The organism is Natrinema thermotolerans, from assembly GCF_031165565.1.
Lineage (GTDB): Archaea > Halobacteriota > Halobacteria > Halobacteriales > Natrialbaceae > Natrinema > Natrinema thermotolerans.
The window spans coordinates 668362-722596 of the sequence record NZ_CP101873.1 but is presented as its reverse complement, the minus strand read 5'-3'; the positions used below and the strand labels follow the sequence as shown (position 1 = coordinate 722596).

General features: G+C 65.8%; 60 protein-coding genes and 2 tRNA genes (2 of these 62 running past the window's edge). 28 read left to right on the top strand and 34 right to left on the bottom strand.

Annotated elements, in window-relative coordinates:
* The 4 genes from NP511_RS03800 to NP511_RS03785 all read right to left on the bottom strand — a co-directional run.
* Positions 1-283, bottom strand: partial view of a hypothetical protein gene (locus tag NP511_RS03800; protein ID WP_049964472.1) — the 5' portion only. 164 nt of this gene lie to the left of the window's left edge; the window shows 283 of its 447 coding nt (coding positions 1-283); it begins with the start codon at positions 281-283; the stop codon falls past the left edge of the window.
* 151 nt (positions 284-434) lie between these two features.
* The gene (locus tag NP511_RS03795) at positions 435-809 is read right to left on the bottom strand and encodes a cupin domain-containing protein (protein ID WP_049964471.1); all 375 of its coding nucleotides are present in this window, start codon (positions 807-809) and stop codon (positions 435-437) included.
* A 239-nt stretch (positions 810-1048) separates the two neighbouring features.
* A complete protein-coding gene (locus NP511_RS03790) occupies positions 1049-1474 on the bottom strand; it encodes a CopG family ribbon-helix-helix protein (RefSeq protein WP_006181810.1) in 426 nt (141 codons plus the stop codon).
* A 79-nt stretch (positions 1475-1553) separates the two neighbouring features.
* Complete coding sequence (locus NP511_RS03785; protein WP_006648978.1) at positions 1554-2324, bottom strand: creatininase family protein; 771 nt, start codon at positions 2322-2324, stop codon at positions 1554-1556.
* Positions 2325-2924: 600 nt separating this feature from the next.
* Here NP511_RS03785 and NP511_RS03780 point away from each other — a divergent pair.
* A complete protein-coding gene (locus tag NP511_RS03780) occupies positions 2925-3731 on the top strand; it encodes a mechanosensitive ion channel family protein (RefSeq protein WP_049964470.1) in 807 nt (268 codons plus the stop codon).
* Positions 3732-3779: 48 nt separating this feature from the next.
* Here the strand turns inward: NP511_RS03780 and NP511_RS03775 are convergent, their stop codons facing one another.
* Positions 3780-4310 carry a hypothetical protein gene (locus tag NP511_RS03775; protein WP_049964469.1) on the bottom strand — a complete coding sequence of 177 codons (531 nt, stop codon included), beginning with the start codon at positions 4308-4310 and terminating at the stop codon, positions 3780-3782.
* Between the two features lie 138 nt (positions 4311-4448).
* Here NP511_RS03775 and NP511_RS03770 point away from each other — a divergent pair, with 138 nt between their 5' ends.
* From NP511_RS03770 to NP511_RS03760, 3 genes are all read left to right on the top strand, one after another.
* Complete coding sequence (locus tag NP511_RS03770) at positions 4449-4895, top strand: hypothetical protein (protein WP_049964468.1); 447 nt, start codon at positions 4449-4451, stop codon at positions 4893-4895.
* Between the two features lie 111 nt (positions 4896-5006).
* The gene (locus NP511_RS03765) at positions 5007-8441 is read left to right on the top strand and encodes a PAS domain S-box protein (protein WP_049964467.1); all 3435 of its coding nucleotides are present in this window, start codon (positions 5007-5009) and stop codon (positions 8439-8441) included.
* A 94-nt stretch (positions 8442-8535) separates the two neighbouring features.
* Entirely contained in the window at positions 8536-8985 is a 450-nt protein-coding gene (locus tag NP511_RS03760) for a hypothetical protein (RefSeq protein ID WP_049964466.1), read from the top strand.
* A 33-nt stretch (positions 8986-9018) separates the two neighbouring features.
* Here NP511_RS03760 and NP511_RS03755 read toward each other — a convergent pair whose 3' ends face one another.
* The gene (locus NP511_RS03755; protein ID WP_049964465.1) at positions 9019-9684 is read right to left on the bottom strand and encodes an O-methyltransferase; all 666 of its coding nucleotides are present in this window, start codon (positions 9682-9684) and stop codon (positions 9019-9021) included.
* A 70-nt stretch (positions 9685-9754) separates the two neighbouring features.
* A complete protein-coding gene (locus NP511_RS03750; RefSeq protein ID WP_233274299.1) occupies positions 9755-10444 on the bottom strand; it encodes a phosphatase PAP2 family protein in 690 nt (229 codons plus the stop codon).
* A gap of 178 nt (positions 10445-10622) precedes the next feature.
* Here NP511_RS03750 and NP511_RS03745 point away from each other — a divergent pair, with 178 nt between their 5' ends.
* A complete protein-coding gene (locus NP511_RS03745) occupies positions 10623-11075 on the top strand; it encodes a dCTP deaminase/dUTPase family protein (RefSeq protein ID WP_049964565.1) in 453 nt (150 codons plus the stop codon).
* Between the two features lie 33 nt (positions 11076-11108).
* On the opposite strand, the gene NP511_RS03740 is transcribed toward NP511_RS03745, so the two are convergent.
* Both NP511_RS03740 and NP511_RS03735 read right to left on the bottom strand, forming a co-directional pair.
* Positions 11109-11909 (bottom strand): enoyl-CoA hydratase-related protein, encoded by an 801-nt coding sequence (locus NP511_RS03740; protein WP_006648969.1) that lies wholly within the window; start codon positions 11907-11909, stop codon positions 11109-11111.
* The gene (locus NP511_RS03735) at positions 11909-13477 is read right to left on the bottom strand and encodes a long-chain-fatty-acid--CoA ligase (protein WP_049964463.1); all 1569 of its coding nucleotides are present in this window, start codon (positions 13475-13477) and stop codon (positions 11909-11911) included. The genes NP511_RS03740 and NP511_RS03735 overlap by 1 nt, the downstream gene beginning before the upstream one ends.
* A 218-nt stretch (positions 13478-13695) precedes the next feature.
* Between NP511_RS03735 and NP511_RS03730 the strand changes: the two genes are divergently transcribed.
* A complete protein-coding gene (locus NP511_RS03730) occupies positions 13696-14316 on the top strand; it encodes a universal stress protein (protein WP_049964462.1) in 621 nt (206 codons plus the stop codon).
* Between the two features lie 40 nt (positions 14317-14356).
* Here NP511_RS03730 and NP511_RS03725 read toward each other — a convergent pair whose 3' ends face one another.
* On the bottom strand, positions 14357-15922 hold the full coding sequence (locus NP511_RS03725) for an HTTM domain-containing protein (protein WP_049964564.1): 1566 nt from the start codon (positions 15920-15922) through the stop codon (positions 14357-14359).
* Between the two features lie 146 nt (positions 15923-16068).
* On the opposite strand from NP511_RS03725, the gene NP511_RS03720 reads away from it, so the two are divergent.
* Positions 16069-16485, top strand: a complete 417-nt coding sequence (locus tag NP511_RS03720; protein WP_049964563.1) for a thiol-disulfide oxidoreductase DCC family protein — start codon at positions 16069-16071, stop codon at positions 16483-16485.
* Positions 16486-16555: 70 nt separating this feature from the next.
* Positions 16556-16726, top strand: a complete 171-nt coding sequence (locus NP511_RS03715; protein ID WP_158413747.1) for a hypothetical protein — start codon at positions 16556-16558, stop codon at positions 16724-16726.
* A 260-nt stretch (positions 16727-16986) separates the two neighbouring features.
* Here NP511_RS03715 and NP511_RS03710 read toward each other — a convergent pair.
* The 7 genes from NP511_RS03710 to NP511_RS03680 all read right to left on the bottom strand — a co-directional run bounded on the left by NP511_RS03710 (position 16987) and on the right by NP511_RS03680 (position 23016).
* Positions 16987-17060: transfer RNA gene (locus NP511_RS03710), tRNA-Thr, on the bottom strand.
* Between the two features lie 12 nt (positions 17061-17072).
* The gene (locus tag NP511_RS03705; protein WP_049964461.1) at positions 17073-17588 is read right to left on the bottom strand and encodes a GNAT family N-acetyltransferase; all 516 of its coding nucleotides are present in this window, start codon (positions 17586-17588) and stop codon (positions 17073-17075) included.
* The gene (locus NP511_RS03700) at positions 17557-18780 is read right to left on the bottom strand and encodes a phosphoglycerate kinase (RefSeq protein ID WP_049964460.1); all 1224 of its coding nucleotides are present in this window, start codon (positions 18778-18780) and stop codon (positions 17557-17559) included. Before NP511_RS03700 ends, NP511_RS03705 begins: the two co-directional genes overlap by 32 nt.
* Positions 18781-18882: 102 nt before the next feature.
* A complete protein-coding gene (locus NP511_RS03695) occupies positions 18883-19491 on the bottom strand; it encodes a CBS domain-containing protein (protein ID WP_049964459.1) in 609 nt (202 codons plus the stop codon).
* An 84-nt stretch (positions 19492-19575) separates the two neighbouring features.
* Positions 19576-20346 carry a GTP cyclohydrolase III gene (locus NP511_RS03690; RefSeq protein WP_006648960.1) on the bottom strand — a complete coding sequence of 257 codons (771 nt, stop codon included), beginning with the start codon at positions 20344-20346 and terminating at the stop codon, positions 19576-19578.
* A 72-nt stretch (positions 20347-20418) separates the two neighbouring features.
* On the bottom strand, positions 20419-20745 hold the full coding sequence (locus tag NP511_RS03685; RefSeq protein WP_006181792.1) for a DUF5785 family protein: 327 nt from the start codon (positions 20743-20745) through the stop codon (positions 20419-20421).
* Positions 20746-20793: 48 nt separating this feature from the next.
* Entirely contained in the window at positions 20794-23016 is a 2223-nt protein-coding gene (locus NP511_RS03680) for a PAS domain S-box protein (protein WP_084158218.1), read from the bottom strand.
* A 33-nt stretch (positions 23017-23049) separates the two neighbouring features.
* On the opposite strand from NP511_RS03680, the gene NP511_RS03675 reads away from it, so the two are divergent.
* The gene (locus tag NP511_RS03675; RefSeq protein ID WP_257720301.1) at positions 23050-23184 is read left to right on the top strand and encodes a hypothetical protein; all 135 of its coding nucleotides are present in this window, start codon (positions 23050-23052) and stop codon (positions 23182-23184) included.
* 227 nt (positions 23185-23411) lie between these two features.
* Positions 23412-23582, top strand: coding sequence for a hypothetical protein (locus NP511_RS03670; protein WP_211249080.1), 171 nt, complete (start codon positions 23412-23414; stop codon positions 23580-23582).
* A 181-nt stretch (positions 23583-23763) separates the two neighbouring features.
* Here NP511_RS03670 and NP511_RS03665 read toward each other — a convergent pair whose 3' ends face one another.
* Positions 23764-28071: an Eco57I restriction-modification methylase domain-containing protein gene (locus NP511_RS03665; RefSeq protein WP_049964458.1), complete on the bottom strand. Its 4308-nt coding sequence runs from the start codon at positions 28069-28071 to the stop codon at positions 23764-23766.
* Between the two features lie 229 nt (positions 28072-28300).
* The gene (gene mct / locus NP511_RS03660) at positions 28301-29473 is read right to left on the bottom strand and encodes a succinyl-CoA:mesaconate CoA-transferase (protein ID WP_049964457.1); all 1173 of its coding nucleotides are present in this window, start codon (positions 29471-29473) and stop codon (positions 28301-28303) included.
* Positions 29474-29636: 163 nt separating this feature from the next.
* Here mct and glmS point away from each other — a divergent pair, with 163 nt between their 5' ends.
* The 6 genes from glmS (at position 29637) to NP511_RS03630 (ending at position 35900) form a co-directional block, all read left to right on the top strand.
* Positions 29637-30092, top strand: coding sequence for a methylaspartate mutase subunit S (gene glmS / locus NP511_RS03655; RefSeq protein ID WP_006648954.1), 456 nt, complete (start codon positions 29637-29639; stop codon positions 30090-30092).
* The gene (locus NP511_RS03650; protein ID WP_006181785.1) at positions 30093-31538 is read left to right on the top strand and encodes a methylaspartate mutase subunit E; all 1446 of its coding nucleotides are present in this window, start codon (positions 30093-30095) and stop codon (positions 31536-31538) included.
* Positions 31539-32816 (top strand): methylaspartate ammonia-lyase, encoded by a 1278-nt coding sequence (locus NP511_RS03645; RefSeq protein ID WP_049964456.1) that lies wholly within the window; start codon positions 31539-31541, stop codon positions 32814-32816. It abuts the gene before it with no gap.
* A complete protein-coding gene (mch, locus tag NP511_RS03640; protein WP_049964455.1) occupies positions 32809-33870 on the top strand; it encodes a 2-methylfumaryl-CoA hydratase in 1062 nt (353 codons plus the stop codon). Before NP511_RS03645 ends, mch begins: the two co-directional genes overlap by 8 nt.
* Before the next feature lie 54 nt (positions 33871-33924).
* Positions 33925-34968, top strand: a complete 1044-nt coding sequence (gene citE / locus NP511_RS03635; RefSeq protein ID WP_049964454.1) for an L-malyl-CoA/beta-methylmalyl-CoA lyase — start codon at positions 33925-33927, stop codon at positions 34966-34968.
* A 287-nt stretch (positions 34969-35255) separates the two neighbouring features.
* Positions 35256-35900: a type I restriction enzyme HsdR N-terminal domain-containing protein gene (locus NP511_RS03630; RefSeq protein WP_049964453.1), complete on the top strand. Its 645-nt coding sequence runs from the start codon at positions 35256-35258 to the stop codon at positions 35898-35900.
* 179 nt (positions 35901-36079) lie between these two features.
* Here NP511_RS03630 and NP511_RS03625 read toward each other — a convergent pair.
* Positions 36080-36163 (bottom strand) — tRNA-Ser (locus NP511_RS03625).
* 41 nt (positions 36164-36204) lie between these two features.
* A complete protein-coding gene (locus NP511_RS03620) occupies positions 36205-36945 on the bottom strand; it encodes a hypothetical protein (protein WP_049964452.1) in 741 nt (246 codons plus the stop codon).
* A 104-nt stretch (positions 36946-37049) separates the two neighbouring features.
* Here NP511_RS03620 and NP511_RS03615 point away from each other — a divergent pair, with 104 nt between their 5' ends.
* Entirely contained in the window at positions 37050-37268 is a 219-nt protein-coding gene (locus NP511_RS03615) for a hypothetical protein (RefSeq protein WP_049964451.1), read from the top strand.
* A gap of 24 nt (positions 37269-37292) precedes the next feature.
* On the opposite strand, the gene NP511_RS03610 is transcribed toward NP511_RS03615, so the two are convergent.
* The 5 genes from NP511_RS03610 to NP511_RS03590 form a co-directional block, all read right to left on the bottom strand.
* Positions 37293-37895 (bottom strand): uracil-DNA glycosylase, encoded by a 603-nt coding sequence (locus NP511_RS03610; protein ID WP_049964450.1) that lies wholly within the window; start codon positions 37893-37895, stop codon positions 37293-37295.
* 107 nt (positions 37896-38002) lie between these two features.
* Positions 38003-38251: a DUF7976 family protein gene (locus NP511_RS03605; protein ID WP_049964449.1), complete on the bottom strand. Its 249-nt coding sequence runs from the start codon at positions 38249-38251 to the stop codon at positions 38003-38005.
* Positions 38248-39324, bottom strand: a complete 1077-nt coding sequence (locus NP511_RS03600) for an Mrp/NBP35 family ATP-binding protein (RefSeq protein WP_049964448.1) — start codon at positions 39322-39324, stop codon at positions 38248-38250. Before NP511_RS03600 ends, NP511_RS03605 begins: the two co-directional genes overlap by 4 nt.
* Positions 39325-39436: 112 nt before the next feature.
* Complete coding sequence (locus NP511_RS03595; RefSeq protein WP_049964447.1) at positions 39437-40252, bottom strand: AAC(3) family N-acetyltransferase; 816 nt, start codon at positions 40250-40252, stop codon at positions 39437-39439.
* A 70-nt stretch (positions 40253-40322) separates the two neighbouring features.
* The gene (locus NP511_RS03590) at positions 40323-40646 is read right to left on the bottom strand and encodes a DUF7969 family protein (protein WP_049964446.1); all 324 of its coding nucleotides are present in this window, start codon (positions 40644-40646) and stop codon (positions 40323-40325) included.
* A 93-nt stretch (positions 40647-40739) separates the two neighbouring features.
* Here NP511_RS03590 and NP511_RS03585 point away from each other — a divergent pair, with 93 nt between their 5' ends.
* The 3 genes from NP511_RS03585 (at position 40740) to NP511_RS03575 (ending at position 43387) form a co-directional block, all read left to right on the top strand.
* Entirely contained in the window at positions 40740-41063 is a 324-nt protein-coding gene (locus NP511_RS03585; protein WP_049964445.1) for a DUF5783 family protein, read from the top strand.
* Between the two features lie 67 nt (positions 41064-41130).
* Positions 41131-41982, top strand: coding sequence for an eIF2B alpha/beta/delta subunit family protein (locus NP511_RS03580; RefSeq protein WP_049964444.1), 852 nt, complete (start codon positions 41131-41133; stop codon positions 41980-41982).
* A 112-nt stretch (positions 41983-42094) separates the two neighbouring features.
* On the top strand, positions 42095-43387 hold the full coding sequence (locus NP511_RS03575) for a TIGR00341 family protein (RefSeq protein WP_049964443.1): 1293 nt from the start codon (positions 42095-42097) through the stop codon (positions 43385-43387).
* A gap of 5 nt (positions 43388-43392) precedes the next feature.
* Here the strand turns inward: NP511_RS03575 and NP511_RS03570 are convergent, their stop codons facing one another.
* Positions 43393-44088, bottom strand: coding sequence for a ThuA domain-containing protein (locus tag NP511_RS03570; protein WP_049964442.1), 696 nt, complete (start codon positions 44086-44088; stop codon positions 43393-43395).
* A 277-nt stretch (positions 44089-44365) separates the two neighbouring features.
* Here NP511_RS03570 and NP511_RS03565 point away from each other — a divergent pair, with 277 nt between their 5' ends.
* Positions 44366-45490: a Gfo/Idh/MocA family protein gene (locus NP511_RS03565; protein ID WP_049964441.1), complete on the top strand. Its 1125-nt coding sequence runs from the start codon at positions 44366-44368 to the stop codon at positions 45488-45490.
* A gap of 187 nt (positions 45491-45677) precedes the next feature.
* Here NP511_RS03565 and psmB read toward each other — a convergent pair whose 3' ends face one another.
* The 3 genes from psmB to NP511_RS03550 form a co-directional block, all read right to left on the bottom strand.
* Positions 45678-46409: an archaeal proteasome endopeptidase complex subunit beta gene (gene psmB, locus NP511_RS03560; RefSeq protein WP_049964440.1), complete on the bottom strand. Its 732-nt coding sequence runs from the start codon at positions 46407-46409 to the stop codon at positions 45678-45680.
* 177 nt (positions 46410-46586) lie between these two features.
* On the bottom strand, positions 46587-46979 hold the full coding sequence (locus tag NP511_RS03555) for an HVO_A0114 family putative DNA-binding protein (RefSeq protein ID WP_006648937.1): 393 nt from the start codon (positions 46977-46979) through the stop codon (positions 46587-46589).
* A gap of 20 nt (positions 46980-46999) precedes the next feature.
* A complete protein-coding gene (locus NP511_RS03550) occupies positions 47000-47296 on the bottom strand; it encodes a toxin-antitoxin system TumE family protein (protein WP_049964439.1) in 297 nt (98 codons plus the stop codon).
* A gap of 418 nt (positions 47297-47714) precedes the next feature.
* Between NP511_RS03550 and NP511_RS03545 the strand changes: the two genes are divergently transcribed.
* Entirely contained in the window at positions 47715-48020 is a 306-nt protein-coding gene (locus NP511_RS03545) for a hypothetical protein (RefSeq protein WP_049964438.1), read from the top strand.
* Positions 48021-48144: 124 nt separating this feature from the next.
* Here the strand turns inward: NP511_RS03545 and NP511_RS03540 are convergent, their stop codons facing one another.
* Positions 48145-48315, bottom strand: a complete 171-nt coding sequence (locus tag NP511_RS03540; protein ID WP_006181765.1) for a hypothetical protein — start codon at positions 48313-48315, stop codon at positions 48145-48147.
* A gap of 362 nt (positions 48316-48677) precedes the next feature.
* Here NP511_RS03540 and NP511_RS03535 point away from each other — a divergent pair, with 362 nt between their 5' ends.
* The 5 genes from NP511_RS03535 to NP511_RS03515 all read left to right on the top strand — a co-directional run bounded on the left by NP511_RS03535 (position 48678) and on the right by NP511_RS03515 (position 51755).
* Positions 48678-49034 carry a DUF555 domain-containing protein gene (locus tag NP511_RS03535; protein ID WP_006181764.1) on the top strand — a complete coding sequence of 119 codons (357 nt, stop codon included), beginning with the start codon at positions 48678-48680 and terminating at the stop codon, positions 49032-49034.
* A 63-nt stretch (positions 49035-49097) separates the two neighbouring features.
* Positions 49098-49637 (top strand): CBS domain-containing protein, encoded by a 540-nt coding sequence (locus NP511_RS03530; protein WP_049964437.1) that lies wholly within the window; start codon positions 49098-49100, stop codon positions 49635-49637.
* Between the two features lie 142 nt (positions 49638-49779).
* Positions 49780-50022, top strand: a complete 243-nt coding sequence (locus NP511_RS03525) for a DUF8015 family protein (protein ID WP_006648934.1) — start codon at positions 49780-49782, stop codon at positions 50020-50022.
* A 58-nt stretch (positions 50023-50080) separates the two neighbouring features.
* Positions 50081-50977: a universal stress protein gene (locus tag NP511_RS03520; RefSeq protein ID WP_049964436.1), complete on the top strand. Its 897-nt coding sequence runs from the start codon at positions 50081-50083 to the stop codon at positions 50975-50977.
* A 211-nt stretch (positions 50978-51188) separates the two neighbouring features.
* A complete protein-coding gene (locus NP511_RS03515; protein ID WP_049964435.1) occupies positions 51189-51755 on the top strand; it encodes a twin-arginine translocation signal domain-containing protein in 567 nt (188 codons plus the stop codon).
* Positions 51756-51878: 123 nt separating this feature from the next.
* Here the strand turns inward: NP511_RS03515 and NP511_RS03510 are convergent, their stop codons facing one another.
* Positions 51879-52541, bottom strand: a complete 663-nt coding sequence (locus tag NP511_RS03510) for a helix-turn-helix domain-containing protein (protein WP_049964434.1) — start codon at positions 52539-52541, stop codon at positions 51879-51881.
* Between the two features lie 137 nt (positions 52542-52678).
* Between NP511_RS03510 and NP511_RS03505 the strand changes: the two genes are divergently transcribed.
* A complete protein-coding gene (locus NP511_RS03505; RefSeq protein WP_006181759.1) occupies positions 52679-52903 on the top strand; it encodes a YgaP family membrane protein in 225 nt (74 codons plus the stop codon).
* 48 nt (positions 52904-52951) lie between these two features.
* Here the strand turns inward: NP511_RS03505 and NP511_RS03500 are convergent, their stop codons facing one another.
* Positions 52952-53926 (bottom strand): aldo/keto reductase, encoded by a 975-nt coding sequence (locus tag NP511_RS03500; protein ID WP_006648931.1) that lies wholly within the window; start codon positions 53924-53926, stop codon positions 52952-52954.
* Between the two features lie 140 nt (positions 53927-54066).
* Positions 54067-54235 carry the 3' portion of a formate/nitrite transporter family protein gene (locus NP511_RS03495; RefSeq protein ID WP_049964433.1) on the bottom strand. The gene runs 1703 nt beyond the window's last position, so the window shows 169 of its 1872 coding nt (coding positions 1704-1872); its start codon lies beyond the right edge, outside the window; the stop codon is at positions 54067-54069.

Below are 54235 nucleotides of genomic sequence, written 5' to 3'. Positions count from 1 at the left end.
CGCCGGCGATGACGACGTGACTCAACAGCCGCGAGAGGACCCCCACGTCGCCGGGGTCGAAGATCTCGGACTGGTCCGTGATCGTCGCGCGCGGATGGGTGAGACAGAACCGGAGCGCGTCCCAGCGACCGGTCTTGAGCCGGGCGATGAGGAAGTGATCGAAGTCGATACAGACGCCGGCGGCAGTGCCGTAGGCGACGACCGCCGGGGTCGGGATCGGCGTGCCCAGCAGGGTGACCGGTGGCAGGAGGACGGCCAGTACCCCGGCGACGACGAACGAGATCGCCGCGTGATGTTTCGAGTAAATCGGGAGTCACCTACGGACGGCGACCACGTCAGCCCACTAAACCGTCCCGCCGGTCCTCGTGCGAGGGTCGCGGTTGCCGATCCCCACCGGTTTCGCTTCGGACCGCCGACCACACGGCGACTCGAGGCTAGCCCGCAAAGCCCGAGAGCGACCACTCCTCGTCGCCGTCCTCGTCGGCGATGCTGGGCGCGCTCACGAGGACGAACGCGCTCTCGCGGTCCCCGTTGCGGATCTGGCGGGTCGATTCGGGCGGGAGCCACAACGCATCGCCGGTCTCCATCGCCACGGGGTCATCGTCGACGACGACCGTTGCCGCTCCCTCGATGAGGACGTAGACCTCTTCGTGGCCGTTGTCGGTGTGGTCGTGGGGCTTGCTGTTCCAGCCGGGATCGCACCGCGCGACCGTGACCCCGACCTGCTCGGTCTCGAGCGGATCGCTCAGAAAGTGCATCGCGCTCGAGACTTCCTCGACCTCCTCGTAGTTGACCTTCCGGTATGTCATACGGATCCATTCGGGAGACGACAGTAAAACGATACTGACTGCCGAACGGGTTCGGGCCGGTCGGCAGCGAGCCGGCCGCGGCCGCTCCGCGGTGTCGGTCAACGGCACGAACCGACCGCTCGCGGTCATGCAGGCGCAGTCCTCGAGATCGGCGAGGCGTTCGGGTAGGACCGGGAGTCACAGTGGCCGACGGAGCCGGTGTGGGGATCGCTGCTGGCCGAGAGTCGGCGGACTCGCCGCTATCCCTGTGCGAGCGGATCGAAACTGTCGACCGGAATGACCGAATAATCGACCGTCAGCGCGTCCTTGGTCGCGCGGATCTTCCCGACGAACGCCGAGATGTCCTCGAGTTCGCCCTCGAGGACGAACAGTTCCATACAGTAGTGATCGCCGACGTGGCTGTGGAAGTTCGAGGCCACGAGGTGTTCGTGTTCGTGGCGCAGATGCATCATCCGCTCCTCGACGCTGGTGGTCTCGTAGTCGAAGAGGACGGTGACGATTCCCATCAGGTCCCGGTCCTCGAGGCGGGTGTCCTCGAACTCCCCGAGCAGGTTCCGTGAGGCCTCCCTGACGACTTCGCTCCGGCCGGTGTAGCCGTGTTCGTCGGCGAACTGGTCGAGTCGCTCCAAGAGTTCGTCGGGCATCGAGACGCTGACGACTGCCATATAATAACTCGGCAGAAGTTGCTATTAAGGATTATCATTGCCGTGGCCGGGACAGGGTCGGACGACCGCAGTCGGTGGCTCAGACGTGGTCGTTCGGGAGTAAGTCTTCGAAGTCCTGTGCGGCGAGCCACTCGCTCAGCTGGACGAGTTGGTCGCTCGCGGCCTCGAACAACTGCTCGCCCTTCTCGGCCGAGGCGTCCGTCTGGTCGCCAAACACGCCGTTGTCGGTGTTGTCGGCCGCGTCGAAGAACGTCCGCGAGCCGTGTTTGACCGTGTCGGCGTCCTCGACGCTCGGGACCCCAGTGTCTCTGGCCTCCTCGAGGCGGTCGTCGTGGACCAACTCCGGCTCGAGGTACTGGATCATCGCGGTCTCCTTGGGCCCGCCGTGGGGGCCGTTCTGCTCGAAGAGGTCGTCGACCAGGTCCGGAATCGACTCGTCCCACATCCACTCGATGGCGTAGGCGACGCCCTCCTGTCGGAGTCGGCTCCCGACCTCGCGCAGGTGTTGGACGTTGCCGCCGTGGGCGTTGACGTAGATCACCCGGTCGATCCCGTGGGTCGTGAGGTTCCGGGTCAACGATTCCATGTACTGGCGAAACGCCGACGGTTCGACCCACATCGTCCCGTGGAACTGCCGGTGGTGGCCGCTGACGCCGACGTTGATCGTCGGCGTGCAGAGATAGCCCGTCCGGTCGGCCACCTCGCGGGCGAACGCCTCCCCGATCAGGTGGTCGGTCGCCTCCGGCAGATGCGGGCCGTGTTGTTCGGTCGATCCCAGCGGCACCAGCGCCAGCGACTCCGATTCGAAGTACGACTCGAGGTCGGGCCACGCGTGGTCGGCGAGGTACATACTGCCCCTCGTGCGCGGATCCTCCTAAGCGTGGGTATAACGGCAGTACGTGACCGCGCTGTGGTACCGGCGGACGTGAAGCGTGAGGCCGCCGTTCCGGCGAACGCGGCCCGCTACAGCCCCAATCTCGGTAAAACGGGATTACCGAACGCGGGGCCCGACGCCGTTCACTGGCGCTCCCGTCGGGCGGTCGCTCCGTCGACCCTCGGCGGACCGGCCGCGACACCGCCCTCGAAACCGACGTCACCGGCCGACGGCGGCGCGTCACCGGGGCAGCCCATGAGTGAAACTGGACATGTTCGGTCAGTGGCGGTCGACCGTTCCTGTCGCCCGCGTACCGGTACGTCTCCGGCCGTTGGTTCGATCGGCCCCAATAGCCGTTTATCGCCCGCGGGCTCGCGGGTCGCCCGCCCGATCGAGACCGGCACGACCGCCGGTCCGCTCGGAAATCCCATCGGACCGGCACGGTACGGCCAGCGCGCAATTCGCCGTAACGGACACTTCAATCGCCGCGGCGGCCGCCGCCGAAACAGGTTGATTTCGATACCAATCCGTACGCACTCAATTACGAAGCCGGGACGACACCAACTCCCACTGTCCATGATCCCACCGTACCCCGCTCAAGCACAGGTCCCCGACTGGCTGCAGGACCCGATCGCGGAGCTGGTCACGTTCCTCCCGCGGCTGGTTGGCGCGCTGATCATCCTCGCGATCGGCTGGGTCCTCGGGCGCGTCGCGGCCGGCGTCGTCCGCCGGCTCGCCGACGGCGTCGAACTCGATCGGATGGTCCTCGAGACGCCACTGGGACGCATCCTCGGCGGCACCGAACGGGCGGTCTCACACGCCTTCGGAACGCTCGCGAAGTGGTTCGTCTACGGCCTCGCGATCCTCGCGGCCGCGAACGCACTCGCGATCGCAATGCTATCGGAGTGGATTTCCACGGCGGTCTCGTACCTGCCCGCGTTCGTCGCCGGTCTGCTGGTGATCACCTTCGGATTCGTCGTTGCGGACTTCATCGGCGACGCCATCGAACGGACCCGGGCCGCGACCGAGACGGCCTACACGACCTGGTTCGCGACCGGCGCGCGGATGTTCCTCTACTTCACCGCGATCGTCATCGGCCTCGATACGATGGGGATCGATGTCGGCATCCTCTACGTGTTCGCTCGAGCGCTCGCGTGGGGGCTGGGCGCGGCGATCGCCATCGGTGCGGGCGTCGCCTTCGGCTGGGGCGGCAAGGATTACGTCGCCGAGAACATCGATAACTGGATGAATCGGACGAGTCAGGTTACGCCGAGCGAGGGCGATACGACCGGCGATCGGTCGCGGAGCGGCGACCGCGATCGCGCGGGCAGCAGTCCGAGTACCGACCGCGAGCCCGGCCCCGGGCCGAGCGACGACGACTGATCGGGCGGGCGACGACCGCAGGCGGCCGAGCGACGCTGCGCCCGGTCCTCAGTCGGACCCGGCCGCCGGCGCGGTCGCGGCGGGTTCCGTCGCCGGTTCCTCATCGCGGGGAAACAGCGGCTTGACCGGAACGATCACGTGGGCCCGCACGAGCCGGCCCTCGTTCCGTCGCCACTTCCGCAGATGTGCGAGGGAGTGGGAACCGCCGTAGCCGTCCGCGATCCGATCGCAGATCGCCTCGAACTCCTCGGTGTCGAACAGCTCCGCCGACACGGGATCGGTCTCGACCGCGATGCGCCCCCGTCGGGCGTAGACATCGAGCCGCCCCTCGAACGCGTACTCGAGGGCCTCGATCCAGCCCTGTATCTCGCCGATATCCGGTCGGTCGGGCCCGGTCGGAAAGGTGATCGACGCCTGATACTGGTCGGGCCGGCCCCGGACGTGTCGTCGCCAGAGCCGCCCCAGTCGTCCGGCGGTCTCGGCACCGGGCAGCCGCGATGCGGCGCGGATCGCGCGGCCGCGAGCGGCCGCCACCGACCGTCGGAGTGCCGTCAGGGAGACTCGATCGCGGTCCTGCATTCGTTCTCACCCTCGAGTTACCGGCAGTGGTAATACGTCCTTTGTTGTGGCCGCGGGGGCGCGGCGATCGCGTCGTCCGCGCGACGACACGGACGGGTCGGGAGAGTTTTGTACAACCCGTTGCTACCGGGCGACAGGATGTCCGAGACAGGCCATCGGCCGCCCCGTTCGGTGCGCGTCGCCGCGGTCGCGATCGTCGCCGTCGGCGTCGCGGTTAATACCGGCTTTGACTCCCCGCTTCGAACGCTGCCGGCACTGCTCCTGATCGCGCTCGGCGTCGCCGCGCTCACGGACGCCGCCCGAGACGCCGGCACGGTGGGACTCCGACGGGCGGTAACGCGATGGTGGCTCGTCGCGTTCGCGACGTTTCTCCCCTACGGGCTGTCGGCGGCCCCCGACGGCGAGTCGGCGGCCGCCGTCGGCGAGGCGTTTCGCGGGCCCGTCGTCGGCCTCGCCGTCGAGTCGCTCGCGGGTGCGACGGTCATCTGTGCAGTCGCGATGACGGTCCTCTACGGGTTCGCCACGTACGGGATCCATCCGGGTCGGCCGAGCCCCGAGGAGCGCGTCCTCACCGGCGACGACTGACGGGAACGGCCCGGTCGCCGTGTTTCGGTTCGACGGCCGCGCCCGCATGCGGCCCCCGCCGTGATAGCCCTCGGCGCTGCACTTATCCGTCGGAGTGGCGTTGCTCTCTCAATGACTGAACGGGCGGAACCAGCGGGCTCGCCACCGTGGGACGAGGGCGACGGCCGGGCGGCCCGCCAGTGGTACCGAACGCTCGTCGAGACGGTCGACGACGGCGTGATCCAACTGGACGCCGACGACCGGATCGTCGCCGTCGACGACGACCTGCTCGAGCTGACCGGGTACACGCACGAGGCGCTCCGGGGCGAACACGTCTCGTGGCTGCTCGAGGGTGCCGACGCGCTCGCGGCCGACAATGCCCCGTTCGAGTTCCCCGTTCGGACGGCCGACGGGACCACTGTGGCCTGTTCGGTTCGCCTCGGGACGGTTCCGGCCGCCGACGGCAGTCGGGGATCGATCGCGCTCGTCCGTGAACTCGACACCGCGTCCGAAGCGACGTCGGCCACCGCGGGACCGCCCTCGACGTTCGAACCGATTACGGCCGTCCTCGAGGAGGCCGATGTCGGCGTCTTCGTCCTCGATGACGAGTTCGATATCGTCTGGATCAACGACGCGACGGAGCGGTACTTCGGGCTCGACGCGGCGACCGTCGTCGGCCGGGACAAGATGACGGTGATCGACGACGTGATCAGCGACCGGATCGCCGAACCGGCCGGGTTCGCCGACATCGTCGGCGCGACCTACGACGACAACAGCGACGCCGAACGGTTCGAGTGTCGTGTCACGTCGGACGAGGGCCGCGAGGAACGCTGGCTCGAACACCGGAGCAAGCCCATCCGGTCGGGGCCGTACGCCGGCGGCCGGCTCGAACTCTACTACGACGTGACCGACCGACACCGGCGGGCCTATCAGCTGCGGCGGCTCAACGAGGCCGTTCGCGAGTGGCTCGCCACCGGCACGCGGCGGGCGGTCGCCGAGCAGGCGTGTCGCCATCTCGCCGACATCCTCGCGCTCGAGGTCAACGGCGTCTTCCTCCACGAGCCGGCCGACGAGACGCTCGAGCCGGTCGCCTGGACCGATTCGGCCGAGTCCATCCTCGGCGAGCCGCCGACGTTCGAGGCGGGCGAGGGGATCGCCTGGCAGGTCTTCGAGACCGGTGAGCCGCTGATCTACGACGACGTCACTGCCGACGAGGCCGTCTACAACCCCGAGACGCCGATCCACAGCGAGATCTGTCTCCCGATCGGCGACCACGGGATCGTCATCATCGGTGCCGAGGAGCGAGCGGCCTTCGACGCGGCCGATCTCTCGCTGGCGAAGATCGTCGCCTCGAGTCTGGAGGCGACGTTCGACCGGATCAGCCACGAACAGCGCCTCGAGCGCGAACGGCTCCAGACCGAGACGCTGCTCCGGACGATGCCGGTGGCGGTCTCGGTCGAGGACACCGAGGGCGAGACGGTGCTGGCGAACCGACACGCGCAGACGGCGCTCGGACTCGCGGATCGCGAGCCGCTCGGCGAGACCGAACTGCTCGCCGAACGGCCCGTCGTCGACGCCGACGGCGAGCCGATCGGCCCCGATCGCGGCCCGTCGGCGCGGGTCAGGGAGACCGGCGAGCCCGTCCGCGACGCGGAGCTGGCGATCGAGGCGGCGTCGGGCGAGCGGACGTGGTTCTCCATCACCGCCGTCCCCGTGTTCGGCCCCGACGGCGACGTCGAGCGGGTCGTCTCCGCCGGCGAGGACATCACGGCACTGAAAGAACAGGAGCGGCGCCTCCAGCGTCGCAAACACGAACTCGAGTCCGAGCTGAGCGAGATCCTCGGGCGCGTCTCGGACGCCTTCTACGCGCTCGACGACGAGTGGCGCTTCACGCACGTCAACGACCGCGCCGCGGAGCTACTGGGCCGCTCACGGGACGAGCTGCTCGGACGGAACATCTGGGACGCGTTCCCCAGCGGGACGCGCTCGGGTCTCGCCGACCGTTACCGGGAGGCGATGGCGACCCAGGAGCCGGTCTCGTGGGAGCGCTACTCCGAGTCACTGGACATCTGGATGGAGATTCAGGCCTACCCCTCCGAGACCGGGCTGTCGGTGTACTTTCGGGACATCTCGGAGCGGAAGCGGCGGGAACGACAGCTCGAGCAGTACGAACGGATCATCGAGACGGTCGAGGACGGGATCTACGTCCTCGACGCCGAGGGAGAGTTCACGATGGTCAACGACGCCTACGTCGAGTTGACGGGCTACGACCGCGAGGAACTGCTCGGGAGCCACGCCTCGCTGGTCGTCGACGAACACGTGATGGCCCTCGCACGGGAGATCGCCGCCGACGAGTCCGGTGAGCCGACCGTCGAAGCGGATCTTCGGACGAAATCCGGCGAGCGACGTTCGATAGAGGCGGCGGTCACGTCGGTCACGTCGGCCGACCGCGGGCGCGAGCGGATCGGCGTCGTCAGGGACGTCACCGAACGGAAGGCGCGACAGCGCCGACTCGAGGAGAGCGAACAGCGCTACCGGACGCTGGCCGAGAACTTCCCGAACGGCGTCGTCGCGCTGTTCGACGAGGAACTGCGGTATACGGCCGCGGGCGGTGGTCTCCTCGGTGAGATCGGCATCGATCGGGAGGCCACGATCGGCCAGACGATCCACGAGCGCTACCCCGACGACCTACTCGCGGAGATCGAACCCCACTTCCGCGCCGCGCTCGAGGGCGAGCAGCGGTCCTTCGAAATCGGCTACCGCGGCCGGGAACTCCGCGCAACTACCCTTCCCGTTCGGACCGGTGGGGCGGTCACCTCGGGGATGCTCGTCATTCAGGACGTCACCGAACGCACGGAGTACCAGCGCAAACTCGAGGAGTCGAACGAACGCCTCGAGCAGTTCGCCTACGCCGCCTCCCACGACCTGCAAGAGCCCCTGCGGATGATCTCGAGCTACCTCCGCTTGCTCGAGGGCCGCTACGCCGACGACCTCGATGCGGACGGCCAGGAGTTCATCGACTACGCCGTCGACGGGGCCGAGCGGCTCTCGGAGATGATCAACGGCCTGCTCGAGTACTCCCGCATCGAGACCCGCGGGGACCCCCTCGAGCCGCTTTCCCTCGCGGACGTCGTCGCAGACGTCCGCGAAGACCTCCAGTTCAGGATCGAGGAGGAAGACGCCACGGTCACGGTCGAGTCCCTGCCCGTGGTCCGGGGCGACGCCGGTCAGCTCCGACAGGTGTTCCAGAACCTCCTCACGAACGCCCTCGAGTACAGCGGCGACGAGCCACCGGAAATTCACGTCAGCGCCGAACGAACCGGCGACCGGTGGGCGATCTCGGTCCGCGACGAGGGGATCGGGATCGATCCCCAGCATCAAGACCGGATCTTCCGGGTGTTCCAGCGGCTCCACAGCCACGAGGACCACCCCGGAACGGGGATCGGGCTCGCACTCTGTCACCGGATCATCGAGCGCCACGGCGGCCAGATCACTGTCGACTCCGAGCCGGGCGAGGGCGCAACCTTTACCGTCACCCTGCCGGCCGCCGACGGCTCGGCCGAGTGAGCCCGTCGCGCGGGCGGCGAGTCGGGGATCGTGGCTCGAGCCCGGCCCCAGTCAACAGCTATATATTCGATCACCCATTCAACCCGGCAAAGCAGTGCCTGACGTGACTTCGACACCACGCGGGACGGACCGCTTTCGCCTCGCCGCCGCGCTGGCCTGTTTCGCCGTCGCCGGCGTCGCGAACGCCACCGTCGACGGGCTCGGGCTGACCCTCACGGCGACGACCGTGGCCGTCGTCGGCGTCTACGCCCTCGCCCGCCACGCCGGCTCGGTCAGCCGGCGGGCGCTCGCGCGGACGGCGCTTGCCCTCTGGCTCGCGTTTCTGACGACCGCCGTCGGTCACGCCGCCGGCCTCGAGACCCTCGGTACTGTCGCACCGGGACCCGCCGCCGCGACCGTCCTCGCAGTGACCGCGGTCACGTGGGCGACGCTGCTGGCCGCCGCGGGCACGACGCTCTTTCTCGGCCTCCGGGAGTACGGTTCGCCGGCCCCGGCCGACGACGCAGTCCTCGAGGGCGAGACCTCCGATTACAGTAGCCCCTGAGACGGACCGCGTACCGATCGCCGCCGCTCGCGGTTACTCGACGCGGTAACTCACCGTGATTCCCTCGCCCAGCGGGACGACGACCGTCTCGAACGACGGGTCCGCCCGGACCGTCTCGAGGTAGTCGATGATCCCCTGGGTGTGATCGTTGGGCTCGACGGCGTCGCCCTCGGCCCACGCCAGCAGGTCGTCGAACTCGATGACGCTCGCAGTGATGGCGTTGTCGGCGACGATGACGCCGCCGACCGGTATCTCATCGCGGACGGCCGCGAACGCGTCCGCGTAGCGCTCCTTTTGATGGTCGATCAGGACGACGTCGAACGGACCGGCGTAGCGGTCGACCGTCTCCATCGCGTCGCCGGGTTCGTACGTCGCGATCCCGTCGTAGCCGCCCGCGGCCATGTACTCGCGGGCGAGGTCGAGTTCCGCCTCGTCGACCTCGGTCAGGACGATCTCGCCGTCCGCTGGCAGGGCCTCGGCGAACCAGTAGGCCGAGTAGCCATAGCCCGAGCCGAACTCGAAGACCCGCTCGGCGTCGGTCAGTCGGGCCAGCAGTCGGAGAAACGCGCCGACTTCGGGGCCGACGTGGGGAAAGCCCTCGGCGGCGGCGTACTCGTCCATCTCGAGCAGCGTTTCGTCGGGGTCGGGACCGACCGCGCGGACGAACCGGGCGATCTCATCGGAGAGGACGTCGGTCATACACGCGAATACGACCGCCGGACACTATAGTAACCACTGACAGTCTCCGAGAAGGCGACACGCGACGCGGTCAGTCGTCGGTGACGGTGACCGGTTCCGGCCGCGGCTCGACGCGTTCGAGGAAGGCCCGGATCGTCGGCGTGGCGAGGTAGCAGCCGTACGCCAGAGCGAGGCCGACGACGAGGTCCGTGAGCCAGTGGACGCCGAGGTATACCGTGGCGGCGAGGATGGCACCGGTGGCCGCCCAACTGAGCCGTTTGTAGCCGCTGGGTGCGTAGAGGGCCGCAGTTCCGGCGAGGCCAGCGTGCAGGCTCGGGAACGCCTTTTCGAGGGTGTCGACGTTTTTCATGACGGTCTGAATCGGGCCGGTCGATTCGTACAGTACCGGTTCGACGCCGTCCAGGTAGTAGCCGGTGACGCCGACGGGCACGAAGTAGAAGAACGGCATGGACACGACGAGGACGGTCGTGTACGTGGTGACGTAATCGAGTGCCCGGGTGCGGCCGTGGCGATGTTTCAAACTAATATACGTGGCGAGAAGCAGCGCTGGGTACACGAGAAGATAGACGATGACGAACAGCGCGGTCAGGAGAAGGCTCGGGTCAGGTTGGAATACCGTGACGGCGTTTCCCTCAACGGCGTACATGAGGTCTGTACGGAGCGGGTAGGGTGACTGTTCCGATGCCATACCGACGATGCTCGAAACGACGAGTACCATCGCGATGTAACAGACATCGCGGCGGTCGAGTGGAGGGCGCATCGACATGTGTGTTGAAAACCATTTCTCAAATAACTATTGATGGGTTATCAGTATTTCATTCATATATTTATATATTGCAATCTATATGGGGTCTAGTTTACTGGGTTCGGGCAGCCCCGCGACTCGAGCGACGCTGACAGTATCCTTTTTGACGTTCGGCACCGTCGTCTCACCCGACATGTCCGCCGATCACCCCCTCGCAGACGCCGTCGACAACCTCGTCTACGAACCGGTACAGGTCAACGATCACGGGATCGACCTGACGGTGGGTGCCGTCTACGAGGTGGCCGCGCCGGGCCGGATCGACTTCGGCGGCGACGAACTCACCGACGCCGACCTCGAGCCCGTGCCCACCGAACTCGAGGCCCCCGACGACGAGTACGGCTGGTGGCACCTCGCGGGCGGCCAGTACGTGATCCAGCACAACGAGTTCCTGACCGACCTCGAGGAGCCGGTACAGCTCCAGCCGCGCAACGAACTGCTCGCCCGGGGCGGCTCGCATCCGTCGATGCAGGTCCGGGATCACCTGCCCTTGATCCCGCTGACGGTGGCCGGTGGCGGCCTCCGGCTTAAGGAGAACGCGCGGGTCTCGAGGCTGGTTCCGCTGGGCGGGTCAGCCCGGGGCGAGTGACTCGAGGGGGAACTAAAACCCGAAGCCGACTCCCTACTGTCCGTCGAACTCGGGCTCGCGGTCCTCGAGGAAGGCGGAGACGCCCTCGGCGTGATCCTCGGTTTCGAAGACGATCCCCTGTGCGACCGCCTCGTCGGTCAGGGCCTGCTCGAGCGATTTGTTCAGCCCTTCGCCGACCAGCCGGTTGGCGTGGCGCAAGGCGATCGGTGGCCCAGAGACGATTTTTTCGACGAACGCGTCGGCCCGGTCGTCGAACTCGTCGGCGTCGTAGACGTGGTTGACCAGCCCGAGATCCGCCGCACGCTCGGGGCCGAAGATGTCGCCGGTCAGGACGAGTTCCTTGGCGACGTTCTCGCCGACGATCCGGGGCAGCAGATAGGAGGTTCCGGCGTCGACGCTCAGGCCGACCTGTCGGAAGACGAAACCGAAGGCGGCGTCCTCGCTGGCCAGTTGGATGTCACACGCGATCGCGAGGTTCGCGCCGGCACCGACGGCGGCCCCGTCGATCAGCGCCACCGTCGGAATCGGGAACTCGACCAGTCGCCCGATCAGTTCGTTCGTCGACCGCTCGAGGCGGCGTACCCGATCGTCCGCGGGGACGTCGTCCTCGATGGCCTCGGTCATCCGCTCGATGTCGCCGCCGGCGGAGAACGACCCGCCGGAGCCCTGTAAGACGACGACGCGGGCGTCGCTGCCCTCGATCTCGTCGAGGGCCTCGGAGATCCCGGTGCTGATCTCCTCGGAGAGCGCGTTTCGGCGGTCGGGCTGGTTGAGCGTGATCGTCGCGGCTCCGTCCGCCTCGAGATCGAGGAGGACTGCGTCACCGAGCGCCATCAGTCGTCACCCTCCTGCTCGCGAAGTTTGAACTTCTGGACCTTCCCGGTGGTCGTTCGGGGGAGTTCGTCGACGAACTCGACCTCGCGGGGGTGTTTGTACTCCGCGAGGTTAGTCAGACAGTACTGCTTGATCTCCTCCTCGGTCACGTCGCCGTCGGGCGTGCGGACGACGAACGCTTTCACGGTCTCGCCGCGGCGCTCGTCGGGGATGCCGGCGACGGCGGCGTCGGCGACGTCCTCGTGTTCGAAGAGGAGTTCCTCGACTTCACGCGGGTAGACGTTGTACCCGCCCGTGACGATCATGTGTTTCTCGCGGTCGACGACGTAGAAGAAGTCGTCCTCGTCGTGGTAGCCGATGTCGCCCGTGTGGAACCACGTCCGGCCGCCCTCCTCGGTGAACGCCTCCTCGTTGGCCTCGGGCAGGCCGTAGTAGCCTTTCATGACGTTCGGCCCGGCGACGACGATCTCGCCGGTGATCTCCCGGAGGTCGGCCTCCTCCTCGTCGATCGGCCCCTCCTCGACTGGCGGGATCTCCTCGAAGTCGTCGTCGACGACCTTCGAGTCGACGCCGGGGACGGTCTTCCCGATGCTGCCGACGCGTCGGCCGTCGATCGGGCTGTTGAAGTGGGTGATCGGGCTGGTCTCGGTCAGGCCGTACCCCTCGTAGATCTTCGGCTCGTAGAGCTCCTCGAACTGGCGCAGGACCTCGACCGGAATGCCCGAGCCGCCGACGCCACAGAGCCGTACCGACGACAGGTCGAACTCCTCGGCGTTTGGCTGGTTGATAACGTCGTTGTACATCGCCGGCACGCCGTGCATAATCGTCAACTGCTCGTCCTCGATCAGCGAGACGGCGTCCTGTGCGTCCCACTCGGGCATCGGGTAGAAGGCACCGCCGTTGAACAGGGTCGCGTTCATCGTGACGGTCATCCCGTAGATGTGGAACAACGGGAGGACGCCGAGTCCTTTGTCGTCGGCGCGGATCCCATCGGGAATGAGCTTCGCGGCCGAGTTCGCGTTCGACGCGAGGTTGTTGTGGGTGAGCTGGACGCCCTTCGGCTGGCCCGTCGTCCCGGAGGTGTACGGCTGGACCGCCACATCGTCGTCGGCCCGGTCCACGATATCGGGATCGCCCGGCTCGAGGAACTCCTCGAGCGTGACCGCGCCCTCGGCCTCGCCGCCGATGCTGACGACGTGTTCGACGCTCGTCTCGTCTTGGACCTCGTTGACGAAGGGGACGAGGTCGGCGAGCGCGACGACGACCTTGGCCTCGCTGTCGCCGAGCAGGTGGCCGATCTCGCGGGACTTGTACTGCGGGTTCATCGGGACGACGACCCCGCCGGCTCGTAGCGTCCCGTGGAACCCGATCAGGAACGGCGGCACGTTCGGCAGATAGAGCGCGACGCGGTCGCCCGCGCCCAGTCCGCGCTCCTCGAGCGCGGTCGCGAAGGCACCCGTCTGCCCCCAGAACTCCTCGTAGCTCGTTTCCGTCCCCTGATAGCCGATCGCGGTGTTGTCGCCGTGTTCCTCGACGGCGGCCGCGAGATTAGTGACAAGATTTGTCATAGTCCGTGCGGTACGTTCGCGCGTACCGTAAAAAAGATTTACATCGTTCGGAGAGCGCGCCGGGATCGCTTACCATCGATAATCGATCTGAGTACTCCCGATCGCTGATACGCCCTCGTCGTTTCGAGGGGGCAACCAGCGGCCCGTGTGGATCGTCACCGGCCCGTGAGCATCGACTCGAGGGTATTTAGGGCCGCGTTCCTAACCCCCGGACAGCGATGTATCAGGACATCCTCGTCCCGACGGACGGGAGCGACGGCACCCGCCGGTCGATCACGCACGGGCTGGCGATCGCCGACCGGTTCGATGCGACGGTCCACGCGCTATCGATCGTCCCCGAGGGCCCGCTCGGAACGCTACAGACCGACGAGGCGATTCCCGCGGCCGAGCGCGCAGTCGAGCGCGTCGCGGCCGAGGCCGACCGCGAGGGCGTAGCGGCCGTGACGGCCGTCGAACAGGGGGTCCCCCACGAGACGATCCTCGAGTACGCCGACGAGAACGATATCGACATGATCGTGATGGGGACGCAGGGCCGGACCGGGCTCGACCGGGTCCTGGTCGGGAGCGTCACCGAACGGATCGTCCGCATGGCCGACGCCCCCGTGGTGACCGTCCGACTGACCGACGACATCCGTATCGACGACGCCGAGGAGGCCGCGGACATCGCCCGCAAGACCGCCGCGAACGAGGGATACGACGGTCTCGCGCTGGCCGACCAGCCCCACCGGACCAGCGCCTCGTGGATCGTTCCCCTCGAGACCGACGCGGGACCGGTTCACGTCCACGTCGACGCCGTCTCCGGCGAGGCCCGCGTCGCGACGGGGCCGGTCGACGAGTAGCGTCGGCGTCCCCACTGGACCACCGGTACAGCGACCCGTCTCAGTCCTGAACGAACGCGCCGTCGCAGTCGTACTCGCGCAGTTTGATGCTGGTGACCGGTTCGGTCTCGTTGTACGGTTCCGACTCCTGGGCCATGTAGTAGAGTTCGAGGCGCTCGATGTCCGTCCGATGGTCGTCGTTCCACCGCTCACAGAGGTAGTTCGATACGTACGACTGGTGGTTCTCGTTGTCCCCGCTCTCCACGTTGGCGAGGTATTTCCGCCACCGCGTGGTCGGGTAGACGTCCTCGTGGCTCGGAGGTGGGTTCCAGTTGACCGCGGACCGGTGCATGGCGTCGACTCGAGAGCCGTTCTCGAGGTCGGCCGGCGCGTGGAACCAGCCGTCGGTCCGAAGCGGTTCCGGGGCGAACATCCGCCACGACTGGTCGGTCTCGGTGGCCTCGAGGGCGGTCTCGCCGGCGTCGGGCACCTGCGTGTATCCCAGTGCCTGGGCGTTCGAGAGAACGACGAGGACGAGAAAGACCGCTGGAACGGCCGTCGATAGCAGCGACCGGCCGCGGGCGATGCCGGCGGTGAGGAACCGATGCGACGGCACGACGGCGGCCCCGACCACGTCGGCCATCGACCGCTCGGGACGGCACCGCCGCAGTCGTTCCACCGCGTTTCGGAGCGGCCCGGCAAGGCCGGCTCGGACGACCGCCGCCGTCAACCGATCCCAGACGACCGGCGGGAAGAAGGGCACGAGCGCGGCGACGACGACCAGGGGAAACAGCCCGATCCGCATCGTCACGAGCATTCCGAGGTGCATTCCGGCGAATGCACCAGCCAGCGCCGCTCGCGGCCATCCGGTCAGGAGGAGCAACAGCGGCGTACAGACGAGCAACGCCACCCACAGATACGTCATGAGCCGCAACAGTTCGGGATAGGCCGTGAGGACGTCGCCGAGCAGGTACGTGAACATGTAGTCGAGGCTGAAGACGTAGGCGACTGCCTCCCCGCCGAACCACAGCTCCCCCCGGCTCTTGTGGATGGCGTTCGAGACGTACATGACGACGACCTGGAGCAACAGCGCCATCGTCGCCACGTTCGAGACAGTCGCCCGGGCCGTCTCGGGACGGTACGCGTCGACGGCCCAGCGCTCGCTCAGCGGGAGGAACATCGCCCAGAACACGAGGAGCCGAAGCAGCACATCCCCGCCGTTGAGGACCATCGGGTTCCGGGCGTGCAGGGAGACGAGCAACAGCCACGAGCAGACCGTCGCGAGACGTGTCCGGTAGCCGACGGTCATCGCGAGGGCGACGCCGCCCGCTAGAACGAACAACAGCGCGATCGCCCACGCCTCGCCGGAGAGGGCGTGCAGCGAGTACACCTGCGAGTAGTCCGAGAACAGGGCCCGGCGCGGAAGGACGCCGGCGTCGGTGTAGAACGCCTCGAGGTTTCGAGCCCGGAGCGCGAGGTCGGCGAGCAACAGGAGTCCGAGCGCGATCCGAAACGCTGCCAGCGCTCGCGCGTCGATCGCGAACCGGCGTTCGATCCCGGCGGCGACTCGATCGGCACCGCTCGAGAGTCGCCGGCGGACGGCAGTGATGGAGGGGTGTCGGGACATCGTCGTGGAGAGACGTCCGGGCGTCTCGACCGGCACGGAATATGCTTCGTGCAAGCTGAAACAGCTATTTGTGCGATTACTTCTCGTTCGAAGACGGGGCCGATCGGAACGCTGAACTGGCCCCGCTGCCTACTGCGTTCCGTCCGATGAGTACCGAGGTCCCGGACGAGAGTCCGATCGTCCTGTTCGATGGGGTCTGTAACCTCTGTAACGGGGTCGTCCAGTTCATCGTCCCCCGGGATCCGGCGGGGAAGATCCACTTCGCGTCCCTCCAGTCCGACGTCGGTCAGGACCTGCTCGCGGCTCACGACCTGCCGACGGACGCGCTGGAGTCGATCGTCCTGGTCGAGGGCGACGACTGTTACGTCAAGTCCGCGGCCGTGGCTCGGATCGCGGCCCACCTCGGCGGCGTCTACGCCCTCCTGTCGGCACTGCGGTATCTCCCGCGCCCGATCCGGGACCGCGCCTACGACTTCGTCGCGGCCCGTCGCTATCGCTGGTTCGGGCAGAAAGAACAGTGTCTGCTGCCGACCGGTGACGTTCGAACCCGGTTCCTCGAGTAGTCCGTCGGGGCGTCGCCGACCGCCGCGTCCCGCGGACAGCTTTTAGTCGTCCCCGCCCGTACCCGCGTGTGTGTCACCCGACGAGCGGGCCGATTGGCGCCTCGATCGGACGACCGGTCGTCCGACTCGAGTCGCTCGGGCCCTGGTCACCGCCGTCTCGGCGGAAGCGCTGGTTTTGATCCTGCTCGGACTGGCGATGTTCGCGGTCCTCGCGACCGGTCGCGCGCTCGGACTGTGGTAGGCCGCCGGCGGAACCGACGGCCGAGACGCCGCGAGACGGCCGTCTCTCGGCTCCGTGGGGCACTGCTCGGTCGCGTCTCGAGCGCGTGACATTCGACGGGAGCCGATAGCAACCGACGGTCCGAACCGGGTCGGTGGCGGGGTTTGAACGCGAGGTAGAAAGCCAGGCCGGGGATTTGAACCACGGTCGCAGCAGCGCAGCTCCCTGCTTCAAATCCCAGTCGACGTGGCTGCTGCTCACGAAATCGTTCGCAGCAGCCAAGCCAGGGCGGGGATTTGAACCCCGGAAGTCTCGATTACAAGTCGAGTGCATGAACCGCCCATGCTCCCCTGGCGCAGGCCGTGGGTTAGCCGTCCTCCTTTGAGTGTGTATCGTTTTCGTCGCGGTCCGCGAGCGAGCGCGTCATCGACACGCGGAACGGATCATAGCCGTGGCGGCGGTAGAACCGACGGGCGGCCTCGTTGTCCGCCATCACCTCGAGCAGCAGTTCGTCGACGCCGCGGTCGGCGAGCGACGCTTCGGCGGCCTCGAGCAGGGCGGTGCCGATCCCCTGTCCCCGGTAGGCCGGCCGGACGTAGATGTTCGAGAGCAGGCCGCGCGTGGTGTCGAGTTCGAGGGTGCCGCGTTCGACCGTCACCGAGACGAAGCCGACGATCGCGCCCTCGAGGCGGGCGACGAACAGGCCGTCGCTGACCAGATAGGCACCGAGCGTCTCCCGCATGGCCTCGCGGTTGGCCTCGGGGCGGACCGCCGACTGGTACCGGCGCTGGTCGTGGGCGAGGTCGACCCAGAGTTCCGTGAGAGCGTCGAGGTCGGCCCGCGTGGCGAGTTCAATCGTCGGCTGCGGGTTGTTGGGGGGCATTCTCGAGTGCGGTCACGGCGGGCAGGGATTCGGCGGTGAGCATCCGGAGGGCCGCGCCGCCGCCGGTGCTGACGTGTGAAAAGCCCTCGACGCCGAGTTGGCGAAGCGCCGAGGCGGTGTCGCCGCCGCCGACGATACTCGTGGGAATGTCGGTCGCGGCGTCGTAGAGCTGTCGTGTCCCGGTCTCGAAGCGGTCGTCCTCGAAGACGCCGGCGGGGCCGTTGAGGATGACGGTTTCGGCGTCCTCGAGGACGCGCCGGTAGTACTCCAGGGTCGACCCGCCGATGTCCATGGCGGATTCGCCGTCGCCCGGCGGAAGGGCGTTGACGCCGAGTTCGTGGCGGCCGCCGTCCCGGTCGACGGCGACGTCGCGGGGCAGCGCGATCCGGTCGCCGTGGGCGTCGAGCAGGTCCGCGGCGCGGTCGATCTCGTCCCAGTAGCCCTGGTCGTAGATGAAATCGGAGCTGGCGTCGCCCAGGTCGACGCCGTCGGCGATGAGAAAGACGTTGCCGACGACGCCGGCCGTGAGGACGTGATCGGCCAGCCCCTTCTCGAGGACCGACCAGGCGACGTCGATGGAGTCGGAGACTTTCGCCCCGCCGAGGACGTAGACGCGGGGTTCGTCGGTCTCCTCGATCGAGCCCAGTACGTCGAGTTCGGACTCCATGACCCGGCCGGCGTAGCTGGGGAGGACGGTCGGCAGTCCGACCAGCGAGGGCTGGGAGCGATGTGCCGCCGCGAAGGCGTCGTTGACGTAGGCGTCCAAGACCGGCTCGAGGCCCTCGACCAGATGGGTCCGGGCGGCCCGCTCCGGCTCGAACTCCATGTACTCCTCGCTGTAGAAGCGGGTGTTCTCGAGGACGACGCAGTCGCCGTCCTCGAGGTCCCTGACGGCCTCGCGGGCGGCGTCGGTGAAGGTGGCGTCCACGTAGTCGACCGGCTGCCCGAGCAGTTCCGAGAGCCGTTCGGCGTGGGACTCGAGGGAGACGAACTCGTCGCCGCCGGGTCGGCCCTGATGGGCGAGGACGGCGACCCGACCGTCCCGCTCGAGCAGTTCCGCGAGGGTATCGACGTGGGCGCGCAGGCGGGCGTCGTCCGCGAGCGTGTCATCGTCGTCGATCGGACTATTGACGTCGACGCGAACACCGACGGTAGTCCCTTCGACGTCCAGGTCGTCGAGGGTCGCGATCATTACCGGTCAGTCCACTGCGGCACCCGAAAGGTCTTTCTATCGGAGAGATAGTCTGCGTTGACTGATGACACACCACACGCAGTTGTGAATTCCGAGAGCGGCCTACACTGTCCGACAGTCCGAACAGACCAGCTGGCCGTTGGCGTCCCACAGCGCGTCAGCGAGCGAGCCACAGGCCTCGCAGACGCCCTGGGTGGTGTACTCGTCGCCGCCGTTGGGGAGGACGGCAGCCTCGCCCTCCCCGGCGGGGGGCGCGGTCGCGGGCTCGGCGATGCCGCGGTCGCGATCGATCGGCGGCTCGCTCGAGCGGGCGGGGGTCATCGTCGCCTGGAAGGAGCTGGCGGCCGCGATGACGTCGCGCTGGGTGACGAGCCCGACGATCCCGTCGGGGCCGTCGACGACGACGTTGCGGATGTTCTGACGGGCCATCGTCGTCGCGACGTCGGTCAGCGACGTCTCGGGATCGACCGCGATGACCGGGGTCGTCATCACGTCGTCGACGGTCGTCTCGGTCGGATCGCCCTCGTCGGCGATCAGCCCCAGCACGTCCCACTCGGTCACGATGCCGACGGGCTCGGAGCCCCGGACGACCAGCGCACAGCTGGTCCGTTCCTCGCGCATGAGCCGCACCACGTCGAGCACGGTATCCGATTCGCTGACGCCGACGTACTCGCTCGTCAGCACGTCCCTGACGGACAGTTCCGATTCCATACGTGTACGGATCACACGGACGGGCTAAAAGCTACCTCCACCACACTTAAGAAAATCGGGAGCGAAGTTCTCTAACTCCCGAACTCAGGCGTTCTCCCACTCGAGTTCGACCCGCGTCCCGTCGGCCCGACAGGTCTCGAGGGCGTGTTTGGCGTCGTAGCCGGCCTCGTGGGCGCTCTTCCCGCGACCGACGCCGACCTGCATCTCGACGCCGACGGCGTCCGCGACGTGTGTGACCGCCTCCTCGTAGTCGGCGGTCCCGAGATCGGGGCAGACGACGATGACGTTGTCGCCGCCGACGAAGAAGGAGAGGCTGTCGTGGGCGTGGCGCATGTGGCGCATGAGTTCCGCATAGCCCTGCTCGATCTCGATGAAGGTGTCGAAGGCGTTGAGTTCGTCCGTGTAGTTGCCGGTCGCGTTGATCACGTCGAAGTGGGCGATCTGGACGTCCTCGTCGGCCCGGAACTCCTCGTCGATGGCCCGTCCCTCGAGACACTCCCGGCGGTCCTCGTCCTGTGCGCTGCCGGCGTCTTGCAGGCGTTCGGTCGCGTCCGACAGCGCCTGGACGGGACTGCGGCCGGTCGCGACGCCGAGACTGAGCGTCACGGGGTATCGGTTGCCGACCGACTCCTGGAGGAGCGCGTGGTCCTCCATCGAGCAGCCGTTCGTGACGGCGATGATGTTGTCGAACCGGGTGAAGAAGGTGTAGCCGTCGCGGTTGCCGACGAACTGGGAGATGTCGGCGTACAGTCGGGATTGCATGGTCTGGAGGTCCGCTTCCCGGCGGGGCTCCGGGGTCACGGTCCAGGGGCCGTAGTTGTCGATCTGAACGAGCGTTACCTGCGTGTTAGTCACTGTGAACGTTCCTTTCGAACGCCGTCGTATAAGTGATACGTAATCCAGATTCGTGATGGTACGGGCGCCCGATCAGGCGTGGACCTTCTCCGGGTCCTTGCCGTGTGGGTGGTACTTCCAGAAACCGCCCTCGCGCATCGCCGCGCCGACGGCCTTGTGCATGTCGACCATCGTCTCGAACTCCGCGGGTTCGACGTACTCGAAGATGTCGCTGAGCGCGACGACCGTCTCGTGGTTGATTCGGACGGGATAGTCGCCGTACTCCTCGACGAACTCGTCGCGCACCATCGGGAAGTCCTCCTCCTCGTCGACCTTGTCCGCGATGATCCGCATGTCGAACTTGCGCATCCCCTCGCTGCCCTCCTCGCCGTCGGGATCGACTGGCCAATCGTTGCTCATACCTCGACGTGTGTAGGGGTCCCGCAAAAGGATTTCTCCTCGTCGCCGTCACCGGCCGACCGAGTCGACATCGGCCAGCTCGAACCGTGCGCCGCCGGCCGCGCTCTCGGTCGCCGTCGCCGTCCAGCCGTGGGCCGCCGCGATCCGCTCGACGATCGCGAGCCCGAGGCCGGTCCCGTCCCCGTCGCTCGAGTAGCCGCTCTCGAAGACCCGCTCGCGTTCGTCGGGCGGGATTCCCGGGCCGTCGTCCGCGACGTAGAAGCCGTCCCCGCCCGCGAGGTCGCCGACCGTGATCGTGACGCCGGAGCGGTCCCCGTCGCCGTCGGGGCCCGCGGGGCCGACGTCGCTGTGATCCACGGCGTTGCGAAGCAGGTTCTCGAGCAACTGCTTGAGCCGCGCCCGATCGGCCCGAACGACGGCGTCGGTGTCGACCCGCAACGCGGCCGTCCCGGTGTCGACGTGATCCCAGCAGTCGTCGACGATCGCCGCGAGATCGATCGGCTCCGGGTCGGGCTGTGGATCCCGATCGCGCGCGATCGTCAGGATGTTCTCGATCAACACGCCCATCCGGTCGTGGGCCCACGCGACCTCCTCGAGGTGGGTCTCGTCACAGTCGCAGGTCCGGCGGGCCTGCTCGAGGCGGCCCTGCGCGACGTTTAGGGGGTTCCGGAGGTCGTGGGAGACGATGCTGGCGAAACGCTCGAGGCGCTCGTTCTGGGCCTTTAGCTCGCGCTCGCGTTCCTTGCGGTCGCTGATGTCCCGCAGGACGCCGACGGTCCCCTGAAAGCGGCCGTCCTCGTCGGAGGGCAGGATCGAGATGTGGTTCTCGTTGGGGCGTCGCCTGCCGTCTCTCGTGACCGTCTCCATCTCGAAGGAGGCGTGATTGCGGTCCGGATCGGCCAGCAGGGCCCTGATCTCCGCTTCGGCGGTGGCGATGTCGTCTTCGTCCATGATCAGCGAGACGTGTTCCCCAACCAGTTCCTCGGGTCGGTAGCCGGTCGTCGTCACCTCGCCGTTGCTCGGCGGGACGACCTTCGTGATGTAGCCCTCGGCGTCGAGTTGATAGGCCTCGTCCGGGATCGTCTCGAGGATCGTCTCGTACTCCTCGAGTTCGCGTTTGCGCTCGGTGCGGGCGGTGATATCGCGGACGACGCCGGCGACGCCGCGGTACGCGCCGTCCGCGAGGGGCAACAGCGAGACGTTGTCCTCACACCGAATCCGCTCGCCGTCGCTCGTCTCGATGGTGATCTCGTAGGTACACTGGCGGCCCTCGGTATCGGCGGACAGCAGCGAGCCGACGGTCGCTTCCCCGCGCTCGACGGACTCGTCGTCGAGCAGGAACGAGATCGGCTCGCCGACGATCTCGTCTTTCTCGTAGCCGGTCATCTCGGCGTAGGCGTCGTTGACGTAGGTGTAGCGTCCGTCGTCGCCGACCGTGTAGACCGGATCGCCAAGCGCCTCGATGATCGTCTCGTAGCGCTCGAGATCGCGTTCGCGTTCCTTGCGGTCCGTGATGTCCCGAACCGTACAGATGAGATCGCCGTTGCCCGTCGTCGACAGCGAGTGGGCCTCGACGAAGGTGGTGCCGTCGGCCCGGAGCCCGGTCGTTTCCCCATACCACTCGCCCTCGGCCATCACCGTCGGGATGATCTCCTCGTGGGCGGTCGCGACCTCGTCGTCCGGGTAAATCAGTTCCCAGTGTTCGCCGATCAGCTCCGCCGGCTCGTAGCCATAGAGGTCGGCGTAGGCCCGGTTTACGTAGACGAATCGGCCGCTCGAGTCGAGGATGCTGACCCCTTCCTGTGCGGTTTCGACGGCGTGGAGTTGTCGCTCGCGTTCCCGGCGGCGCTGGGCCGCCTCGACGGCGTCGACGACCGCGTCGGCGAGGGCTGCGTCCCGCTCCGGGTCGTCGGCCTTCCGCACGTAGTCGGTGACGCCGGCCGAAATCGCCTCGCTCGCGATCGCTTCCGAGCCCGAGCCCGTAACCAGCAGAAAGGGGATCGAGTCGACTTCCGAGCGGGCATCCTCGAGCAGCGCCAGCCCGTCGGCGTCGGGCAGGTCGTATTCGGAGACGATACAGTCGATCTCGCGGTCGACAAGGTACTCGAGGGCCTCGCTGGCGCTGGTGGCACTGAGCGTGTCGATGGCGACGTCGCGTCGGTCCAGCAACTCGGCGATCTTCACGGCCCACTGCGGGTCGTCGTCCACGCAGAGGACGCGGATCTCGTCCATCGAGACGCCCCCAGAGCGGGGCCCGTCCCGAATGCTCATGCCCCCTCTCTCGCGACGACGCGGATATAGATTGTGGCTGGCCGCTCGATCGCGACGGGCCGCCTCGAGGTCGCCACCCGGCGTCCGGAAACGGCGACGCTCGAGGCCCGCCGGGACGCGCCGCTCGGGATCGCTCGAGCGACCTCTCTTCCACCGCGCCAACAGTAGATATAAGTCCGAACAGCTAAACGTACTAACTGGAAGTCAGGCTCCGAAACAGGGGGCGCATCGAAATGCCCCGGGTGTCATAGCACCCGAGACTGGCTTCCAAATCCCCCACTGGGATTCGGTTGCCATGATTACGTTACTACTTCCGGGATATAAACGTCCCGCACGACGCACAAATCGCCCGACGCGACGAGTCTCGACGCTGCGCGCCGCACGCGGTGATCGCGATGGCTAGGGACCGCTCGAGCGACCGGGAGTCGGACAACGACTGGTCGCTGCCGGACTGTCCCCGCTGTGGCGAGCCGGTGACGGTGTCGGTCGTCACCGGCCCCGACTCGAGTACCCTCCAGCCCTGTGGCTGTTCGGTGCCGCCGGCGACGTTCGTAGGCTTCGAGTAGCCGGGTCGGCTCGAGCCTCGGCGGTCAGCCGGCCGGTCGGCCGTCGCGGGCGAATCCACCATTCGACACACCACCTCTCCGTCGGCATCGTCGGTCGGCCGGTCGGTCCGTAAGCGGGGCTCGAGTCTCGATTTTTCGGATGGCCCTCGCCTCGAGCGGTGCTACTGGGTACTGACAGGAGCTATTCGCCGACGGCCTCCTCGACGATCTCGATTTCCTCGTCGGTCAGCCCGTACAGTTCGTAGACGATCTCGTCGATCAGCTCGTCGGTCTTTTCGATCTTTGCCTCGAGTTCCTCGGCACGTTCTTTCGTCTCGAGATAGTGCCCCAATTCGGTGTCTACACTGTCTATCTCAGGAAGAGTAAGCGCTTTCAGCCGGTCTACAGGAGAATTGGTTTTTGTTGCAGTCTCTCGGAAGTTCGCAAAACCGTTGGCTTCTTCTACGGCAACAGGGACAAACACTTCGATGAGATCGGCCTCAAGCTCGCCGAGATCAGTTAGACGGAATGCTTCGATAGGATCGGTTTCAGTGTAGCCCCATCGGTCAGTTTCATAGTCCGATTCATTGTCTGGCTTGTAGCGAGCAGTAGCGGTAACAACAACGGTATCATGGCTTGGCCGTCGAATCTCAACACAACCAATACGGAGATTATCACGTTCTTCCGCAGTCTCGTAGAGAATCGAGTCAGTCGGTGCGGTCTTCGGTGGTTGGTAGAAGCCAGCGTTATCAAGTGAAGGACCTTCCGAATAGTTCGCGAGATACTCAAGTGGATCTAGCGTTAATGAATCTAGGATGTCATTATGAGACATGATTTTCTCAGATAGATGGCAAAGCCACTCATGCTGAACATCAAATTCAGCCTCCTCGGAAAACAGTGTTTGAACGATTTGCTCGCGGTCTATCACTCCCTCTAAATACTCGATGTATGACTCTTCGATTTCGTTAGGGATCGATTCGTCAATATTGATGTCTTTATTTCCTCTCGCGATTGAGAAAGGATAGAGATATTCACTTCGAAACGTGTAGTATCCTCCTCTAAAGGTTGATCCTGTATTAACCATGAAAAACCAGAAGATGTTACTATTCAATAACGCGAGGACGTATTTCGGATCCAAGCTACAGTTTTCCTCAAGCGGGATCCCCTCTATGTCTGTGTTATGATATATGCTGCCTGGCTTTAGCGTAAATTCCGGCTGATTACCGAGTCGTGGCGTGATTATGTATTCTCTTTCGTAGTCCAGTAGATTCTTCGGATAGACGTAATCCCACCACTGGTCATGGTCCATCTTTCCGCTTTCTCTTTGACGTAGTGTTTCTTCGTGGCTGCAAAGATACTCGTATGTTTTCGGATACTTCTGTTCTAGCCGTTGTTTCGAGACGAACTCCGCTTCGGAGTTGTCCTCGGAAATCTCATATGGGAAGATAACTTTCAAACGGGGATCGACCCGGCGATAACGGTCGGAGTCGTTCCCTTTGAGCATCGGTTTGAGAAGTCCTGTTTCCAGCGTGTGTGTCTCATTAGTTTCTTGATTCTTAACAGTAATCTCACCATCATCCGGCTCACTTACTGGTTCCAAAATGTAGACGGCATCTGCACTGGTAGCAATGCCCTGAAACACTTTTTCACTGACTTCTTGTAGCTCTGGGCCTGCGTCAGCGACTGTTTCGAGGACACTAGCGACCCTTGCGGAGTTGAATGCCCACGAGTCAGCACCGTAGTCTGCTCTGATCGTGTTTAGTTCAATATTCTCGGAGCCTTCCAGTACTTCAGTATCAACTTCCGTATATTCGAACTCTTCTTGAGGTGATTTCGAGAGGAACAGCAAACATGTGTAGATCGTAGCTGCTTCGAACACCTGTGAATCCCCGAATGAGACGATCTTCTTGAGTGCGTTATGTTCCGAGAGATATTCCCTCAGACCTTCCCCGAAATTCCCTTGGAAGAATTTGTGAGGTTCGATATAACCGAGGTTGCTACTATCACTTAGCAACTGATGTCCTTTTTCGGTAAAGCATACGTAGAGATCGAAATTCCCGGTTGCAGACTGATACGAGTTAGTGAGATAATTCGCTTGCTCGGGGACGGTTTGTCGTAGTTCCTGTATTTTCACGTATGGTGGGTTCCCAATTACGGCGTCAAATCCTGCCCCCTCACGCTTCTCCCCATCATCGTCGAAGAACACCTCAGGGTACTCCAGCTCCCAGTGGAAAAAGGCCTCGTCGCTGCTCATCGACTGCGCCGTCTGGAACCACGGCTCCTCGCGCATCTCGGCCCACGCCTCGTCGTCGTCGATCGCCCGCGCCAGCCGCTCGTAGGCCCCCTCGGGCACGTCCAGATCGAACTGCTCGGCGGTGTGGACGTTCGCCACCTCGAACAGCCGCTGGTAGAACGCGTCGCCCCGCACCTCGTCGTAGATCTCCTCCATCGACTTGACGTCCTCGAGCGACTCGTTGTCGATCTCGAGCAACTCCTGCATGCGCTCCATGACGTGTTCCAGCGTGTCCTGGCGAACGCGGGCCAGCGCCTGCTGCAGCGTCAACTGCCCGTCGTCGTCGGCGTGCTCGCTCGAGAGGACCTCGGTCACGTCCGAGCCGACCAGCGAGTTGCCCGCCTTGAGGTGGTGATCGAGGAAGGCAAGCGGTTGGTCCGCAGCGAGGGTCTCGAGCCACATCGAGAGCTTCGCGAGTTCGACGGCCATCCCGTTTAAGTCGACGCCGTAGATACACTCCTTGGCCACGTCCCGGCGCACCCGCTGCTCGTCGAAGGCCGTCGCCTCCTCGAGTTCGCGCACCTCCTCCATGACCTGCTGGGCCAGGTACTCCGTCGCCCGCGTGAGGAAGTGGCCGCTGCCCATCGCCGGATCCAGCAGCTTCAGGTCCGTCACCCGCCGGTAGAACGCCCCCAGATACTCGTGAGTACCGGGCTCGAAGCCCTGTGACTCGAGGTCGTCTTTGATCTCCTCGACCAGCGGGCCGACCGTCTCCTCGACGATGTAGGTCACCACGTAGTCCGGCGTGTAGTAGGCCCCCGTGGCCTTGCGCTCGCCCTCGTCGTTGACGACGTAGAGTCCGCCCTCGTCGACGGTTTCGACCGCCTCCGCCACCGATACCTCCGTGGCGGGTTTCCAGACCTGCCCGCCGTCTGCCGCGACCGCGGCGTAGTCCTCGGCCGCGATCCGGAACTGATGCTCGAGCAGCCCCTCGTAGACGCTGCCCAGATGCCGCGTGTCGAGGTCGGCGTAGTCGGCCAACACGTACCGTCCCTCGTCGTTCTCCGTCGTCGAAATCCGGTAGATGACCTCCGCGAGATAGCGGTTGCTGACCTCGTGGTCGGCCAGGAACTCGTGTTTGTCCCGGTTGAACAGCCCGCCGTTGTACGGCGGAATCCCCAGCGATTCCTCACCCTCGTCGATCAGCCGGAACAGGTCCTCGAGGCGGCTCCACATCGTCGTCGAGTGGTCGCTGTAGGCGTCGGCAAAGCCCTCGTCGACCTCGCCGATCTCCTCGTGGATCTCGAGGCGCAGTTCGTCCAGACTGAAGTTCTCCTCGTACTCCGCGACCGCGTCCCCGCCCTCGGGGTGGATCAGCCCGCGCGATTCGGCATAGAGGACGAACATCAACCGATACAGCAACACCAGCGACTGCTCTTTCAGTTCCGCGAGCCCGTCGTCGTCCCCGGGCTCGATGGCAAGGTCGTTCGTCTCGGCGAAGCCCCGACCCAACACTCGCAACGCGGTGAAGACGTTGTCCTGCAGGTCCTCCCCGAGTTCCTGGGCGACCGTCTCGCTTTCGGACCGGACCGAATCGAGGAAGGTCGTCCCCCCGGACTCGCGAAACGCTTCCGGCCGGAAGAACAGGTAAAAGTACTTGAACGCCTCGAGGTCGCCGCGCTCGAGCAGTTCCGGCAGATCGATCTCGTAGTAGGTCTGGGTCTCGTAATCCTTCGTCCCGTAGAGTCGCCACTTGCGACCGTTGGTCAGGACCCCCCACTGGATCCGCTCGGGCGTCCGCTCGAGGTAGTGTTTGATCTGGTGGGAAGCGTTGCGATACGGCCGTTGATCGCTGAAGCGAGTCGTGAAGTCGGCGTCCCACTGCTTGGCCTCGACCAGCCCCACGCCGCGGTCGAACAGGTCGGTCGTGTCCTCGGTGCTGAGATAGACTTCCGCGGCGTCACGGCGGGCCTGAGTGTCCTCGAACAGCAACACGTCGACGTAGCCCCCGCCCTCGGGCAGCGTCGTCTCGACGTTCGTTCCGAACCCCAGAATCTCCAGCACCTCGTCGATCCAATTGTCGATCAACGGATCTTCCTTGTAGCCGTCGACCAGTCCAGACTCGAGATCGTACAGGTCCTGCAGTTCCTCGAGGGCCTCGCTCGCGGCGGCGTCGCAGTCCCACTCCTCGCGGTCTTCGATCCGCTCGTCGAGATAGTAGCCGGAGAAGAGATTCGAGTTCGCGTACGGGCGGTCCGACAGCGTCGCCTGACTCATGGCTGTCCCCTTGAATTGTCACCTGAAGAAAGCTCCGGTCGCTGGAGTCGCTCGAGCGCCACCGGTCGCGAACGGCGAGTCAGACGCGGACGAACTCGAGGGGGTGTACACCCAGAACTGGACGGAAGCGATGACCATGGGAAACGGCTGACGAACACGCAGCCCGACGGAATGCGAGTAGTAGCGACGTATCCGACTACGTCAGAAACGGATCGATCGGTGTGCGGCCTCAGTCGTCGGCCGTCTCTTCTGCCTGCTCGCCCAGCACTTCTTCGCGGTGTTCGTCCAGCAGCGGCGCGCGCCCGCGGGGCGTGGGCTCGGTCTCGCTCATCTTGATCGGGTTGCCCGCGATCTCGACGTCGGTGTCGGCTCCGGGCTGTTCGACGGGCACGAGCATGTCGCGTGCGTGGACGTGGTCGTCTTCGAAGATCTCCTCGGTGGTCTGGACGGGCGCGGCCGGGACCCGGCCCTCGAGCTGGCCGACGAGTTCGTCGTTGGTCTGCTCGAGTGCCCACTCCGAGATCTCGCCGCGGAGGTGATCGCGGCTCTCGAGGCGTTCGGCGGTCGTGGGGTACTCCTCGGCCAAGTCCTCGCGACCCATGATGTCACAGAGTTCGGCCCAGTGGTTGTTGTTGAACGCGGCGATGACGGCGTAGCCGTCGTCGGTCTCGAAGGCGTTGTAGGGAAAGAGCGTGGGATGGGAGTTGCCCCGTCGGGTGGGGGCCTCGCCGGTGTAGGACTGCTGGTAGATGGCGCGCTCGGTGAAGCTGAGCATCGAGTCGTACATCGCGGTGTCGACGTACTGGCCCTCGCCGGTCTGTTCGCGGTGGTTCACGGCGGCGAGAATCCCGATGCAGTTCAGCGTCGCGGTGAAGAGGTCGCCGACGCCGGGGCCGGTCTTGGTCGGCGGGCCGTCGGGCTGGCCGGTGGTTTCCATGACGCCGCCAAGCGCCTGCGCGATGAGGTCGAAGGAGGGCTGGCCCTGGCGGTGGGTTTCGCCGGTCCGCGGGTCGCCGAAGCCCCGAATCGAGGAGTAGATGATATCTTCGTTGTACTCCGTGAGGGTCTCGTAGCCCAGATCGTACTTCTCCATCGTCCCGGAGCGGTAGTTCTCGACGACGATGTCTGCCTCCTCGACCAGCGAGAGGAAGTCCGCGCGGTCCTCCTCGTCGCCTAAGTTCAGCTCGATGCTCTTCTTGCCGCGGTTGACGCTCTGGAAGTAGCCCCCGTAGGCTTCCTCGTCGGGGTCGTCGACGAACGGCGGGTTCGACCGGATCATGTCCCCGCCCGGCCGCTCGATCTTGACCACGTCCGCGCCCATGTCCGCGAGCAACATCGTGCAGTACGGCCCGGCAAGCACCTGGGTCAGATCCAGCACGCGAAGGTTCGAGAGTGCGCCCATGTCTGTACGCCCCCCTTTCCAAACCAGTACCAAAACCCTTACCATCGATTATGTAGTTGGTGGCAGGTACCGAGGGCTGAGTGAGCATCACCCATTGGGACGGTCTTAGGATCTTTAAGGAGTATTATCATGGAAGATCATTAGGTTTATACACCGGTCGCTCATGAGTCCGAGTACGATGTCCCAAACGGTCGTCCTCGGCGTGATCGGCTCCGATGCCCACGTCGTTGGCATCACAATCCTAGAGCAAGCCTTCAGCGCAGCCGGCTTCGATGTCGTGAACCTCGGTGTCCAGACCTCCCAGGAGGAGTTCGCCGAGGCCGCTAAAGCCCACGACGCCAGCGCTGTACTCGTCTCCTCGCTCTACGGACACGCCGAGCAGGACTGTCAGGGATTCCAAGGCGTTCTCGAGGACGCGGGCGTCGACGCGGTCACCTACATCGGCGGCAACCTCGCCGTCGGGCAAGACGAGTTCGAGGAAACCCGTCGGACCTTCCGCGAACTCGGTTTCGACCGCGTCTTCGATTCGGAAACCGATCCCGAGGACGCGATTGCCGCGCTGCGCGAAGACCTCCAGATCACACCGACGGAGTCGGAACGCGCTACTATTAGTTCCTAGATGATACGAGACGAACGTATTCCGTCCGACGAGCTACGGCGTATCGACGAGGAAATTCGATCTAACTGGCCGACGGGCGAAGACGTCGACTTCGAGGAGGCCATCGAGTACCACGAATCGCTGCCCGACCACAAGCGATTCGCCGACGTCCTCGAGTCGGCCGACAAGCCACTTCTGCAGCCACGAGCCGGCGTCCCCCGGCTCGACGATCAGATCGAACTCCTGCGATACCTCCACGAGGAGGGACAGGCGGATCTCCTACCGACCACGATCGACTCCTACACCCGGGACAACGAGTACGAGAAGGCCCAGCAGGGGCTGGACAAGGCCCTCGAGACGGGCGACGACACGCTCAACGGGTTCCCCGCCGTCAATCACGGCGTCGACGGCTGTCGACAGCTGATCGACGCGGTCGACGCGCCGATCGAGGTGCGCCACGGGACGCCCGACGCCCGCCTGCTGGCGGCGATCACCTTCGCCGGCGGCTTCCAGAGCTTCGAGGGCGGCCCGATTTCCTACAACATTCCGTACACGAAGCGCCACGGGCTCGAGGAGACCATCGAGAAGTGGCAGTTCGTCGATCGACTCGCGGGAGCCTACACCGAACGGGGCGTGCGGATCAACCGCGAGCCGTTCGGCCCCCTTACCGGTACCTTGGTCCCGCCGTCGATCGCGATCGCAGTCATGCTGGTCGAGGGGAAACTCGCCGCCACGCAGGGCGTGCGCTCGATCACCCTCGGCTACGGGCAGGTCGGTAACGTCGTGCAAGACGTTGCCGCCCTGAACGCCTTGAAGAAGCTGGGCAACGAGTATCTGCCCGACGAGGTCGTCGTCACGACGGTCTTCCACGAGTGGATGGGCGGCTTCCCGCCGGACGAGGCCCGCGCCAACGGCGTGATCAGCCTCGGCGGCATGACCGCCGCCATCGCCCAGCCCGACAAGGTCATCACCAAGTCCCCACAGGAGTTCCAGGGCGTCCCGACCAAGGAGGCCAACTCGGCCGGCCTGCGCACCACGCGGCAGGTCATCGACATGGCCATCGAGCAGAAAATCGACATCGATGGCATCGAGGAGGAACAGGACCTCATCGAGCGCGAGACCCGCTGTCTGATGGACACCATCTTCGAACACGGCGACGGCGACGTCGTTCAGGGGACGCTCAAGGCCTTCGACTCGGGCGCACTCGACGTGCCGTTCGCACCCAGCGACAGCGCGAAAGGAGCCGTCCTCCCCGCACGCGACGATGACGGTCGCGTCCGCATCTTCGAGTGGGCCGACCTCGAGATGGACGAGGACATCAAGGAGATTCACAAGGCCCGACTCTCCCGACGTGCCGACACCGAGGGCCGCGATCAGTCGTTCCGCATGGTCGCGGACGACGTCGACGCGATCAGCGACGGAAAGCTCATCGGCCGACCGCAGTCACAGCCACAGGGTGACGTCTAAATGGAGATTACAGGAATCCACGCCACGCCCGGCTACTCCGGGTTCTTCTTCGACGATCAGCGCGCGATCAAGCAAGGTGCCGAACACGACGGGTTCACCTACGAGGGCGAGCCCGTTACCGACGGCTTCGACGAGATTCGCCAGGCCGGCGAGTCGATCATCGTCGACATCGAACTCGCCGACGGGACCGTTGTCCGGGGCGACTGCGCCGCGGTCCAGTACTCCGGTGCCGGCGGGCGCGACCCGCTGTTCAAAGCCGAAGAGTACGCCCCCGTCATCGAGGGCCCCGTCGCCGACGCACTCGAGGGCCGGGACGCCACCGACTTCCTCGACAACGCCGAGTCCCTCGAGCAGTTGGAGGTCGACGGTGACCGGCTCCACACCGCGATCCGCTACGGCGTCTCGCAGGCCTTACTCGCCGCCGCGGGGTCGGCCACGGGGAAGACAAAGACGGACGTGATGGCCGACGCACTGGGCACCGAGCCCGCCACGGAGCCGGTGCCGGTCTTCGGCCAGTCCGGTGACGACCGGTACAACAACACCGAGAAGATGTTCGTCAAGGGCGTCCCCGTCCTGCCCCACGCCCTGATCAACAGCGTCGAGAAGATCGGCGAGGACGGCGAAGTGCTGCTCGAGTACGTCGAGTGGCTGGTCGAACGCTCCCAGGAACTCGGCCCGGAGGGCTACGACCCCCGCTTCCACATTGACGTCTACGGCATGATCGGCGAGATCTTCGGCGCGCCCTACGACCGCGACGAGGTCGTCGACTACTTCGCCGACCTCGAGGCAGCCGCCGCGCCCTACCCGATCCAGATCGAGGGGCCGATGGACGTCGGCAACCGTGCCGACCAGATCGACGCGATGGTCGAACTCCGCGAGGGACTGAAAGATGCCGGCGTCGACGTCGACATCGTCGCCGACGAGTGGTGTAACACCTTCGAGGACGTGCAGGCGTTCGTCGATTCGGGGGCCGCCGACCTCGTGCAGGTCAAGACCCCCGACCTCGGGGGTATCCACCGCAGCGGGCAGGCGGTCCGCTACTGCGAGGGAACCGATACCCGCGCCTACCTCGGTGGGACCTGCAACGAGACCGAAACCTCGGCGCGAGCCTGCGCCCACGTCGCGCTCGCGACCAACGCCGCACAGGTGCTGGCAAAGCCCGGCATGGGCTTCGACGAGGGCTACATGATCGTCGAAAACGAGATGCGACGGACGATCGCCCGCCGGGAACGCGAACAGTTAGCGACCGACACTGACGAGGTGACTGCAGATGACTGACTGGACAGATCCGGACACGTTCGCACAGGCGCTCGAGGAAGTCGAGACCAAGGAGAAGGGCAACTGCTTCGAGGACTTCGAGGAGGGCGATATCATCGAACACGACCCCGGCCTCACGCTCACCCAGTTCGGCAACGAACAGTGGATGAGCCAGACCCTGAACCACGACCCCGCCTACTGGCGCAGCGACGCCGCCGCAGCGCGTGGTTTCGACGAACCGCCGGTCCACCCGGACTATCTGACCGCCGCGACGCTGGGGATCACCGTCGAGGACCTCAGTGAGAAGGGCGGCTACTTCCTCGGGCGGACCGACGTTCGATTCCCCGAGGCACCCGTCTACACGGGCACCGAACTCCACGTCGAGAGCGAGGTCGTCAACACGGCGACCTCGAGTTCCCGACCGGAGTACGGCATCGTCTCCTGGCGCACCCGCGGTACGGACGCCGAGACCGGTGACGTTCTCTGTTCCTACGAGCGGACGAACATGATTCCGCGCCGCGAGCCGATGGCCACGGACGGGAGCGGCGCTGCGGCCGCCGAAGGCGAGGACGAACCCACACTCCCCGACGAGTTCATCGCACCCGAAGGGGGCTACTTCGAGGACTTCGTCGCGGCCCTCGAGGACGCCGACGACGAGAACGCCGCCGTCGCCTATCGCCACGAGCGCGGTCGCACGCAGGACGACGTGACCGTCGCCTCGCTGCCGCTGTCGACGCTCAACACTGCCAAACAGCATCACAACGTCGACGTCATGTCCGACTCGCCGTCGGGCAACATCGTCACCTACGGCGACGTGACCCGGTCGACCGCGCTGGGCCATGCTCGCTCGGACGAGCAAACGTGGCGCGAGGTCGGCTTCGACGACGAATCCTTCCACACGTTCGTCGCCGTCGGTGACACCGTCTACGCCTTCACGCGCGTCCTCGAGGCCGAGGACGACGCCTCGAGCGACGCGGCCGGCACCGTCCGGTTCCAGCACATCGCGTTCAACCAGAACGACGAACCCGTCTACTCGGGGACGCGGACGGCCGAGATCCGAAAGCGTTCTAACTAACACGATCGATTATCACAAACGACCGCGGACAATCACGAACTCAGATACGAACACATGACTGACGACATCCGACTCTGCCGTACGTTCCAGACTGCACCGGCCGCCGTTCCAAAAGACGACTCCGCGAAGTACCTCGTCTCCGCGCTCGAGGCCGAGGGCTTCCAGGCACCCGACTGGCTCGTCCCCGACATGGAGGACGGCACCGCGCCGAACATGAAAGCCGAGGGGCTCGAGAACACCATCGAGAAGGTTCCCGAGTACGACTTCCCCGGCGAGATCTGGCCCCGCGTCGAGTGGAGCTACGAGGACGCGGAGTACCGCGAGAAGGGCCGCGACCAGATCGACCAGCTCGTCGCCGAGATCGGCGACGAGATCGACGGCGTCGTCGTCCCCAAGGTCGGCCGCCTCGAGGACGTCGAGCGCGCCGCCGAGGTCGTCGCCGAGGCCGAGTCCGAGTACGGCTACGAGGACGGCTCCATCGGCCTCTCGATCATCATCGAGACCGGCCGCGCCCGCTCGGATCTGCGTGAGATCGCCAAGTTCGGCGAGGACTCCCGGCTCACTGGACTGGTCTTCGGTCCCGTCGACTACGCCGCCGAACTCGGCGGCCGCGACCTCGGCGACGGCATGCCCCGCTGGGACGGCCTGCTCGAGGCGCTCTCGAACGAGGCCAGCGCCGCCGGCCTCGTCTCGATCGGCGGCCCCTTCGACGACCTGTTCAAGGAACGGGCCGGCCTGACGTTCTACAACGCCGACGACTACGCGGATCAGGTCGAACACGAGGCCCGGCTCGGGCTCGACGGCTCCTGGTCGCTCTATCCCAAACAGACCCTGCAGGCAAACACCGTCCACATGCCCACGCCCGAGGAACTCGAGCGCGACGTGAGCAAGATCGAGCGCTTCAACGCGGCCAAGGCCGAGGGGACCGGTGCGGTCACCCTCGACGGCCAGATGGTCGACGAGGCCACGTTCAAGAACTTCCGTAACACGGTCCAGCAGGTCCGCGCGATCCACGAGATGCGCCCCGGCCAGACCGAGGAGTACTACGACGAGGACCTCCTCGAGCGCACGCTCGATCTCGAGCTGTCCTACGAATAGGACCTCGAGTCCGGCGGTACTGCGTCGCGACCCGACCGTCTCTGATTTCTTCGCCGCGTCTGTTCTCGAGCAACCGGACGAAGCGTCCGTACGGAGATCCGGGTGGGCTATGACTCCGCTATAGTAGCCACTGAAAGTCATTGCACACCTGATCGCACGACTGCGTCGCGATCAGTGTGTAAATCGTTTCAGTGGCTACTATAGTATCTCGAGGACTGCCTCGAGAGTGGACCACGGGACGGCCTTTCTTTCGAAACGCTCTTCTCGAGTACTAGAATAGACGCGTTATGGAGACCGACCCCGAATTCTTGCTCGAAACCTCCGAATTTACCGACGTGTTGAACGATATCGGTGCGATCGTCTCGCGGGATTTTTCGGAGGACGAAGTGCAAATGGTCTTTCTCAACGAGGGATACTTCCAACTGTTAGGGTACGAGCGGGTCGGGACGGACCTCCGGAGCGAATACGCGGTTCCGAGTGGCTACGTCGACTACATCACGTCCGGAAAGGGGAATACGATCCGAGACACGAAGACGGTCGTATACGAGTTCAAAGGACCAGAGCGAACGTTAGAGAACCATCTCGATCAGCTGAACGGATACATCGACGACACCGGTGCTAAGTTCGGCGTGCTAACGAACGGGCTGCAGTTGCAACTCTACCAGAACGATCCAACTGGACCGAAGAAGATACTCGACTTCGAGTTGGAGGCAGCGACCGAAACGGAAGCGAGTGCCATCGTTCTGTTCCTGGGATACTGGAGTATTCAGGAACAAAACATCAAACCAGTCGCGGAAAAGACGGCGAAAGAGGTCGTCGATTCGATACCCGAAGACCTACACATCGATTTCTCGGAAGCCGGCGTCGAACTGTTTGCCGAACACCTCGCTCGGTATTTGAAGCGGGAATTTGAGAAGGAACCGCGCTCCTGAGTCGATGTACCGATGCGCTCGCCGAACGAAGCCTGAGATGGCGAAACCAACACCCGAGCGCGGCCGTTTCACTCGCTGATTCAAATCCATCTTGACGCTTTGCTCCTCACGTCCGTTCATCTTGAGAACGGAGTTCTCACGGGCGTTCGCTCGCATTACTCGCGAACGCGTCGCAAAAGCGGTGGGGATGGGATTTGAACCCATGAGGCTTGACAGCCACCTGCTCTCAAGGCAGGCGCGTTGGGCCGCTCTGCCACCCCACCTCACCTATCGCTTCCGCACACGCTCAAAAAGGGTTGTCGGTCTACGCGCGCTCGAGTCCGCCGTCCTCGCCGACCCGAAGCCCCAGTTTGCCCACGAGCGCCGCGGTCGCCTCCGCACTCGGCCGACCGGCCGCGCGTCGTGCCTCGAGGCCGGCGATGGTCTCACGGAGTCCGGCCGGCGTCCGGATCGTCGGCAGCATCGGTGCGAACCCGACGCCGAGGCCGGCGTCGGCCCCTCGTCGAGCCAGCGTCGACAGTTCGGGCGGCGTGTGGGCGTCGGTGAAGTCGATCGGCTCGGAAAAGCCCGCGAAGTAGACGCTGCCGCCGGTCGAGGGGCCAAGGACGACGTCGTCCCGGCGCAGCGACATCGCCGCGCCGTCGATTTCCGTCCGGTTGACCAGCGGTGCCGTCGGTTCGAGGACGCCGACGCTCTGGGCCCCCTCCTGCTCGAGCAGGTGAGTGACCGTGTTGCCCACGCGAGCCGAACGGCTCGAGCCGACCTGTCGCTCGAACCGGACCGCGGCGTCCTCGCCGAGGGCCTCGACGACCAGCGCCCGGACCTCGGCCTCGGGGTCGCCGTCGGCGTGGGTTTCGGGGAGGGTCCCGGCGTCACGGTAATTGACCAGGAGGTCGCCCCCGCTCGAGGCGACGGCCCGGCAGATGTCGGCGACGGCGGCTTCGTAGAGGGACGTGGCCTCGGAGTCGGTCAGCGGCGACTGGTCGGCGAGCGCGGACAGGACGAGTCCGTCCCGCGGCGGGTCGACCGGAACGACGACGATCATGGCCGGTACTCCGCGGTCGCGGTCCTTGAACGCGGCGCTTCCCGAGGGTGGGTACCGGCGTCGAAAGACCACGAATTATAGTGGGGGAGTGCGTGCGAGTCGGTATGGACGAACGTTCGATCGCTGGACTGGTCGCGACGGCCGTCATCGCCGCGCTGGCGGTCTTCGGCCTGTACGGGTTCACAACCGGCTATCTGCTCGACTCGCCCGGCGAGTACCTCGCGCCGTCGATGGGCGTCCTCGCCGTCGCCGCCGTCGCCGTCGCCGCGCTGATCGCCTCGGGGGTCGGCTCGGGCCGCTGGCGCGAGAACCCCTACTGGTAGCGCCGTTCGATCATCGCCGCTTCCTTACCGTTCCTGTCGCCCCTTCGTCTGCCGATAGTCAGACGCCATCAGCTCGACGAACGCCTCGAGCCAGTTCTGGGTCTGCTCGGCGGTCTGCTCGCGGGGCTCGATCATCGGGACGAGTTCGAAGCCCCGACCCCGGATCCGCCGCGCGTGAGCGTCCGGGAACCCGAGGTCCGCCGCGGGCGTCGTGGTGTACTCGCGGCCGAGTTCCGAGAGCGTGCGCTCGCCGACCGGAATCAGGATCTCGGGGTTTATCATCCGGATCTCGGCGCTGAGATACGGCTCGCAGGTGTCGATCTCCGCGTCGGTCGGTCGGCGGTCGGGGTCGCGACAGCGCGTGAGATGCGTCACGTAGACGTTCTCGAGGGCGGGCGCGTCGGCCGGCGAGGCGACGGCACAGAGGCCGAGTCGCTCGAGCATCCGTCGGAGCCCACCGTCGCCGTCGCTGCCGCCCGCGCCGGCGAAGGGGACGCCCGTTTCGTCGGCCCGTGCGGTCGGCCGCTCGCCGACGAACAGGAAGTCCGCAGCCACGTCGCCGTAGCCGTGGACGACCCGCTCGCGCGTCTCACAGAGCGCCGGACAGTTCCGGCAGTCCTCGTCCATGCCGTAGGGGTTCGCTCGAGACCGTTGATTCGCGTCCACAGTGGCCCCTCGAGGCGGATCGACAAAAGCGCCGCGCCGAGCGATCGGCCGCGATCGCCGCTGTCCGCTCAGCGGCCGAGGCCGCCGCGCTCGTTGACCTCGAGAATGAACTTGACGTTGCGGACGATCTCCTCGGGCGAGGTCTCTTCGTCCTCGTCGTAGAGGTCGCTGGTCCGGTAGAGGATGTTCGCGAGCTGTTTGCTCTCGCTGGTCTCGCCGCGGACGTCGTCGGCGATCTCCCGCAGCCGGTCTACGCGTTCGGGATCGGGCTCGAACTCGTCAGCCCCGGCGCCGTCCGCCTCACTGCCATCGGTCATCGGTCGGGGGAGGCGGCCTCGTTGCGCCGGCTCTGGGAGATCGCCTGTCGGTGGACGATCCCGGTGTTGTTGGCGACGTTCTCGGTGATGGTCCGGACGGCGTCGCTGGTCGCGTCGTCGTCTTTCAGCACCGTCGGCTTGCCGCCGTCGCCGCCCTCGCGGACGGCCGGATCGAGCGGGATCGAACCGAGGAACGGCAGTTCGTGTTCCTCGGCGAAGTCCTCGCCGCCGCCGGAGCCGAAGATATCGTGTTCGCCGCCACAATCGGGACAGGCGAACGTCGACATGTTCTCGGCGATCCCCAACACGACGGTGTCGTGTTTGGCGAACATCTCGAGGCCCTTGCGGGCGTCGTCCAGCGCGACGTCCTGGGGCGTCGTGACGATGACCGCGCCGGTGACGGGCATGGTCTGGAGCATCGTCAGTTGGGTGTCGCCGGTCCCCGGCGGGAGGTCGACGACGAGGTAGTCGAGATGGCCCCACTCGACGTCTTCCGTGAGTTGGGTGATGACCTTGTGGACCATCGGACCGCGCCAGATGACGGGGTCGTCCTCGCCGGTCAGGAATGCCATGCTCATCAGCTTCACGCCGTACTTCTCGGGCGGGACGAGCGTCTCGTCCTCGGTGGCCATCGGCGGCTCGTCGGCGTCGACCATCCGCGGCACGTTCGGCCCGTAGACGTCGGCGTCGAAGAGGCCGACTCGAGCGCCGAGTTGCGAGAGTCCGGCCGCGAGGTTGACCGCGACGGTCGACTTGCCGACGCCACCTTTCCCGGAGGCGACGGCGATGACGTTCTTGACGTTCGGCAGCACCTGATCCTCGCTCGTGAGGTCGTCGCGGTCCGGGACGCTGGCGGTCAGGTCCGGCTCGAGGCCCTCGGCGGTCAGGACCTCGCGTACCTCGGCGGCGATGTCGCTCTCGCTCGGGGAGTAGGGAGCGCCGAGTGCGAGATCGATCGCGACCTCGTCGCCGTCGACCGTGATGTCGTTGACCAGTCCGAGCGACACGATATCGTCGCCGAGTTCCGGATCCTCGACCGTCCGGAGGCGGTCGCGAACGGCGGCTTCGTCCATGTCGGTAGGTTCGTCCGACGGTCGAAAAGGGTTGTGTTCACCGGAAGCGGCCGTCGCCGCCGGGCTCGAGGGAGCGACGGCGACGTGGAGCGGTGGATCGCGAACGGGTCGCTTACTCTCGCATCGCCTCAAACCAGTCGACGGCGAAGTCGACGAGTGGACGCTGCTCGAGCAGTTTTGCGTCGCCAACACCCACCTCGCCGGTTTCGAACGCGTCCGGGTGGGCACGTTCGAAGGCCTCGCCGCAGTCCGGGAAGTCGCCGTCGTCGATATCGAGGTCCGCCCACTCGATCCACTCGCGTTCGCCGTCGACGACCACTGCGCTGGCGTGGCTCGTCTGCTCGAGGTCGATGTCGGCGCGATACTCGGCGAGATGCAGCGAGGTGTTCGTCGCGTGAGTAGTGCCCAGAAACAGGATCCGCCCCTCGAGTTCGTAGAGCCGGGCGAGCGGCGACGATTCGCCGAGCGAGTCGTCGTACGGGTGTTCCTCAGTAACGAACTCGGCGTCGGCCCCCCACGCGGCGAAGGAGTGTTGTGGGTGGGCGCTCCGGCGGACGCCGGGATACGAGCGGAAGCATTCGGCGATAGCGCCCATCCCCTGGGTCGGCGTCACGGCGGGTCGGTACGGCGGCATTTCCTCGCGGATCGTCTCGTACCAGGCGTCGGGCACCGGCGGGTGTCCCATGTTCGTGGGGTCCCTGTTGCCGGGCGAGTGCGTCGGCATCACGAGGGTACCGTCTTCGCCGATCACGCGCTGGAGGGCGTCGACTACGGCGGGGGCGCCGCCACAGACCCACCCCAGGGCGGACAGCGAGCCGTGGACCAGCACCGTCTCCCCCGCCGTCACGCCGAGATCGCGTAGATCCGTCGTCAGCGACTCGACCGTAATCGGCTCCGACGATCGCGCTTCGGGAAGCGGATCGCTCATGGATCGACGTGATCGGGTCGCGACATAAGTTTCGTGGCGGGACGGCCCTCGGGCGCGCCGTTCGACGCGGTCACCGCATGAAGTCGAACCGCGGCCCGCCGTAGGTCGGCGGCTCCGGCTCGAGTTCGACCCCCTGCTCGTAGCGGACGAAGTTCAGATAGAACGGGCGGCCACAGCCCGCGACCGGCTCGCCCTCGAGGTCGGTGACGGGGCCGTCCTCGCCGCAGACGAACTCGATCCCGTCGGCCGATTCGCGGTCGGGATCGTCCGGGCTCGCGTACTCCCAGCCCGGCTGGCGGACTTTGGTGACCGACCGGTCGGCCAGATCCGGCGGCCGCTCGAGGCTGACCATGGCGTTGCAGTGGGGACAGGTGTAGCGGACGGTGACGGTCATGGGGCGGGCTAGGGGCTGAGGCAACCTATACCGTTCGCCGGTGGCCGATATCGGTTCCGAACGGTTTCCCCGCTCGCGCTCCGATGCTCTGCTATGACCGAGTTCGACCCCGAGAAGTTCGAGGAAAAGTACGTCTACTACTTCGAGGAACTCGAGGCGGCCTACTCCGAGGCCTACCAGCAGCTTCACGGCCGGTACGACTCGACGATCCTCAAAGCGATCGACCGACAGGTGTTGAGCGAGAGCGAGCCGTTCTACGAAGGGAACGGTGAGTTCCGCGTCGAACTCCCGGAGAACCCGCGGGAGCGAGTCGGGCCGGCCGCCGACCACGAGCAGTTCGACGTCGTCCTCGAGACGCTCGTCGATCGGATCGAAGCCGAGCTGCGGAATCAGTTCGAGTTCGACGAGACCGAGTGACGGCGGGGCGAGCATCCAACTGAGAGTACCCGGAACACCTTTCCCGCTCACGGAAAACCGTGTAGGTATGATCGACGAGACGGCCGAGGAGATCCGGGAGATGCAGACCCACAGTTCCTCGGTGGTTGCGGTCCGTGCCGCCCAGGCCCTAGCAGAGTTGACCGAGCGCGAGTTCGCCACCGTCGAGGAGTACGTCCGCGCCCTCGAGCGCAACGGCTCCGTGCTGCGGGGGGCAAACCCCTCCCACGCCTCCCTGCAAAACGCCGTTCGGGACGTCGTCGACGCCGTGACCGACGCCGACCCGGACGACGTCGCGGCGGCCCAGCGCCTCACCAACGAGCGGATCGACGCGGTCGTCTCGCGGATCGAGTCCGGCAAGCAACTGGCCGCCGAAAACGCCGTCGACGTCCTCGAAGACGGCGCGACGCTTTTGGTCCACGACTACTCCTCGACGGTTCAGGCGGCCCTCGAGCAAGCGACCGACGCGGGCAAGACCTTCGAGGTGTACGTCACCGAGGCCCGACCGCGGTATCTCGGACGCAAGACCGCGCGGGAACTGGCCGCCATGGACGGCGTCGACGCGACGCTGATCACCGACGGCGCACATGGGATCTACCTCGAGGAGTGTGACCGGGTCGTCGTCGGCATGGACTGTATCGTCGACGAGACGCTGTATAACCGGGTCGGGACCTTCCCGCTCGCGTCGACGGCCGACCGACTCGACGTGCCGGTCACCGTCCTCGGGGCGTCCTCGAAGATCGTCGCCGAGGGGTTCGTCTTCGAGAACGAACACCGGCCCGGCAGCGAGGTAATGGCCGAACCAGCCGACGGGTTCGCCGTCGAGAACCCCGCCTACGATGCCACTCCGGTGGACCTGCTCGAGAGCGTCGTCACCGACGAGGGCCGCCAGCAGTTCTGAGTCCGGACCACGTCGCCTCGCCCCCGGTACTACTCCCGCCAGAACCGTCGGTACAGCTGGTAGTCGTCACGGTGTGACAATAGCCTATGTCTTTCCTTGTCATACACCCCGTATGCGTCTCATACAGGTCTTCGTGCCGCAGGGCGAGTTGGATCTCGTCCTCGAGACGGCGGACGAAGCCGGTGTCGATTACAGCGTCTCCCGGGATACGGACCGCGGCGAGTTCGAGGCCGTCGTCTCGATTCCGCTTTCGCCGTCAGGTGTCGAACCGCTGCTGTCCGATCTCCGAGACGCGGGCCTCGACGAACGGTCGTACACGGTCGTCACGGCGGCCGAGGTGATCGTCTCGAGTCGAACCGACGCCGTCTCCGGGTCGGCTTCCGGGACGCGGATCTCCCGGGAAGAACTCCGGGCACGAGCGGCCGACCTCGCGCCCGCGGCGTCGACGTACTTCAGCCTGCTCGTCGTGAGTACGGCGATCGCGACGGCGGGACTGTTGCTGGACTCGGCGGCGACGATCATCGGCGCAATGGTCGTCGCCCCGCTGATGGGGCCCGCACTCGCGGCGAGCGTCGGCGTGATCGTCGACGACGAGTCGCTCGCGACGCGCGGCGTCGTCCTGCAGGGGGCCGGGCTGGTCGTCGCGATCGCGACGGCGGCGCTGATCGGGTGGGCACTCAGGGGGACGGTGTTGCTTCCGCCGGGACTCGACATTACGACGGTGCCCCAGATCCACGAGCGGATCACGCCGAACGTTCTCGCGTTGTTTCTCGCGCTGGGCTCGGGCGTGGCCGCCGTCGTCAGCCTCACTCGGAACGTCGGCTCGGTCCTCGTCGGCGTTGCGATCGCCGTCGCGCTCGTTCCCCCCGCCGCCACCGCGGGGCTCGGAATCGCCTGGGGGAACCCGGAAGTCGTCGTCACCGCCGGAACGCTCGTTCTCGTGAACATGCTCTCGATCAACCTCACGGCGCTGTTGCTGCTGTGGGCGTCCGGCTACCGACCGCACCGGGCCGCGGACATCGAGCGCGTCTACGGTCGCCTTCGCTCCCGAATCGTCGTCCTCCTCGTGGCGATCGTCGTTCTCTCCGTCGTCCTCGGCGGCGTCACGTACGGGACGTACCGCACTGCCGCCGTCGAACACGATGCGAAGACCGAACTCGAGGCGATGAGCGACGAGGGGCAGACGGACGGGACTGGCCTGTTCTTCCGTGAGAGCGACGTCGACTACGAACTCATCGACGTCTACACCGGCGATCGGCCCGTCATCACCGTTCTCGTCGAACGACCACCGGGTGAGCGGCTCCCGGGCGATTTCGCCGACGACGTCCGCGACCGGCTGGAGGCGGCGGTCGGCGTCGATCTCGAGGTCGTCGTTGAACTGGTCGATACGCAGCGAAGCGGCTGAGGGGCCTACTCGCGCTCCCCGAACGTCCGCGGCGAGCCTTCGGTCGGGGCCGCCCATGCGACGGCGTTGCGTAGGACGCGCTGAACCGCCTCGTTCTCGTAGATCGGATACGTCTCGTGGCCCGGCCGGAAGTAGAAGATCCGGCCGTTTCCTCGCCGGTAACAGCAGCCGCTGCGAAACACCTCCCCGCCCGCGAACCAGCTGACGAACACCAGCCGGTCGGGTTCGGGGACGTCGAACGGCTCGCCGTACATCTCCGTCTCGGGGAGGGCGATCGATTCCGCGAGGCCGTCGGCGATCGGGTGGCCGGGATCGACGACCCAGAGCCGCTCCGTTTCGCCGTCCTCGCGATACTGTAAGCGACAGGACGTTCCCATGAGCCGTGTGAACGGCTTCGAGTAGTGAGCCGAGTGCAACGGAACGAACCCCATCCCCTCGAGGACCTGGTCCCGGACCCGCTCGGCGACGCCGTCCGCGACCTCGTCGTGGGCCTCGTGGCCCCACCACAGGAGGACGTCGGTCGCCGCGAGGACGTCCGCGGTGAGCCCGTGGTCGGGTTCGTCGAGCGTCGCGGTCCGGACATCGTGGTCGGCGGCGAGGGCCTCGGCGATCGTCTCGTGGATGCCGTTGGGGTAGACCGCCGCGGCGTCGCTGTCCTCCCGTTCGTGGCGGTACTCGTTCCAGACGGTGACTGCGACCATGACCGGGCGGTCGGGGCTCGAGTCCTTAGCACGCTCGGTCAGTGCGCTGACTGGTCATCCGAATGATGTCATTTATTCACTGAATGGAGAAATTCACGCAAAAATAATATAGTAAAACCCGAAGTGCAAAACGCTCACACGCATTAATCGGTCATAACCCTTATTTTGGTCGCCGACCGCTTCTGCCTATGGAACGGGATCGAACACAAGCGACATCGAAACGGCACCTTTCTCACTGCGAGCCGTTCGCCGATGCGACGGGATCGGGGGTTGGACGATGATCGGCGGCGGAATCGGGGTTGGCGTCGTCGGTCTCGGCGGGATGGGGACCCTCCACGCGCGCAGCGTCCGCGACCTCGGTGCTGAGGTCGTCGCCGGCGCGGACCTCGTCCCCGAGCAGCGCGACCGCTTCGCCGAGGAGTTCGGCGCACGGACCTACGAGACCCACGACGACCTCCTCGAGGACGAAGCGGTCGACGCCGTCATCGTGACGACGCCCAACCGGTTCCACGAACCCATCGCCGTCGCGGCCCTCGAGGCCGACTGCGACGTCCTCGTCGAGAAACCGCTCGCACACACCCTCGAGAGCGCGGAACGGATCGCCGAAGCGGCCGCCCGCGCGGACGGGATCTGCATGGTCGGCTTTCACAACCGCCACGCCGCATCGATGGCCATGTTCGACGAACAACACGCCCGCGGTCGGTTCGGCGATCTCACCCACGTCGAGGCCGACTACGTCCGCCGGCGCGGCGTCCCCGGTCCCGGCTCGTGGTTTACCGATTCCGAACTCGCCGGCGGCGGTGCCCTTCTCGACATCGGCGTTCACGCGCTCGATCTCGCGCTCTACGCGCTCGATTTCCCCGACATCGCCGAGGTCAGCGGCGTCACCCGGACCACGTTCGGGACCAGCGAGGAGTACGCCGACCCCGAGGGCTTCGGCGACAACTGGGACGCCGAGGCCGAGACCTACGAGGTCGACGACTCCGTCAGCGCCTTCATCCGGACCGACGACGGGCGAACCATCTCGCTCGAGGCCGCGTGGGCGACCAACCGCGAGGAGAGCATGGACTTCAAAGTCCGCGGCACGGCGGCGGGCGCCCAGTTCGACATCGGCGACACGAACCTGCGGATCCTCGAGTCCGGTACCGCCGGTGCCGACCACTACACCGACGTGGACATGACCGGCGATTCGGCGATGACCGGCTACGCCGAACAGGACGCACAGTTCCTCGATGCCGTCTCGTCGGGGACGACGCCGGAGTCGAACACCGTCGAGGAGGCCCTGACCGTCCAGCGGGTCATCGACGCCATCTATCGCTCGAGCGAGTCCGGACGGTCGGTGACGCTTGCGGAGTCGACGCTGACGGACGCCGAGATCGAGCGGGCAACGCGGCTGGAGTGATCGGTTCGATCGTTCTGCGGTCCGATTTCGGCGGGTAGAATCGTCCGTCAGTCGGACGCTTGTTTCGAGAGGCGACGACAGCCGCGTCGCGAAACGACACCGGTCTTCGAACGGCCCCCGAGACGAGTCGCTCGAGAGCCGACGCTCCGCGCCGGTAAAAACAGGAAAACCGCCCGTTTCGCCCGGATTAGAGGACGTCGTCGAAGTCGTGGTGGCCGTGGATGTCGACGCCCTCGTCGGTGATCTCACAGAGGAAGACGCCGTTGCCGGAGCCGGTGTCGCGCTCGACGGCGGACTTGATGCCGCGTGCGGCGACGGTCTTGGCTTCCTCGGTGGACATGTCCGGTTCGTAGGCCTGCTCTAAGTGCCCGTAGGCGAGTTGCATCCCGCTCCCAGTGACGGTGTAGTCGTCTTCCATGACGCCGCCGGCGGGGTCGATGCTGTAGACGTGGCTGCCCTCGTCGTCGACGCCGCCGAGGATCGGGTGGATGGCGAAGAACGGGCCGCCGCGGGCGAAGTTGCCCGCAAGCGTCGCCAGCGCCTCGATGCTCATGTTCTCGCCGCGGCGGGCCTCGTAGAGGCTGACCTCGGCCCGAAGCGTCGAGATAAAGGACTGGGCACCGCCGACGGAGCCGACGAGCGTTAACGCGGCGGTCGGGTGGATCTGTTCGACCTTCTGGACGTTCTTGTTCGAGACGAACCGCCCGCCGAGGCTGGCGCGCATGTCCGTCGCGATGACGACGCCGTCGGCGGTCGAGATACCGATCGTCGTCGTTCCCGTCTTGTTGACGTTCTCGAGGTCGGCCTGCGTGAGATCGTTCTCGGGGAGGGAGCCGACCTCGGGCTCGTAGGGGTTCGGATCGTCGGCCAACTGCTCGACCGTCCGGGAGAAATCGGAGTCGTTCGTGGGCGTATGCATTGACCGACATCTACGGCCGGGACGATATAAAACACCGGCGGTCACAACCGTCGTTTCCGCTTCCGACGACGGGTCGAGCCGACGCGTGTCGGACGCCGGCGACGGGCCCCGCTCGAAGACGGACGCCATGATCGTCGCGGTCGTCCACGACAGCTGGAACTGTCAGATCGACGTGCGTCACGCCGGCGCGGTGTCGGGCGAGTGCTGGCCGATCGGGATGTCGACATCGATCTCGTCGTACCAGACGACCGGCCGCTTTGCGCGCCCGTTCTCCTCGAGGTCGACGAGGCCGTAGTCGGCGAGTTCGGTGACGTTGTCGGTCACCTCCGGCGGGTGACGGTCGACGATCCGGGCGAGTTCACGGATGCTCTCGGGTTCGTGATCAGCGATCGCCTCGAGCAGTTCGAGGTTCGTTGGTCGGAAGATCCGGCCGAACGTCTCGAGATCCTCGACAGAGAGCGTCGACGGCTTCGGGTCGACACTCTCGCCGGCATCGAGTGCTGCAAGCGTGTCCTCGAGGTCGCTGCGATCGGACGACGAGTTGATTCGGACGTGGAGTGTTCGGGTCATGGGTTTAGGGGGTAGGTCAGTCACCAGTCGGTTCGCTTGTCGAACGGAAGTGCTGCACGCCAGGCGCGATACAGCGTCTGTAGTCCCGGGTAGTCGATCTCGAATACCCGTGATCCGAGATGCAGTTCGTGGACGCCGTGGTGGTTGTCGAACCGGATGATCGGGTCGTCAGCACCGGTGTCACCGTAGTGGAAGGCATATTTGATGCCGTCCGGGAACTTCTCCGACTCAGGGACCGCGAGTATGCGGACGCGGGCGACAGTACCGTCCGCGTAGGCTTCGACCTCGTCGCGAACGACAGTAACGTCCTCGCTCATCCCTGTATGTTAGTATGGATCCTTACATAATAAGTGTTAGGTTGGAAACTAACATAGCCTCGGCCCTCCGAGCCGACGACGTTCACCGCCCCGTGAACTTCGGAATTGTAAGTTAGTTCAAAAGGGGTAGCGCCCGTCACCTCCAGTTGCCATGTCAACGACAACTGATCGCGACCGGCGAGAGATCGAGAGCGACCTCGGGCAGGAAGTCCCGCCCGAAGAGCCAACGCGGGCCACGTTAGAGATCGGTTACGGTCCCGATGGCGGCCGGACGATCTCGATCAACTCGGCCAGGAAGAGTGGACGCTCGAGTTCAACGACGAGGGAGAGTGCGTCGATTGCGACCCGCCGGCGCGGCTGCTGCCCAGTTGGCTGAACGACACGATGGAACTGGTCCGCGGAGAACTCTGAGAGAACGATGTCACTCGTCGATCATCGGAGCGTCGATCGGTTCGAACTCGGAGGCGTCGAGATCGTCTTCCAGATAGACCCCACCTTTGTCAGTAAGGCGGTAGAGGGCGCAATCGAGCCGTTCAGGAAGTCTGTACTCGACGAGTTTGCGACAGCGATCGCCGGCGTCGCCACAACTGATGTCGATCCGGGGATGTCCCCGTCACGGGAAGTGCGCGAGGCGTCACGTTCCCCTCGTCAGTCACCAGTTCCACGATCCGATCGTCGGCAGGTGACCACAGCCACTTCGCCGGCTGACGCAGATCTCGCGTAATCGGGTACGAATCTCGACACCTGGTCGAGGCTGCTCTCCTCGACACGCGAGCGGCCAGTCAGGGGCCGATACCGACTGCTCTTCGTCGGAGTGTTCGCGAAAACGAGCGACTCGAGTCGGGTCCTTAGCGTTGCGTCGATTCGTACGCCCCCTCGACGGTCTCGATGAGGCGGTGGATCGGGAGGGTGAGGCCGGCCTGTCGGGCGGCGATCGCGAGCGGCATCGCGACGATGCCGATCACGATACAGAGCTGGTACAGTGCGAACAGCGTCGCGTGGTACGCGCGGGATATCATCAGCGTTCGTCAGTCCCCAGACGGAGTCCCTATATAAGCCTTTGTGAAAATAGAGAATCATAATGATAGTAAATAGGCTATCGGGTCGACGCTTGCTTGCGATTCAACTACAGTTTCTGCAGGCCCAACTCGAGGCGTACTCGGATCGATCTACGGGTATGTCGGGGGGAATCGATCGGGGGATTTCCCGTAACTTATGCGAATAATGCGATTCACGTGCGCACGGTCGGCCGAAGCCGAGCGGCAGCCGTCGACGCTCGCCCTCGCCCCGAGCGAGTCGCCCGCCGACCCCCTCCGAACGGCCGCGGATAGCGACGCCGACGAACCGCAAGACAGGAAACCCCCCGGAACGACCACCACGTATGGGCAATTATCTCGTCGCGATGGAAGCGGCATGGCTCGTTCGTGACGTCGAGCAGATCGACGACGCGATCGGCGTCGCCGTCAGCGAAGCCGGGAAGCGACTCAACAGCGAAGACATGGACTACGTCGAGGTCGAGGTCGGCGCGACGGGCTGTCCCGCCTGTGGCGAACCCTTCGACTCGGCCTTTATCGCGGCCGACACCGCCTTGGTCGGACTCGCACTCGAGATGGAAGTGTTCAACGCCGACGGCGAGGAACACGCCTCCCGAATCGCGAAAAGCGAGGTCGGCGGCGCGTTGCGGGACGTGCCGCTGTCGGTCGTCGATATCGCCGAAGTCCCCGACGACGACGAGTAGCGACTCGCGACGCGGTGCCGAGGGACCCAAAGCTCTTTCTATAACCCGCAGTTATTGTTCCGTATGGAGCTTCCGACGCCCGCCGACCTGCGCCAACGTCGTACCGACCTCGGACTCACCCAGAGCGAACTCGCCGAGACGGCCGACGTCTCCCAGCCGCTGATCGCCCGCATCGAGGGCGGCGACGTCGACCCGCGGCTGTCGACGCTCCGACGGATCGTCAACGCGCTGGAGACGGCCGAGCACGACGTCATCCGCGCCGAGGACCTGATGAACGAGGCGGTCGTCAGCGTCGCGCCCGACGACCCGGTCAGCGAGGCCGCCCAGCGAATGGAGGAGGAGGCCTACTCCCAGCTGGCGGTCATTCAGGACGGGATTCCGGTCGGTTCGATCAGTCAGAGCGACCTCGTCCACCTCGACTCCGAGGACCGCGACGAACCGATCGAGGAACACATGAGCGAGAGCTTCCCGACCGTCTCGAAAGACGCCACGTTGGACGAGATCAGTAACCTGCTCGAGCATTACAAGGCCGTGATGATCACCGAGGCCGGCGAGACTGTCGGGATCATCACCGAGGCCGACGTCGCCGCTCGCCTCTCCTGACGGCCTCCTCGAGTCCATCACGAGTTCCGTCCGATTGTAGTAAACACCGGTCTTCGGGACCTTCAGTCCTTGTCACGACTCCAGCCGGCTCGGAATCGACGTATGCCCTTTCCAGTCGGGTCCATTACATCCACGTAGGAAGATGGATCACTACGATCGACTGCTCGTCGGCATGTTCGCGTCCCTGCTCCTCGGGGCCGTCCTCGGGCTGTATCTGGCCGTCGACGTTCGGTACGGCCTCCTCGCGGGCGCGCTGCTATCGACCGGATTCCTCTGGGATGCGATCGTTCGTCGCCCGCCGGTGCCGACGGCAGAGCCCCGATACACGGCGGCGATCGTCCTCTGGCACGGCGCCGTACTCGCCGCGCTCGTCGCCGGCGTGTAGTCCCGGCCCGCAGGATCGACGGGACCGATTTAAGCGACGCGGCCGCGTTTGCTGATTCATGTACGATTCCATTCTCGTTCCGACCGACGGCAGCGATCACGCGGCTCGAGTCGCCGGTCACGCGCTGGGGCTCGCGCGGTGGTTCGACGCGACGGTCCACGTCGTCAGCGTCGTCGACGTGAGCGCTGCAGGCGGCGTCTTCGACGCCGGCGGCGTCAGCCCGGCGTTCGTCGAGCGCCTCGAGGACGAAGCGGCGGCCGCGGTCGAACGAATCGAGACGATGACCGACACCGATCGGGTTCGGTCGGCGGTCCTGAAGGGCAGCCCGGCAGCGACGATCCTCGAGTACGTCGGGGAACACGACATCGATCTCATCGCGATGGGGACTCACGGCCGAACGGGCGTGAACCGCTATCTCACCGGCAGCGTCACCGAACGCGTCGTCCGTCAGTCGGACGTGCCGGTGATGACCGCCCGCGTGACCGAGCGAAGCGAGTGGGCCGGTGGCTACGACGAGATACTGTTGCCGACCGACGGCAGCGAGCCGGCCGCCGCCGCGGTCGACCACGCGCTCGCGATCGCGACGCGGGCGGACGCGACGGTCCACGTCGTCAGCGTCGTCGACGTCAGCACCGTCGCGGGCAGGCCGAGCATCATGGCCCCCAACGATATCCTCGCCCAGTTCGAGTCCGACGCGGAAACCGCGGTCGAAACGGTCGCCACGGCGGTGCGGGATGCGGGACTCGACGTCGAGACGCACGTCCAAAAGGACATCCCGTCGCAGGGTCTCCTCGAGTACGTCGATGACCACGACATCGACCTCGTCGCGATGGGGACCCACGGTCGGACCGGCTTCGATCGAGTCCTCCTGGGGAGTACGACGGAACGGTTCGTCAGACGCGCGCCCGTCCCGGTTCTCGCGGTCCGGCCCGCCGCCGGTTCGGAACCGAACTGATCGCCCTTCTGACACCCAGGTCAAACGGCCGGCGTACTCGCGATCGGATATACGTGACGCTCCTAAGAGCGGATTACCGGACTCAGTACGATACTTCGAACTCTCAATACGAGGCTGCACGAGCCGAAAGGGTGTCGTCGTCCTGGTGGTCGCCGAAACGATCCCCGCCCTTATTCCACGACCGAGGCGTTGATCGGAAACGGAGGTTACGATGGATCGAGAGTCACTTTCACTGACGGACGACGAGGAGTCGACGCGACGAAAGTTCATGAAACAGAGCGCTGCAGCGACGGCCGGGATGGCGCTCGTCGGCGCGGGGTCGGGCACGGCGACCGCACAGGACGACGGTATCCTCGACAGCCCCGACGAATCGTGGGGCGGGCTCATCTTCGCCAACAACTTCCACCCCGAGGCACGGTTCGCCATCGTCTCCGGCGTCGTCGAGTGGGCCCCTAACTACGGAGACGTACAGGACAGCTGGTTCACGGATTACAACACCTACCAGATCCGGTGGCTCAACACCGGCGAAGTCGTGTCGCTGTTCGTTTCAGAGGACACCAACCTCGGCCAGTACAACGAGGAGCTCGGGTACATCCCGGAACCGGAGGAAGGACAGAACTGGCCGCAGGTGTTCGAGATGAACCAGGAGTGGACGCCGTTCAGCGACAACCAGCAGCTCATCACGGTCAACGCGAACCCCATCAGCGACGAGGTCGCGGAGTCGATCCTCGCGAGCGACGACTGGTGGCGATCCGACGCCACGAACGGCGGCAATTAACGGATCGCGATCGGTGGTCGCTCGGCGCGTCGATCAACCGTCCCCGGCGATCGGCCGCTCTTTTTCGTCCGCACGCCACGACGATAGGGACCCTGACTCGAACCCAATCGCCGACGGGAGGATTCAGCCTCGCGGCTCGAGCAGGGACGCCATCACCGTCGACTCTGCCTTCTGAAGGTGTTCGGCCGCCGTCGCGGTCGCGCAGTCGAGTTCGTCGGCGACGGCTTCGGTCGTCACATCCCGCGGAACGTCGTAATAGCCCAGTTCGAGGGCCGTTTCGACCGCTTCACGCTGCCGGGGTGGTAGTCGGCCGACGACGCTGTCGGCGGCGACTCGCTTTCCACCGACCTGCACGAGGGTCACGCCGACGCCCTCGGGGACGCCGTCGACCGCGGTCTGGATGTCGGTCTCCGTCCCGACGATGGAGAACGTGTTCGTCCCGTCGTCGTTGCACTCGATCGGCGGTACCGTCATGAGGCTCCCGCGAGTGAAGTTCTCGAACAGCGCCCGCGCGGCGACCGAGACCTCTCCCTCGAGAAAGCAGTAACACGCCCGGTCCGTGATCGGGAGTACCTCGTAGTCCGAGACCATCGGGCTGTCGGCGAGTTCGCCTTCGAAACGCCGGTACTCGCCCTCGAGCCGGAACAGGAACCCCGTCGGCGGGGACGAGACGTTCCAGTTGACGATCAGGGCCCGCTCGAGGTAGCTCGCGCCGCCCGCGAGGCGTTCGTATATCGGCGGCGCGTACGCCCCTCGCGGACTGAGCGTGATGCGAACGCGTTTCATGAGTCAGCCTTCGAATAAGACGCTGAAAACGATTGCCCCCGGCGGGCCGCGAGCGAACGCAGCGCCGGCCCGCAGGGATAAACGGGGCCGATATTTTCGGCCGAACGGATACGTCCTCGCAGCCCCTCCGCTCGCGTATGCAGCGAAACGTCGGCGGACTGGATCGAATCGTCAGGGCCGTCCTGGGCAGTTGGGTGCTTGCGGTTGCCGTCGCCGCGCTGGTCGCCGGCCGCCGCGCGACCGCGGCAGTGCTGGCCGTCGGGGCGGCGGGCCTGCTGTTCAACGCGACGGCCCGCTTCTGTGGCGGCAACTACCTGTTAGGTATCGATACGACCGACGACGGCTCCTGTTCGCGGGAGTGACGGGGCACCCGAACCCGTAATCGGCGCGCCGTGTCGCTCGGCACTCGCTTACTGGTGGCCGGACACCGGCACCGGCTCGTAGGGCTCCTCGAGGTAGGCCATGTCGGAGTCCGAGAGGTCGATCTCGAGGGCTTCGACCGCCTGCTCTAGGTGTTCGACACTGGTGGTCCCGACGATCGGCGCGTCGACCCAGTCCTTGTGGAGCAGCCACGCGAGGGCGATTTGGGCCATCGTTGCACCCTTATCGGCAGCGACCTCGGCGACCCGCTCGTTGATCTCGCGGCCGCCGCCCTCGCGGTAGGGGTGTTCGTACAGGTACTCCTCGGTCTCGCCGCGGGCCGTCGCGTCGATCTCCTCGTGGGGCCGGGTGAGATAGCCCCGAGCCATCGGCGACCACGGGATGACGCCGACATCTTCCTTGTCACACAGCGGTAGCATCTCTCGCTCCTCCTCGCGGTAGACGAGGTTGTAGTGGTTCTGCATCGTTTGAAATCGCTCGAGGCCGAGCCGGTCGCTCGTCCCCAGGGACTCGGCGAACTGGTGGGCCCACATCGAGGAGGCACCGATATAGCGCACGTGGCCCCGGCGGACGGCATCGTCGAGCGCCCGCAGGGTCGTCTCGACGGGCGTGTCGTAATCCCACCGGTGGGGCTGATAGAGGTCGATCGTCTCCATCCCGAGCCGCTCGCGGCTGGCCGCCAGTTCCTGTTCGATCGCCTTCCGCGAGAGCCCGCCCGAGTTCGGGTCGTCCTCGCGCATCCGGAAGAACCCCTTCGTGGCGACGACCGCCTCGTCGCGACGGCCCTCGAGGGCCTCGCCGAGGATCCGTTCGGACTCGCCCCGGGAGTACATGTTTGCGGTATCGAAGAAGTTGATCCCCAGATCGATCGCCCGGTCGATGATCTCTTTGCTCGCTTCGTCCTCCAAGACCCACTCGCGCCAGTCGCTCGAGCCGAAGCTCATACAGCCCAGACAGATGCGGCTGACCTGCATGCCGGTCGACCCGAGGGTGGTGTATTCCATACCGGCGCTACGAGAACCGGCCGGAAAACGGTACGTGGTGCGGCAAACGATACCACATCGCTCGATTCCGGCATCGTCTCCTGAACCGGACGTGTGTTCGGCGCCGACGGTCCAGCGAGGGGTTCGTGATCCGTCGCCGGCTACCAGTGCCCGAACAGCCGCTGGATGACGGTGCGGTCGCTGGGTCGTTCGGCCAACAGGACCGAACTGTCGACCTCGTTGACGACGTCCATGTGCAGCGAGTCGCTCATCAGCCGCGAGATCACGCCCTCTTCGGTTGCGCCGATGAGGACGAGCGTGTTGTCCCGG

Coding starts and splice junctions, on each gene's coding strand:
- NP511_RS03500 (WP_006648931.1), bottom strand. CDS start 53,926: ATGGAATACACCACCCTCGGGTCGACCGGCATGCAGGTCAGCCGCATC.
- NP511_RS03555 (WP_006648937.1), bottom strand. CDS start 46,979: ATGACCCGAACACTCCACGTCCGAATCAACTCGTCGTCCGATCGCAGC.
- NP511_RS03795 (WP_049964471.1), bottom strand. CDS start 809: ATGACATACCGGAAGGTCAACTACGAGGAGGTCGAGGAAGTCTCGAGC.
- mct (WP_049964457.1), bottom strand. CDS start 29,473: ATGGGCGCACTCTCGAACCTTCGCGTGCTGGATCTGACCCAGGTGCTT.
- NP511_RS03725 (WP_049964564.1), bottom strand. CDS start 15,922: ATGTCCCGACACCCCTCCATCACTGCCGTCCGCCGGCGACTCTCGAGC.
- NP511_RS03520 (WP_049964436.1), top strand. CDS start 50,081: ATGTACGATTCCATTCTCGTTCCGACCGACGGCAGCGATCACGCGGCT.
- NP511_RS03670 (WP_211249080.1), top strand. CDS start 23,412: ATGGCTAGGGACCGCTCGAGCGACCGGGAGTCGGACAACGACTGGTCG.
- NP511_RS03650 (WP_006181785.1), top strand. CDS start 30,093: ATGATACGAGACGAACGTATTCCGTCCGACGAGCTACGGCGTATCGAC.
- NP511_RS03705 (WP_049964461.1), bottom strand. CDS start 17,588: ATGCCCCCCAACAACCCGCAGCCGACGATTGAACTCGCCACGCGGGCC.
- NP511_RS03505 (WP_006181759.1), top strand. CDS start 52,679: ATGCAGCGAAACGTCGGCGGACTGGATCGAATCGTCAGGGCCGTCCTG.
- NP511_RS03600 (WP_049964448.1), bottom strand. CDS start 39,324: ATGGACGAAGCCGCCGTTCGCGACCGCCTCCGGACGGTCGAGGATCCG.
- NP511_RS03515 (WP_049964435.1), top strand. CDS start 51,189: ATGGATCGAGAGTCACTTTCACTGACGGACGACGAGGAGTCGACGCGA.
- NP511_RS03550 (WP_049964439.1), bottom strand. CDS start 47,296: ATGAGCGAGGACGTTACTGTCGTTCGCGACGAGGTCGAAGCCTACGCG.
- NP511_RS03780 (WP_049964470.1), top strand. CDS start 2,925: ATGATCCCACCGTACCCCGCTCAAGCACAGGTCCCCGACTGGCTGCAG.
- NP511_RS03735 (WP_049964463.1), bottom strand. CDS start 13,477: ATGACAAATCTTGTCACTAATCTCGCGGCCGCCGTCGAGGAACACGGC.
- NP511_RS03700 (WP_049964460.1), bottom strand. CDS start 18,780: ATGATCGCGACCCTCGACGACCTGGACGTCGAAGGGACTACCGTCGGT.
- NP511_RS03720 (WP_049964563.1), top strand. CDS start 16,069: ATGAGTACCGAGGTCCCGGACGAGAGTCCGATCGTCCTGTTCGATGGG.
- NP511_RS03665 (WP_049964458.1), bottom strand. CDS start 28,071: ATGAGTCAGGCGACGCTGTCGGACCGCCCGTACGCGAACTCGAATCTC.
- NP511_RS03645 (WP_049964456.1), top strand. CDS start 31,539: ATGGAGATTACAGGAATCCACGCCACGCCCGGCTACTCCGGGTTCTTC.
- NP511_RS03680 (WP_084158218.1), bottom strand. CDS start 23,016: ATGAGCATTCGGGACGGGCCCCGCTCTGGGGGCGTCTCGATGGACGAG.
- NP511_RS03685 (WP_006181792.1), bottom strand. CDS start 20,745: ATGAGCAACGATTGGCCAGTCGATCCCGACGGCGAGGAGGGCAGCGAG.
- NP511_RS03765 (WP_049964467.1), top strand. CDS start 5,007: ATGACTGAACGGGCGGAACCAGCGGGCTCGCCACCGTGGGACGAGGGC.
- glmS (WP_006648954.1), top strand. CDS start 29,637: ATGAGTCCGAGTACGATGTCCCAAACGGTCGTCCTCGGCGTGATCGGC.
- psmB (WP_049964440.1), bottom strand. CDS start 46,409: ATGCATACGCCCACGAACGACTCCGATTTCTCCCGGACGGTCGAGCAG.
- NP511_RS03540 (WP_006181765.1), bottom strand. CDS start 48,315: ATGATATCCCGCGCGTACCACGCGACGCTGTTCGCACTGTACCAGCTC.
- NP511_RS03745 (WP_049964565.1), top strand. CDS start 10,623: ATGTCCGCCGATCACCCCCTCGCAGACGCCGTCGACAACCTCGTCTAC.
- NP511_RS03590 (WP_049964446.1), bottom strand. CDS start 40,646: ATGACCGTCACCGTCCGCTACACCTGTCCCCACTGCAACGCCATGGTC.
- NP511_RS03530 (WP_049964437.1), top strand. CDS start 49,098: ATGGAGCTTCCGACGCCCGCCGACCTGCGCCAACGTCGTACCGACCTC.
- NP511_RS03525 (WP_006648934.1), top strand. CDS start 49,780: ATGGATCACTACGATCGACTGCTCGTCGGCATGTTCGCGTCCCTGCTC.
- NP511_RS03510 (WP_049964434.1), bottom strand. CDS start 52,541: ATGAAACGCGTTCGCATCACGCTCAGTCCGCGAGGGGCGTACGCGCCG.
- NP511_RS03595 (WP_049964447.1), bottom strand. CDS start 40,252: ATGAGCGATCCGCTTCCCGAAGCGCGATCGTCGGAGCCGATTACGGTC.
- NP511_RS03730 (WP_049964462.1), top strand. CDS start 13,696: ATGTATCAGGACATCCTCGTCCCGACGGACGGGAGCGACGGCACCCGC.
- NP511_RS03620 (WP_049964452.1), bottom strand. CDS start 36,945: ATGATCGTCGTCGTTCCGGTCGACCCGCCGCGGGACGGACTCGTCCTG.
- NP511_RS03580 (WP_049964444.1), top strand. CDS start 41,131: ATGATCGACGAGACGGCCGAGGAGATCCGGGAGATGCAGACCCACAGT.
- NP511_RS03785 (WP_006648978.1), bottom strand. CDS start 2,324: ATGTACCTCGCCGACCACGCGTGGCCCGACCTCGAGTCGTACTTCGAA.
- NP511_RS03695 (WP_049964459.1), bottom strand. CDS start 19,491: ATGGAATCGGAACTGTCCGTCAGGGACGTGCTGACGAGCGAGTACGTC.
- NP511_RS03545 (WP_049964438.1), top strand. CDS start 47,715: ATGTCACTCGTCGATCATCGGAGCGTCGATCGGTTCGAACTCGGAGGC.
- NP511_RS03585 (WP_049964445.1), top strand. CDS start 40,740: ATGACCGAGTTCGACCCCGAGAAGTTCGAGGAAAAGTACGTCTACTAC.
- NP511_RS03605 (WP_049964449.1), bottom strand. CDS start 38,251: ATGACCGATGGCAGTGAGGCGGACGGCGCCGGGGCTGACGAGTTCGAG.
- NP511_RS03615 (WP_049964451.1), top strand. CDS start 37,050: ATGGACGAACGTTCGATCGCTGGACTGGTCGCGACGGCCGTCATCGCC.
- NP511_RS03570 (WP_049964442.1), bottom strand. CDS start 44,088: ATGGTCGCAGTCACCGTCTGGAACGAGTACCGCCACGAACGGGAGGAC.
- NP511_RS03790 (WP_006181810.1), bottom strand. CDS start 1,474: ATGGCAGTCGTCAGCGTCTCGATGCCCGACGAACTCTTGGAGCGACTC.
- NP511_RS03535 (WP_006181764.1), top strand. CDS start 48,678: ATGGGCAATTATCTCGTCGCGATGGAAGCGGCATGGCTCGTTCGTGAC.
- citE (WP_049964454.1), top strand. CDS start 33,925: ATGACTGACGACATCCGACTCTGCCGTACGTTCCAGACTGCACCGGCC.
- NP511_RS03755 (WP_049964465.1), bottom strand. CDS start 9,684: ATGACCGACGTCCTCTCCGATGAGATCGCCCGGTTCGTCCGCGCGGTC.
- NP511_RS03770 (WP_049964468.1), top strand. CDS start 4,449: ATGTCCGAGACAGGCCATCGGCCGCCCCGTTCGGTGCGCGTCGCCGCG.
- NP511_RS03630 (WP_049964453.1), top strand. CDS start 35,256: ATGGAGACCGACCCCGAATTCTTGCTCGAAACCTCCGAATTTACCGAC.
- NP511_RS03575 (WP_049964443.1), top strand. CDS start 42,095: ATGCGTCTCATACAGGTCTTCGTGCCGCAGGGCGAGTTGGATCTCGTC.
- NP511_RS03565 (WP_049964441.1), top strand. CDS start 44,366: ATGATCGGCGGCGGAATCGGGGTTGGCGTCGTCGGTCTCGGCGGGATG.
- NP511_RS03750 (WP_233274299.1), bottom strand. CDS start 10,444: ATGCGCCCTCCACTCGACCGCCGCGATGTCTGTTACATCGCGATGGTA.
- mch (WP_049964455.1), top strand. CDS start 32,809: ATGACTGACTGGACAGATCCGGACACGTTCGCACAGGCGCTCGAGGAA.
- NP511_RS03775 (WP_049964469.1), bottom strand. CDS start 4,310: ATGCAGGACCGCGATCGAGTCTCCCTGACGGCACTCCGACGGTCGGTG.
- NP511_RS03740 (WP_006648969.1), bottom strand. CDS start 11,909: ATGGCGCTCGGTGACGCAGTCCTCCTCGATCTCGAGGCGGACGGAGCC.
- NP511_RS03610 (WP_049964450.1), bottom strand. CDS start 37,895: ATGGACGAGGACTGCCGGAACTGTCCGGCGCTCTGTGAGACGCGCGAG.